At 69.3% G+C, this 57,258-nt stretch carries 50 protein-coding genes and 1 pseudogene; 12 read left to right on the plus strand and 39 right to left on the minus strand.

All coding sequences use genetic code 11. The annotated features are described in order from the left end of the window. Positions 1-230 precede the first annotated feature (230 nt). The gene (locus ACFU6I_RS20265; RefSeq protein WP_384368432.1) at positions 231-668 is read left to right on the plus strand and encodes a PucR family transcriptional regulator; all 438 of its coding nucleotides are present in this window, start codon (positions 231-233) and stop codon (positions 666-668) included. Between the two features lie 179 nt (positions 669-847). Here the strand turns inward: ACFU6I_RS20265 and ACFU6I_RS20270 are convergent, their stop codons facing one another. From ACFU6I_RS20270 to ACFU6I_RS20315, 10 genes are all read right to left on the minus strand, one after another. After that, positions 848-1,057: a hypothetical protein gene (locus ACFU6I_RS20270; RefSeq protein ID WP_384368435.1), complete on the minus strand. Its 210-nt coding sequence runs from the start codon at positions 1,055-1,057 to the stop codon at positions 848-850. 252 nt (positions 1,058-1,309) lie between these two features. Continuing rightward, positions 1,310-5,065, minus strand: coding sequence for a S8 family serine peptidase (locus ACFU6I_RS20275; protein WP_384368438.1), 3,756 nt, complete (start codon positions 5,063-5,065; stop codon positions 1,310-1,312). Between the two features lie 122 nt (positions 5,066-5,187). Beyond that, complete coding sequence (locus tag ACFU6I_RS20280; protein WP_384368441.1) at positions 5,188-5,496, minus strand: hypothetical protein; 309 nt, start codon at positions 5,494-5,496, stop codon at positions 5,188-5,190. A 5-nt stretch (positions 5,497-5,501) separates the two neighbouring features. Next, positions 5,502-6,500, minus strand: a complete 999-nt coding sequence (locus tag ACFU6I_RS20285; RefSeq protein WP_384368444.1) for an RNA polymerase subunit sigma-70 — start codon at positions 6,498-6,500, stop codon at positions 5,502-5,504. Positions 6,501-6,665: 165 nt separating this feature from the next. Further along, entirely contained in the window at positions 6,666-7,400 is a 735-nt protein-coding gene (locus ACFU6I_RS20290; RefSeq protein WP_384368447.1) for an alpha/beta hydrolase, read from the minus strand. 609 nt (positions 7,401-8,009) lie between these two features. Then, positions 8,010-8,420, minus strand: a complete 411-nt coding sequence (locus tag ACFU6I_RS20295; RefSeq protein ID WP_384368450.1) for a cupin domain-containing protein — start codon at positions 8,418-8,420, stop codon at positions 8,010-8,012. 42 nt (positions 8,421-8,462) lie between these two features. Continuing rightward, a complete protein-coding gene (locus ACFU6I_RS20300) occupies positions 8,463-8,783 on the minus strand; it encodes a carboxymuconolactone decarboxylase family protein (RefSeq protein ID WP_384368453.1) in 321 nt (106 codons plus the stop codon). Positions 8,784-8,842: 59 nt separating this feature from the next. Next, entirely contained in the window at positions 8,843-9,610 is a 768-nt protein-coding gene (locus tag ACFU6I_RS20305) for an SDR family NAD(P)-dependent oxidoreductase (RefSeq protein ID WP_384368456.1), read from the minus strand. A 463-nt stretch (positions 9,611-10,073) separates the two neighbouring features. After that, positions 10,074-10,739: an SDR family oxidoreductase gene (locus ACFU6I_RS20310; protein WP_384368458.1), complete on the minus strand. Its 666-nt coding sequence runs from the start codon at positions 10,737-10,739 to the stop codon at positions 10,074-10,076. An 83-nt stretch (positions 10,740-10,822) separates the two neighbouring features. Continuing rightward, on the minus strand, positions 10,823-11,839 hold the full coding sequence (locus tag ACFU6I_RS20315) for a zinc-dependent alcohol dehydrogenase family protein (protein WP_384368461.1): 1,017 nt from the start codon (positions 11,837-11,839) through the stop codon (positions 10,823-10,825). A 222-nt stretch (positions 11,840-12,061) separates the two neighbouring features. Here ACFU6I_RS20315 and ACFU6I_RS20320 point away from each other — a divergent pair, with 222 nt between their 5' ends. After that, positions 12,062-12,952 carry a helix-turn-helix transcriptional regulator gene (locus ACFU6I_RS20320; protein WP_384368464.1) on the plus strand — a complete coding sequence of 297 codons (891 nt, stop codon included), beginning with the start codon at positions 12,062-12,064 and terminating at the stop codon, positions 12,950-12,952. 173 nt (positions 12,953-13,125) lie between these two features. Here the strand turns inward: ACFU6I_RS20320 and dctA are convergent, their stop codons facing one another. The 6 genes from dctA to ACFU6I_RS20350 all read right to left on the minus strand — a co-directional run bounded on the left by dctA (position 13,126) and on the right by ACFU6I_RS20350 (position 18,724). Further along, entirely contained in the window at positions 13,126-14,493 is a 1,368-nt protein-coding gene (gene dctA / locus ACFU6I_RS20325; RefSeq protein WP_384368467.1) for a C4-dicarboxylate transporter DctA, read from the minus strand. Between the two features lie 168 nt (positions 14,494-14,661). Beyond that, complete coding sequence (locus ACFU6I_RS20330; RefSeq protein ID WP_384368470.1) at positions 14,662-16,047, minus strand: aldehyde dehydrogenase family protein; 1,386 nt, start codon at positions 16,045-16,047, stop codon at positions 14,662-14,664. After that, entirely contained in the window at positions 16,044-16,481 is a 438-nt protein-coding gene (locus ACFU6I_RS20335) for a cupin domain-containing protein (RefSeq protein ID WP_384368473.1), read from the minus strand. The genes ACFU6I_RS20330 and ACFU6I_RS20335 overlap by 4 nt, the downstream gene beginning before the upstream one ends. Before the next feature lie 15 nt (positions 16,482-16,496). Further along, the gene (locus ACFU6I_RS20340; protein ID WP_384368476.1) at positions 16,497-16,799 is read right to left on the minus strand and encodes a putative quinol monooxygenase; all 303 of its coding nucleotides are present in this window, start codon (positions 16,797-16,799) and stop codon (positions 16,497-16,499) included. Then, a complete protein-coding gene (locus ACFU6I_RS20345) occupies positions 16,796-17,875 on the minus strand; it encodes an Ldh family oxidoreductase (RefSeq protein ID WP_384368479.1) in 1,080 nt (359 codons plus the stop codon). Before ACFU6I_RS20345 ends, ACFU6I_RS20340 begins: the two co-directional genes overlap by 4 nt. A 123-nt stretch (positions 17,876-17,998) precedes the next feature. Then, entirely contained in the window at positions 17,999-18,724 is a 726-nt protein-coding gene (locus ACFU6I_RS20350; protein ID WP_384368482.1) for a GntR family transcriptional regulator, read from the minus strand. A gap of 519 nt (positions 18,725-19,243) precedes the next feature. Between ACFU6I_RS20350 and ACFU6I_RS20355 the strand changes: the two genes are divergently transcribed. Next, positions 19,244-21,775: an ATP-binding protein gene (locus tag ACFU6I_RS20355; RefSeq protein WP_384368485.1), complete on the plus strand. Its 2,532-nt coding sequence runs from the start codon at positions 19,244-19,246 to the stop codon at positions 21,773-21,775. A gap of 9 nt (positions 21,776-21,784) precedes the next feature. Here the strand turns inward: ACFU6I_RS20355 and ACFU6I_RS20360 are convergent, their stop codons facing one another. Continuing rightward, positions 21,785-22,537, minus strand: a complete 753-nt coding sequence (locus ACFU6I_RS20360) for a DUF4118 domain-containing protein (protein WP_384368487.1) — start codon at positions 22,535-22,537, stop codon at positions 21,785-21,787. A 135-nt stretch (positions 22,538-22,672) separates the two neighbouring features. Here ACFU6I_RS20360 and ACFU6I_RS20365 point away from each other — a divergent pair, with 135 nt between their 5' ends. The 5 genes from ACFU6I_RS20365 to kdpC are packed head-to-tail and all read left to right on the plus strand — an operon-like array spanning position 22,673 to position 27,307. Next, the gene (locus ACFU6I_RS20365; RefSeq protein ID WP_384046006.1) at positions 22,673-22,801 is read left to right on the plus strand and encodes a hypothetical protein; all 129 of its coding nucleotides are present in this window, start codon (positions 22,673-22,675) and stop codon (positions 22,799-22,801) included. After that, a complete protein-coding gene (locus ACFU6I_RS20370) occupies positions 22,798-22,887 on the plus strand; it encodes a potassium-transporting ATPase subunit F (RefSeq protein ID WP_384368488.1) in 90 nt (29 codons plus the stop codon). The genes ACFU6I_RS20365 and ACFU6I_RS20370 overlap by 4 nt, the downstream gene beginning before the upstream one ends. Position 22,888: 1 nt before the next feature. Beyond that, complete coding sequence (kdpA, locus tag ACFU6I_RS20375) at positions 22,889-24,553, plus strand: potassium-transporting ATPase subunit KdpA (protein ID WP_384368491.1); 1,665 nt, start codon at positions 22,889-22,891, stop codon at positions 24,551-24,553. Positions 24,554-24,606: 53 nt separating this feature from the next. After that, a complete protein-coding gene (kdpB, locus tag ACFU6I_RS20380) occupies positions 24,607-26,658 on the plus strand; it encodes a potassium-transporting ATPase subunit KdpB (RefSeq protein WP_384368590.1) in 2,052 nt (683 codons plus the stop codon). A 13-nt stretch (positions 26,659-26,671) separates the two neighbouring features. Then, positions 26,672-27,307 (plus strand): K(+)-transporting ATPase subunit C, encoded by a 636-nt coding sequence (gene kdpC / locus ACFU6I_RS20385; RefSeq protein ID WP_384368494.1) that lies wholly within the window; start codon positions 26,672-26,674, stop codon positions 27,305-27,307. Between the two features lie 213 nt (positions 27,308-27,520). Here the strand turns inward: kdpC and ACFU6I_RS20390 are convergent, their stop codons facing one another. The 5 genes from ACFU6I_RS20390 to ACFU6I_RS20410 form a co-directional block, all read right to left on the minus strand. After that, a complete protein-coding gene (locus ACFU6I_RS20390; protein ID WP_384368497.1) occupies positions 27,521-28,312 on the minus strand; it encodes an ABC transporter permease in 792 nt (263 codons plus the stop codon). Next, positions 28,309-29,304 carry an ATP-binding cassette domain-containing protein gene (locus tag ACFU6I_RS20395; protein ID WP_384368593.1) on the minus strand — a complete coding sequence of 332 codons (996 nt, stop codon included), beginning with the start codon at positions 29,302-29,304 and terminating at the stop codon, positions 28,309-28,311. Before ACFU6I_RS20395 ends, ACFU6I_RS20390 begins: the two co-directional genes overlap by 4 nt. A gap of 323 nt (positions 29,305-29,627) precedes the next feature. Next, positions 29,628-29,954 (minus strand): DUF1048 domain-containing protein, encoded by a 327-nt coding sequence (locus ACFU6I_RS20400; protein ID WP_384368500.1) that lies wholly within the window; start codon positions 29,952-29,954, stop codon positions 29,628-29,630. Between the two features lies 1 nt (position 29,955). Continuing rightward, entirely contained in the window at positions 29,956-30,312 is a 357-nt protein-coding gene (locus ACFU6I_RS20405; protein ID WP_327249101.1) for a DUF1048 domain-containing protein, read from the minus strand. Continuing rightward, positions 30,309-30,635, minus strand: a complete 327-nt coding sequence (locus ACFU6I_RS20410) for a PadR family transcriptional regulator (RefSeq protein WP_384368503.1) — start codon at positions 30,633-30,635, stop codon at positions 30,309-30,311. The genes ACFU6I_RS20405 and ACFU6I_RS20410 overlap by 4 nt, the downstream gene beginning before the upstream one ends. A 316-nt stretch (positions 30,636-30,951) precedes the next feature. Between ACFU6I_RS20410 and ACFU6I_RS20415 the strand changes: the two genes are divergently transcribed. Both ACFU6I_RS20415 and ACFU6I_RS20420 read left to right on the plus strand, forming a co-directional pair. After that, entirely contained in the window at positions 30,952-31,704 is a 753-nt protein-coding gene (locus ACFU6I_RS20415; RefSeq protein ID WP_384368506.1) for a glycerophosphodiester phosphodiesterase family protein, read from the plus strand. A gap of 10 nt (positions 31,705-31,714) precedes the next feature. Beyond that, the gene (locus tag ACFU6I_RS20420) at positions 31,715-32,266 is read left to right on the plus strand and encodes a DUF4231 domain-containing protein (protein WP_384368509.1); all 552 of its coding nucleotides are present in this window, start codon (positions 31,715-31,717) and stop codon (positions 32,264-32,266) included. Between the two features lie 112 nt (positions 32,267-32,378). Here ACFU6I_RS20420 and ACFU6I_RS20425 read toward each other — a convergent pair whose 3' ends face one another. From ACFU6I_RS20425 to ACFU6I_RS20440, 4 genes are all read right to left on the minus strand, one after another. Next, the gene (locus tag ACFU6I_RS20425) at positions 32,379-33,479 is read right to left on the minus strand and encodes a helix-turn-helix domain-containing protein (protein ID WP_384368512.1); all 1,101 of its coding nucleotides are present in this window, start codon (positions 33,477-33,479) and stop codon (positions 32,379-32,381) included. A 126-nt stretch (positions 33,480-33,605) separates the two neighbouring features. Beyond that, on the minus strand, positions 33,606-33,878 hold the full coding sequence (locus ACFU6I_RS20430) for a hypothetical protein (RefSeq protein ID WP_384368515.1): 273 nt from the start codon (positions 33,876-33,878) through the stop codon (positions 33,606-33,608). A 166-nt stretch (positions 33,879-34,044) separates the two neighbouring features. Further along, a complete protein-coding gene (locus ACFU6I_RS20435) occupies positions 34,045-34,266 on the minus strand; it encodes a hypothetical protein (RefSeq protein ID WP_384368518.1) in 222 nt (73 codons plus the stop codon). A gap of 89 nt (positions 34,267-34,355) precedes the next feature. Then, positions 34,356-35,864, minus strand: a complete 1,509-nt coding sequence (locus tag ACFU6I_RS20440; protein ID WP_384368521.1) for an APC family permease — start codon at positions 35,862-35,864, stop codon at positions 34,356-34,358. A gap of 226 nt (positions 35,865-36,090) precedes the next feature. Between ACFU6I_RS20440 and ACFU6I_RS20445 the strand changes: the two genes are divergently transcribed. After that, positions 36,091-36,831: a GntR family transcriptional regulator gene (locus ACFU6I_RS20445; RefSeq protein ID WP_384368524.1), complete on the plus strand. Its 741-nt coding sequence runs from the start codon at positions 36,091-36,093 to the stop codon at positions 36,829-36,831. 54 nt (positions 36,832-36,885) lie between these two features. Beyond that, entirely contained in the window at positions 36,886-38,088 is a 1,203-nt protein-coding gene (locus ACFU6I_RS20450; protein ID WP_384368527.1) for an amidohydrolase, read from the plus strand. Between the two features lie 346 nt (positions 38,089-38,434). On the opposite strand, the gene ACFU6I_RS20455 is transcribed toward ACFU6I_RS20450, so the two are convergent. From ACFU6I_RS20455 to ACFU6I_RS20515, 13 genes and pseudogenes are all read right to left on the minus strand, one after another. Then, on the minus strand, positions 38,435-39,472 hold the full coding sequence (locus tag ACFU6I_RS20455; RefSeq protein ID WP_384368530.1) for a formylglycine-generating enzyme family protein: 1,038 nt from the start codon (positions 39,470-39,472) through the stop codon (positions 38,435-38,437). A gap of 228 nt (positions 39,473-39,700) precedes the next feature. Next, positions 39,701-40,843, minus strand: a complete 1,143-nt coding sequence (locus ACFU6I_RS20460) for an ROK family transcriptional regulator (protein WP_384368533.1) — start codon at positions 40,841-40,843, stop codon at positions 39,701-39,703. Between the two features lie 297 nt (positions 40,844-41,140). Further along, positions 41,141-43,351 (minus strand): DUF4838 domain-containing protein, encoded by a 2,211-nt coding sequence (locus ACFU6I_RS20465; protein ID WP_384368536.1) that lies wholly within the window; start codon positions 43,349-43,351, stop codon positions 41,141-41,143. 209 nt (positions 43,352-43,560) lie between these two features. After that, entirely contained in the window at positions 43,561-44,577 is a 1,017-nt protein-coding gene (locus tag ACFU6I_RS20470) for an aliphatic sulfonate ABC transporter substrate-binding protein (RefSeq protein WP_384368539.1), read from the minus strand. Continuing rightward, positions 44,574-45,356, minus strand: a complete 783-nt coding sequence (locus ACFU6I_RS20475) for an ABC transporter ATP-binding protein (RefSeq protein ID WP_384368542.1) — start codon at positions 45,354-45,356, stop codon at positions 44,574-44,576. The genes ACFU6I_RS20470 and ACFU6I_RS20475 overlap by 4 nt, the downstream gene beginning before the upstream one ends. Positions 45,357-45,360: 4 nt before the next feature. Further along, the gene (locus tag ACFU6I_RS20480; protein WP_384368596.1) at positions 45,361-46,182 is read right to left on the minus strand and encodes an ABC transporter permease; all 822 of its coding nucleotides are present in this window, start codon (positions 46,180-46,182) and stop codon (positions 45,361-45,363) included. A 59-nt stretch (positions 46,183-46,241) separates the two neighbouring features. Next, a complete protein-coding gene (locus ACFU6I_RS20485) occupies positions 46,242-47,729 on the minus strand; it encodes a sulfatase-like hydrolase/transferase (RefSeq protein WP_384368545.1) in 1,488 nt (495 codons plus the stop codon). 370 nt (positions 47,730-48,099) lie between these two features. Continuing rightward, positions 48,100-51,450, minus strand: coding sequence for a beta-galactosidase (locus ACFU6I_RS20490; RefSeq protein ID WP_384368548.1), 3,351 nt, complete (start codon positions 51,448-51,450; stop codon positions 48,100-48,102). 742 nt (positions 51,451-52,192) lie between these two features. Next, complete coding sequence (locus ACFU6I_RS20495; protein ID WP_384368551.1) at positions 52,193-53,836, minus strand: family 20 glycosylhydrolase; 1,644 nt, start codon at positions 53,834-53,836, stop codon at positions 52,193-52,195. A gap of 101 nt (positions 53,837-53,937) precedes the next feature. Then, entirely contained in the window at positions 53,938-54,786 is an 849-nt protein-coding gene (locus ACFU6I_RS20500; protein ID WP_384368554.1) for a hypothetical protein, read from the minus strand. 320 nt (positions 54,787-55,106) lie between these two features. After that, complete coding sequence (locus ACFU6I_RS20505; RefSeq protein WP_384368599.1) at positions 55,107-55,310, minus strand: HIT family protein; 204 nt, start codon at positions 55,308-55,310, stop codon at positions 55,107-55,109. A 40-nt stretch (positions 55,311-55,350) separates the two neighbouring features. After that, a pseudogene (locus ACFU6I_RS20510) lies at positions 55,351-55,684 on the minus strand (Scr1 family TA system antitoxin-like transcriptional regulator); the annotation flags it as partial. Between the two features lie 109 nt (positions 55,685-55,793). After that, a complete protein-coding gene (locus ACFU6I_RS20515; RefSeq protein WP_384368602.1) occupies positions 55,794-56,651 on the minus strand; it encodes a serine protease in 858 nt (285 codons plus the stop codon). Positions 56,652-57,258: the final 607 nt, after the last annotated feature.

The following is a 57,258-nucleotide window of genomic DNA, read 5'->3' on the forward strand; positions in this document are numbered from 1 at the left end:
TCGTGGGCACATCATTGATCACGTCTATCGACTGCTCGGTCCGTTGTCATTACATGCGGCGCGGCCACACGTTCGCGGGACGGTCCGCCAAGACCGCCCCGCACCCAAACCCACCCCGCTACAATCCCCACACCCAAGCCGTTGACCAGCAGTAATGGAAAAGTACGGCTGGAGTACTAGCAGAACATTCACTCGCTGCGCTCGCACCCTCGTGCCATACCGACCTGCGCGTGGCGCTCAGCCGTCCGGCACACGAACCCGATCAACTGCCCGACCTGCGTGCGGAAGTCGACGGCATCCTGCGCGTCACAACGCTCGATCCAAAGGCGCACCGGATAGCAGGTACGGCACAGGCACACGCCCGCATCCTCCTTGCGCGATTCACGGACGAGATCGCCCGCTCGCCCAGGCTTCGCCATCCTGGCATCGTCGCGATGACCGCGTACGACCACGAGCACCAGACCGAGTACGCGGCCTCAGTGAGCGCCTGGCTCGACGCAGGCGGCAACGCGGCGAAAGCCGCCGAACAGCTCACCATTCACCACAACACGCTCAAATACCGACTGCGGCGAGCACGCGAGCTGTTCACCCTCGACCTCGACCACCCAGACGACCGCCTTTCGTTGTGGCTGCAACTCCGCGCATCCCGTGACATACCCCCGCAATGACCTCTTCTTTTCGATAGACAACGGGCGAAAACGATGCCAGCACGCAGACGGCGCGTGCACTGCCCCGGGATCCGCCCGATTCCGACACAGCCCCAGCACGACCAGCGCGGGCTACTTGCCCGAACTGGGGGCGGTCCAACGGTCCCGGCAGACCGCCCCTTCGTCTGCTGCTCGTCTCGTCAGATCCACTGCACGAGAATGGCGTTGGCGCGCGCGCCGAACTCGCGAGCGGGCGTCGTCGCAGCGGCTGACGGGGTCGCAGACGACTTGTCGTCGCCGCGTCCGGCAAGCACCGCAACGAGCGTCGGCGCACCGCTCAGCGCCGCCGCGCCCCGCTTCTGTCGAGCCGTAGGCATGCCATGTCCGGCATTCTCGCCCTGCGCGTCCACACACCGCACCTCCTGGGCCGCCCTACGCACCCCACCCGGTCGTGGCAACTTGCCACGCACCGCAAAAAGCTCCTTTCCAGGGTTGCGACCCACTAAATACTGGCAAACTCGTCATATTTTGCTGATCAGGAAAGCACAGAAGATGGCTCCACACCCCTGTCGGAGGGTGTGGAGCCACCTCGTTCGCAACCTTCCGAGCGCCTCCCGAGCAACCTCAAGAGGAACTGTCAGCAGGTCACTTCAGCCGGACCCTCACTTCAGGCCGAACGCCCGGATGATTTCCTGATCGACGCCGAGCCCGTCCCCGGCCTCGGCGTGCGCCTTGATCGAGACGAAACCGCCGGCCTCCTTCGGCGTCTGGAACCGTGCGGTCCAGGAACCGGCCGAATTCTCGCGCAGCTCCACGTCGCTCCAGTTCTTGCCGTCGTCGTAGCTGACCGACAGCGAGGCCTTCTTCGCCTTCACCGCACCGTCCAGCCACTCCTGCGTGCCCGCCGTGAGACCGATCTCGGTCCACCGGCCCGCCGAGACGTCACCGGCGAGGTCGGTGTCGACCTTGTAGTCCAGCTGGAGCAGCGGGATGTCGGCCTGGTTCGGACCGTTCTGGTCCATCTGGCCCGAGACGAAGTTCCACTCGGTGTGGGTGCGGGTGGAGGTCTTCCACACGTCTGCGTCCCGGGTGGCGTCGAGCACGAAGCGGTACGGCAGCTTCTCGGCGGACACGTCCCAGGCGAAGCCGGCCCGGCCCTTGACCTTCTTGATCAGCGTGTCGCCCTGGTAGAAGGCGGTGCTGGTGGTCTCGTACTCGTTCTCCATGGCGCCCGAGTGGCCCGCGCCCGAGTCGGTCCACGGAGTGAAGTTGAACTGGATGTCGTTGTAGACGGAGCGGAACGGACCCCAGTAGGCGGTGCCCAGACGCGGGCGGGAGATCGGCGCGAACCACTGTGCGGAGTAGGTGCGGCCCGCTGTGTAGTCCAGGGCGCCGCCGCGCATCTCCTGCGCGGAGTCCGTCTGGGTGGCGTTGAGGACCGAGTGGTTCTCGTACCAGAAGGAGTCGCCCGGAAGCGGGTTGACCCACTCCTGGCGGGTGCCGGGGAACTTCTCGTACTCCTCGAAGCCGACACCCGGGCCGTAGTCCGGGATGTCGTAGCGGAAGCCCGCGCCGAGCGTGTCCTTGTGGCCGTAGAAGGTGTTCTCCACCTTCGCCAGCTGGCGGGTCGACGGAGCGAACTCCAGCGAACGGTCCGGCACGAAGCCGTCGTGGCGGTCCACCAGGTCGTACACGTAGCTCGCGTAACGGTGCTGAGCAACCGTCAGCTTCGCTCCACGCTGCGCGGTCTTGATCAGGTCCTCGCCCGCCAGGCGCTGGACCGAGGCGACCGGAATGGTTCCCTTGGTCCCGTAGGGCGTGTAGCTCTCCATCAGGACGCCGTCGCCGTCGTTGACAACGAACAGTGCCCCGGCGCCCGCGGCCACCGCGTTGGCGAGCCGGTCGGCGGGAGCCACCGCGTCACTGCTGCGGATGACGACGGCCTTGCCCTTGACGTTCAGACCCTCGTAGTCGGCTATGGCGCCGTTTCCTGCGAAGACGCTGGCCAGCTTCTCCTCACCGCCCTCGGCGATCGCCGCACCACCCTGCGGGAAGACCTGCACGTCACGGCCCTCGGCCGACACATCCAGCTGCTTCTCGCCCTGCCGCCAGCGGGTCAGGAAGGAGAAGCTGCCCTGCGTGACCTTCTTGGTGGGACTGGCCCACAGCTGGTCGTAGATCAACGGGATCTGGTACAGGTCGCGCTGGATCGTGCCATCCGGTGCGGTGCGCGCCATGTCGAATCGCAGCTGTCGGGTCTCGGTCTCCTTCGGGGTCCGCACACTGACCTTGCGGGCCTTGGAGGCGTCGAGGGTGACCGTGGTCGCCTTGTCGAGGATCGTCTCGGGGGCCGCGAGGAATGCCACGGCCTTCGAGTCGGCGCGGTCGCCGGCGACGCTCGCGGCGGTCCAAGCGGTGTAGTTGCCCGGCGGCAGCCGCAGTGTGTACTCGCCCGACACCGGGACGACATTCAGGTTCGGATCGCCTAGCGCGCCGAGGACGACCAGGCCGTCCATCGGCTTGCCGTCGCGGTCACGGAGCCTGAGCGTCAGGTCGTACAGCTCCTGCTCCTTGTTGAGGGCGAAGCCGGTGTGGGCGACGACGGTGCCCGCCGCGTCCTTGGCGATGACCTGCCCGGAGAACTGGGTGTCGTTCGCGACCTTCGACGGATCCAGCAAGAGCACAGCCTGGGCGGTGGAACCGGCCGGGACGGTCAGCTGCTTCGTCGACAGGGAGTAGGCCTCGGCATCGGTGTCCGTGGCCAGGTCGAGGGTGACGTCCTTCGTACCGGTGTTGCGGTACGTGATGGTCCGCTCGGCGACCGGGTCGGACGTGGAGTGCGGCCAGTCGTAGGAGGCGACCGCGACGGAGCCGGTGGCCTCGATGGTGGTGTCGACGGCCGCCTTCACGTCGAGCCGACCGGTGCCCTGCTCGTACGGGGTGTACGCGTCGAGCTTCTTCGACGAGCTCATCAGCGCGTCCTTGATCCGCTGACCGGACCAGTCGGGGTGACGCTGCTTCAGAATCGCTGCGGCGCCCGCGACATGCGGGGTCGCCATCGACGTACCCTGCATCGACCGGTACATCCCGCTGACGCCCGGAACCGCCTGCGAGGCGGCAGCGTTGATGGCCACACCCGGTGCGGACAGGTCGGGCTTCAGGCCGTAGGACCTGACGAGCGGGCCCATCGAGGAGAAGCTGGCGCGTTTGTCCTGCTTGTCGACGGCGGCGACGGTGAGTGCCTTCTCCGCAGAGCCGGGCGAACCGATGGTGCCCGCGCCGTACGCGTTGCCGGCGGCGATCACGAACAGCGGACCGCCGTCCGCCGAGAGGGTGTCGACCGCCTGCGACATCGGATCGGTGCCGTCGTCCGGGATGCTGGAGCCGAGGCTCATGGAGACGACGTCGGCGCCTTCGGCCTTCGCCCACTCCATGGCGGCGATGATCCCGGAGTCCTCACCGGAGCCCCCGTTGCCGAGGACCTTGCCGATGATCAGGTCCGCACCCGGGGCCACCCCCTTGTTGACGCCGTCCGACGCGGCGCCGGAGCCCGCGATCGTGGAGGCGACGTGCGTGCCGTGGCCGTGCTTGTCGAGGACCTCCTCGCCCGGCACGAAACTCTTGGACTCGAGGATGCGGTCCTTGACGTCCGGGTGGGTCGGGTCGATGCCGGTGTCGAGGACGGCGACCTTGGTGCCCTTGCCGTCGTACCCCTCGGCCCAGGCCTGTGGGGCGTTCACCTGCGGAACCGAGTCCTTCAGCGAGGCCTCCACCCGGCCGTCGAGCCACAACTTGGCGATGCCCTTGTCCAACGAACGGGACTTGGGGGTACGGGCGATGTCGTTCCAGAAGGCCCGGGCGGTGCCCTTCTCGGCCTTCAGCGCGGCGCCGTGGATGCTCTCCAGAGTGCGGGTCTTCTTCACACCGCGAGGGGCGGCCGGCAGTGAGCGGCCCTGACTCGCCGTGTAGGTGGCGATCAGCGGAATGCCGCCGGACTTCCGGTCGTCGTACCCCATCTTGACCAGAGCCGAGACATTGAACAGTCGGCGGTCCAACCTGCCCGCAGCAAGGAGGGAGTTGGCCTCGTCGGGCAGGACGTACAGATCGTCACCGGCCTGCTGGACATGCACGCCGCCGACCGCTCCGTCGGGGCGGTCCACGGTGACGGTGTCCTGCTTGCCGACACCATCCGAGTAATGCACGACATCCCCCGTGAGCAGGGTGATGTCGTACTCCTTGACAGGGGCGGCGGCCTGCCGGTCGACGGGCCCGGACTGACCCGCGGCGGCGGAAGCGAAGCCCGTTGCGGGCAACAGTGCCCCGCTCACCAGGGCGACCGAAGTCGCTATGAGCAGAGCCCTGCGTCCGGCACGAGCGGATCTCACCCGGCCGGAAGCGGAGGAGGATGTGAATGTCATGCAGCAGATCTAAAGGCAAAACCGAGGCTACGGTTGAGTTCACACCTGGCGTGAAGCCGCCGTGGCGGCAACCCGCCCACGAACGACCGTGGTTCGGGGGGCAGTTCAAGCCACGGAAATGATCACTGCCGCTGAAGCGTTGTTCGTCGCCCTGGTCGCCATCCAAGCCCTGCCCGGCACCGCCGTCCGGCGGCGGTCGAGGGCCGCGCGGGCGAGGGAGACGGCGTGCTCGTACCGCCCTTCGCCTCGCGGATCCGCCGTGCGGCAGTCGCTCGGGCCTCGACCTCGATGAGCGGGACGAGGACGGGCCCGGGCTCGCCGTCGCGTAGCTCCAGCTGCACCCGCCCGCAGGTGACGACGCCGAACGCGTCGCACCACTGCGCCGCGATCACCGCGACACGCGCGCCACCGCACAGCGTGAGCGTCCGCATCGGGACTACTCCGTACCGTCCGACGGCAGGCTCTCCGGCAGCCCGAGCCGTGGGAACCGGTCGTCGTGGAAGATGACGATCTCGGTGATGGCCCCGCCGGTGACGCGCAGGACGTCGATCGTCAGCGGCAGGTACGCGTCCTCCCGCTTCCGCCAGAGGTAGAAGGCGACGGCGGGCTGCCGGTTCACGGAGGTGAGGACGCCGCGCAGGCCCTTCATGCCCTCGAAGCCGCTCTCGACCCAGTCGTTCACCACCGCGTCGCGGCCGACGTACAGGCCCGGCGTGGGCGGCATCGAGCACCGGACATCGTCCCGCAGCATCGAGGCGAGCGCCGGGACGTCCGTGGCCACGCTGGCGTCGGTAAAGCGGCGTACCAGCTCGCGCGTCCCGGCGTCCTGTTCGCCGCCGGTCCAGTCCTGCCGCTCGGCGGGAAGGTGCTCCCGCATGCCGGCGCGGGCCCGTTGCAGCGCGCTGTTCACGGAGTTGACGGAGTCCCCGAGGAACTCCGCGACGCCCTTCGCCGGCCAGCCGAGCACGTCCCGCAGGATCAGCACGGCCCGCGGGCGCGGCGCGAGGTGCTGGACTGCGACCAGGTACGCCAGCTCGATGGTCTCCCGCGCGACGGCGACGGTCTCCGGCTCGTCCGCGTCGCTCGCGGGGAGCTCGTCGAGGAGCCGGTCCGGGTACGGCTGCAGCCACAGCACCTCGCCGCCGGTCGCAGGCTCCGGCCGGCACTTGGCGAGCAGGTCCAGGCAGGCGTTGGTGGCGATCCCGTACAGCCAGGCCCGGAACGTCGACCGCCCCTCGAAGGTCTCCCGCCGCCGCCAGGCACGGAGGAACGTTTCCTGCACGGTGTCCTCGGCGTCCTCGAACGACCCGAGCATCCGGTAGCAGTGCACGTGCAGCTCCCGCCGGTGCCGCTCCGCCAGCCCCGAGAACGCCGGCTCGTCGACCTCGCCCAGCCCGCTCACGCCCAGCTCCTCCAGCCACGTGTCCGCATTCATCACGTCATCCTTCCGCCTCGTCGTGTCCCGTCGTAGGTCTGACGGGTGCGGGCGCGAAAACTCATCACTGAGGGCTGTCCCGCCAGGGATTACGGGACAGCCCTCAGACGAGGAGCATTCTGGCCAACTCGGCTTACCGTCTGGTGGTGGCCTGACGGCCCGGCCTCACTTCAGGTGCCGGGTGAAGAACTGGGCCGCGGCGTCCCCCGCGAACTGCGGGACGCCGGTGTGCCCGCCCATATTGGCGTGGAGGGACTTCTCCTTGGAGCCGAAGGCGTCGAACAGATCCAGGGCCGCCTGCCGGTCGTTCCCTTCGTCGTCCCACTGCAGCAGGACATGCAGCGGAATGGTGATCTGGCGGGCCTCCTCGAACATGGCGCGAGGCACGAGACTCCCGGCGAAGAATCCGGCGGCCACGATGCGCGGCTCGACCACCGCAAGGCGAACGCCGATGGAGATCACTCCCCCCGAGTACCCGACCGGGCCGCCGATCTCGGGCAGCGACAGGAGGGCGTCCAGGGCGGCCTGCCATTCCGGGACCGCCTTGTCGACGAGCGGGAGGACGAGGGCGTCGATGATCTCGTCGCTGACCGGCTCGCCGGCTTCCATGGCCCGGCGCAGGTCGGCGCGGGCCTGCTCGGCGGCGGCCCAACGGGGCCGGTCGCCGCTTCCGGGGAGCTCGATGGTGGCCGCGGCGAAGCCATCCGCCGCGGCGTGCCGGGCCCGGGCCACCAGTCGGGGGTACATCTTGTGCAGTCCGAGCGGGGGGTGGCCGAGCAGGATCAGCGGCGTCGGTGCGGATGCAGATGCGGGCGTCCACAGGATGCCGGGAATCTCGCCGAGGGTGAATTCGCGCTCGAGAACGCCGTCGTCGAGGCGCTGTTCAGAAGTGAAGTGCATGGTCGTGCCTTTCGGGAGTGCTCTGGAACGGCGCTCCCGGACGACCTATCGCCCGACCGTGGCCCCGGAGGGGAGCACCCATGTCGATACTGCGTTCACGGGTACCACCTCCTCGTTCTCTAGCACGGCCTCCGGAAACGTAGCAGTGGTCGCGGTGTTCCGCCAAACGGTTTCTTGCGCGGGCTCCGTGGCCGGATGCCAAGGAGGCGGAACACTACGCAGAGCTGCATGGGGCCTCATCGCGGCTTCCCGAGGTAAGGCCCTGCGACGGCGGGGTGCGCCGGGGACGCTGTCGCGTCTCATGAGCATCGAACACGGCGCGCAGCCGACGCCTCCCCATCTCATGGACTGGTGCTGTCGGTTCTCGTGGACAAAGCCACGGTGCGGCATTCTGGGCGGCACCGTGGCAACACCCCGACGGGAGCAGCGGGCCTTCGATGATCTGCAGGGTGCTGTGGCCCGGCTCCGCGCAGGTGCCGCCTGATGGTCTGCTGTGCAGGTTTCGGGCTCGGCGCAGGCCCATCCATGCTGTCAGGCCGGTGAGTTCCACTGGAGTCATAGCCGGTCAGGCTTCGTGGGGACCTGCCCTGAGCCGGGCGGTGTGGTGCGTCAGTTACTCGTGTTCAGCGCGTGGGCGTACTGCTCGTCGGTGACAGGCTCCAGCCAGGTGGTGCCGTCTCCATCGGTGTCGCCGACGACCATGGCGATGTGCGCCATGAGGGTCGTGTCGGTGGCGCCGTGCCAGTGCTCCTCGCCTGCCGGGCACTTGACGGTCTGGCCGGCGTGGATGCGTACGACGTTGCCGTCGCGGGTGCCGACGAGGCCGACGCCGTCGGTGATGTAGAGGGTCTGGCCGTTGGCGTGGGAGTGCCAGTTGGTGCGGGCGCTGGGGGTGAAGCGTACGAGAGCGGCGGCGAGGTGGGCGGGGGCGGTGGGGGCTTCGATCATGTTGAGGTAGACGTCGCCGGTGAAGCGTTCGGCCGGGGCCTTCAGCGTGGCGGTTTCGGTGATGTGTTCCATGGTGGTTCTCCTCGGTGGGGTCGCGGTGCGGTGCTGGGTCGGTCAGGCTCTGCGCTCGTCGGCGATCTTCTTGAGCCGGTTGATGGCGGTCATGGCGTTGGGCCAGCCTGCGTAGAAGGCGAGATGGGTGATGGCCTCGGACAGTTCCTCCACGGTCAGGCCGTTGTCGAGGGCGACGCCCAGGTGGTGGTCGAGCTGCTCGCCTCGGTAGAGGGCGGTAAGGGCACTGACGGTGACCAGGCTTCGGTCGCGCGGTGAGAGGCTGGGGCGTTTCCAGACGTCGCCGAAGAGGACGTCGTTGGTGACCTCGACGAGTTTGGGAGCGATCGCCCTGAGTTCTTCGGGGGCGGACTGCTCGGGCATGGTGGTTCTCCCGTGTTCTACGAGTTCTGTGAGGGCAGGGGTGTGCGGGGGCTTCGTGGCTACTGGGCGGTGTAGCCGCCGTCGACTGGCAGGGCGACGCCGACGACGAAGCTCGCTCCGGGGCTGCACAGCCACAGGACGGCCTGGGCCATTTCGTCGGCGGTGCCGAGCCGGCCCATGGGCTGGTTGGCTTCGGCCTCGGCGCGGTCGAGCTCTCCCTTGGCGATCATGTCGCTGACCATGGGGGTGTCGATGGTGCCGGGGCAGATGGCGTTGATACGGATACCGCGCGGCGCGTACTCGAGGGCGGCGCTGGTGGTCAGGCCGATCACGCCATGCTTGGTCGAGTGGTAGGAGGCGCGTCCGGGCAGGCCGACGAGTCCGCCGAGTGAGGAGCAGTTGACGATCGCTCCGCTGCCCTGGGCGCGCATGTATCGCAGTTCGTGCTTCATCGACGCCCAAATGCCGCGCAGGTTGATGGCGTGGACCTTTTCGAACTGGTCGAGAGGTTCCTCGGCGGCGTCGGTGGGCGGGATCTGGATGCCGGCGTTGTTGTAGGCCATGTCGAGTCGTCCGAAGGTTTCCACGGTGCGGTCGACGGCGGCGGCGACCTGGTCCTCGTCGGCGACGTCGCAGACCAGGGCCAGGACTTGGTGGCCGTCGTCGGCGAGCTGCTTGGCGACGGCGTTCACGGCTCTCTCGTCGATGTCGGCGAGCGCGACGGCGGTCCCCGACCGGGCGAAGGCGCGGGCGGTGGCCAGACCCATACCGGAGCTTGCACCGGTGACAAAGGCGACCTGTCCGGTGAAGTCGTAGGTGGGGTTCATGACGGTTGCTCCCAACGAAGGTGTGCGGAAGTGGAGTTCAGCGCGGATCGCTGCCGGTGCGTCTGCCTCCTGCGGATCGCCGGCGTCGGTGGTGTGCTGGGCGACGGCCCGCGAGGGGTTGGCGGTGCCGCTGAGGGCGAGGGCGATGACCTTGGCTGCGGTCGGCTCGGGGGCGCCCTGGGTGGTCAGCTTCCGGGGCGGGGCTGTCGTTCAAGGTCGCGCCGACGGGCTGCCCGTGGAGGGTGACGCGAATGTCCGTCGGAGTGCTCCGGTCTGATCCGGAGGGGCTGGTGGACGCTGAAGTCCGGGGCCGCTCCGGTGCCGACGCCGGGTCGGTGGGTGTGGACGCGGGAGCCTGCTTGGCTTCCTCGGAGCAGGCGGTCATGGTCAGCAGCACGCCGGCGGAGGCTGTGGCGGTCAGGGCCCGGCGAAGGGGGAAGGTCATGAAAGTGCTGTCCTACGGTCAGTCGGGCATGGGTTCGGCGTAGTGCCGGAAGCCGTCGCGGTCGGTGTGCAGGGCGTACAGCCGCTCGGCCAGGACCTCGGGACTGGAGCTTTCGGAGTCGGGGCTGATCGCACCCGGGACGATCAGCTGCGTGGCGTGGATGTTCTCCGGGGCGAGCGCGGTGTGGAGCATCGCCGCGTAGGCACTCTCACCGGCGAACGCGATCGAGGTGCCGGCCACGCCGGTCTTCGGGCGCACCGCGCTGCCGCCGTTGACGAACAGCAGCGTGCCCCGGCCGAGCTCCCGCATACCGGGCAGAACCGCGTTCACACAGGTGAGAGGGCCCTTCACGGAAAACGCCAGCGGAGCATCCAGGTCGGCCGCGCTGGTTTCCAGGACCGGCTTCATGAAGTCGGCTCGCGGCACCGGGCTGTACTGCAGGATCTCGACGGACCCCAGCTCCTCGGCCGCCGTGCGCAGGGCCGTGGTCAGCGAGTCGGGGTCGAGAACGTCAGCGGAGTAGCCGCGTGCCTGGACCCCGTCGCCGTCCAGCGCCGCCACCAGCTCGTCGAGACGATCGGTGTTGCGTGCCAGGAGTGCGACGGTGTGGCCTGCCTTGCCGAAGCGGCGGGCGGCGGCCAGGCCCAGGCCGGGGCCTGCGCCGACCAGTGCGAACGTGGTCATGGTGAGTCCTTGGGCGAAGAGAGGGGCTGGACGAGGAGAGGCCTGACCGGTCCCGCTTGGCGGGGCCGACCGGAACGGTCGGGTCAGGGGGTGAGGAGGGTTTTGATGGCGCGGCGTTCGTCCATCGCCCTGTAGCCCTCGGCGACCTGCTCCAGCGGCAGGGTGAGGTCGAAGACCTTGCCCGGGTCGATGCTCCCGGTCAGGACGCGCTCGATGAGGTCGGGCAGGTAGCGGCGTACGGGCGCGGGGCCGCCGCGCAGTCCGACGTGGGAGAAGAACAGCTCCTGGCCGTCGACGGCGACCTCGTGGGGGACGCCGACGAAGCCGACGTTGCCGCCGGGGCGGGTGGAGTTGAGGGCCTGCTGCATGGACTGGGCGGTGCCGACACACTCCAGGACACTGTCGGCACCGATCCCGCCGGTCATCTCCTTGATCCGGGCGACGCCTTCCTCGCCGCGCTCGGCGACGATGTCGGTCGCGCCGAATTCACGGGCGAGGTTCTGGCGGCTCTCGTGGCGGGACATGGCGATGATCCGCTCCGCGCCCATCTCCTTCGCGGCGATCACCGCGCACAGGCCGACCGCACCGTCACCGACGACCACGGCGGTCGATCCGGGCTTGACCTCGGCGGCCTCAGCGGCCCACCAGCCGGTGCCCATCACGTCCGACACAGCCAGCAGACCCGGCCAGAACTCCTCGCTGGGCACGCTGTCAATGGCGACGAGCGTGCCCTGCGCGTGCGGGATGCGCACGTAGTCGGCCTGGCAGGTGGACATGAACTCGCGGTTCAGACAGCTCGACTGGAACCCGTTACGACAGTTCGCACAGACATTGTCCGAGGTCGCGAACGAGCCCACGACGAACTGGCCCGGCTTGACGGCGGTGACCTCGGACCCGACCTCTTCGACGAAGCCGACGTACTCGTGGCCCATAGGATGCGCCGCGTCGGTCGGCTCGGCCCCGCGATACGGCCACAAATCCGAACCACACACGCACGTCACCGCCGTACGGATGATCGCGTCGGTCGGCTTGAGGATCTTCGGGTCCTCCAGAGTCTCGAAACGGATGTCGCCAGGGGCGTGAATCACTGCGCCGCGCATGAGAGGTTCCTTTGCGTACTTGGTACAGGGTGCGGACCCGAAGCACGGGCGGCGGACCACCCGGGCCGGGGACGGGGGCTTCGCAAGCACCGCCTTCATGGCTGGTAGCGGAAGCACCACGCCTTCCAGGAAACGCCCACTTCCCGCACGTAGCGAGTCACTGACAAAGGGTGTACTGGCAGTACATCCCTATGGCCGCGTGCGGGACGTACCGTCGAAGACATGGACAACCGCGAGGAGGTCCGCGAGTTCCTCACCTCGCGGCGCGCAAAGATCACCCCCGACCAGGCCGGACTGCCGTCCGGCACCCGACGCCGCGTGCCGGGCCTACGCCGCAGCGAGGTCGCAGCCCTCGCCGACATGAGTGTCGAGTACTACGCGAAACTCGAACGCGGCAACCTCACAGGCGTCTCGCCGGCCGTTCTGGAAGCCCTCGCCCGCGCCCTCCAGCTAGACGACGCCGAACGCGCCCACCTACTCAACCTCGCACACGCGGCGGACGGCTCCGACGCCCTCACCCGGCCCCGCCGGCGGCGCACCAGGGACCAGTGGAAGCCACACGGCAGCCTGCAGTGGACCCTGGACGCCATCACCGCCGGACCCGCCTTCGTCCGCAACGGCCGCATGGACATCCTGGCCGCCAACCAGCTCGCTCGAGCCTTCTACGCGGACGTCTACGCCACGCCCCACAACCAGGCGAACCTGGCTCGCTTCAACTTCCTCGACCCCGCCTCGCGCCGCTTCTACCCCGACTGGGACCAGGCCGCCGACGTGGCCGTCGCCATCCTGCGCACCGAAGCCGGCCGCAACCCGCACGACAAGGACCTCCACGACCTGGTCGGCGAACTCTCCACCCGCAGCGACGACTTCCGCACCCGCTGGGGCGCCCACAACGTCCGCCACCACGGCACCGGCACCAAACGCTTCCACCACCACGCCGTCGGAGACCTCACCCTTGCCTACGAAGGGTTGGAGATGGCCGCTGAACCAGGGCTCACTCTGACGATCTACACCGCCGAGCCCGGCTCGCCCTCCGAGGAGGGGTTGCGCCTCCTCGCGACCTGGGCCGCCACCCAGGACATCGAGTCCACGGAATCGTCCACAACGAGCTGACCACGGCTTACGGAACCAAGCGGCGGCACGGCCCGTTGCGGGGTGGTGGGGCACGAGCGCCGTGCGGTGGACGGTGGGTGCCGCGCTTCCTTCCGGTGGAACGGGCACAGTGCGGGTGACGGGGCGGCCGGCGCCGTCCGGATCGTGCGGCCGGCCGCCCCGCGCGGTGGGGATCAGCCCGCTGCGGCCGGTGCCGGGGTGGCGTCGGGCAGAACAGGAACGGGCCGGTGTTCATCAGCGCCTAGGGGCGGGACGTCCTTGCCGTCGAGGACGGCCTTGGCGCGTTCGAGGTCGAATTCCTTCTCCCACTTGGCGATGAAGATGGTGGCGACCGCGTTGCCGAGGACGGTGGTGAGGATGCGGCCCTCGTTGAGGAATCGGTCGATGCCGACGATGAGGGCCAGGGCCGCCATGGGGACGTGGCCGATGATGCTGACGCTGCTGGCCAGGACGACGAACGCGCCGCCGGGCACGCCGGCTGCTCCCTTGCTGGTGAGCATCATGATGCCGAGCATGACCAGCTGCTCGCCGATGGAGAGGTGGATGTCCAGGGCCTGGGCCAGGAAGAGCGAGCTCATCGTCAGGTAGATGGCAGTGCCGTCGAGGTTGAAGGAGTAGCCGGCCGGGAGGGTGAGGCCCACGACCGGGCGGGAGGCGCCGAGGTGTTCCATCTTGCCGACCATGCGGGGCAGGACGGCCTCGCTGGAACAGGTGGCCAGGATGATCAGGATTTCTTCCTTGAGGTAGCGGCAGAGCTTGAACAGGCTCAGGCCGGTGTAGCGCAGCAGGCCGCCGAAGACGACGAGGATGAACACCACGCAGGTCGCGGAGAAGATCGCGATGAGGATCAGCAGTTGGTGCAGGGTGCCGATGCCGTACTTGCCCACCGTCAGTGCCAGGCCGCCGAAAGCGCCGAGCGGGGCGGTGCGCATGACCCAGCCGACGACCTTGAAGACGATCTTGGAGATGTTCTCCACGCCGCGCAGCAGCCCCTGTGCCGGCTCGCCGACGGCCTTGATACCGATGCCGAACAGCACCGAGACCAGCATGACGGGCAGGATCTCACCTTCGGTGAAGGCGGAGAACATGGTGCCGGGGATGATCGACAGGATGAAGTCCGGCAGGTCGATGTGGGTGCTGGTCGTGCCTTCGGGCAGGTCGTCGGTGCTCAGGGAGGACGCGGCGATGTGCATCCCCGCGCCCGGATGGAAGACGTTGCCGACGATCAGGCCGACGGCCATGCACAGGCCGGTCAGCACGACGAAGTAGACCAGCGACTTGGCGCCGACCCGGCCGACACGGCCGAGGCTGTCGACCTTGCCCACGCCCAGGACGACGGTGCAGAAGAGCACCGGCGCGACGATCATTTTCATCAGGGCGACGAATCCGTCGCTGAACGGCTGCATCTGCACGGCGACACTCGGCCACACCGCGCCGACCACGATGCCTGCCGCCACGCCGATGAGGACCTGGACCCACAACTGGCGCAGCCAGTACCCGACACCGCGCTTCGTTGCGGTTGCATGCGGAGAGCTGGACATCTTTTTCCCCTCTGGAGGATGAATGCCCTCCTGTATACATAGCTGCATTCAGAGCTGTATAGGTCTCCGTGGACATCTTTTGGAAACGATCCGTACACGCGGCGGTCCCGCCTGCCCAACAGGGCGGACGGGACCGGATTGGCGGGTGCTGCTGAGGGTCGCAGGGCGTCAGATGCCGACCCAGTAGGTGCGGGTGTTGGTGAACTCCCGGATGCCGGCACTGGCCAGTTCACGGCCGTGTCCGCTGGCCTTGGTGCCACCGAAGGGCAGGCGCGGATCGGAGGCGACAACGGCGTTGACGAACGCCGCGCCGGTGGTGATGCGGCGGGCCAGGGACAGGCCCACCTCCGGACGGCTGGTCCACACACTCAGGCCCAGGCCGAAGGGGGTGGCGTTGGCCAGCCGTACAGCGTCGTCGTTGTCGCGGGCGACGGCGATGGCGGCCAGCGGGCCGAAGGTCTCCTCGTCGAAGGCCGGCATGCCGGGTCCGGCGTCGGCCAGGACCGTGGGCTGGAAGAAGAAGCCGTCACCGGGCAGGGGTTTCCCGCCGGTCAGCAGCCGCGCGCCCGCGGCCACGGACTCCTCCACCTGCCGTGCGATCGCTGCCCGCAGATCGTCTCTCGCCATCGGGCCGATCCGGGTGGCGCGGTCGCTCGGATCACCGATGCGCAGACGCTCCACCCCGTCGACGAAGGCCGCGGTGAAGGCGTCGGCCACCGCCTCGGTGACGATGAACCGCTTCGCGCACACGCAACTCTGCCCGGAGTTGGTGAAGCGGGCCCTGACCGCGGCCGCCGCGGCCGCCTCGACGTCGGCGTCGTCGAGGACCACGAAGGCGTCCGAGCCTCCGAGTTCCAGAACGCACTTCTTCGCCGCGCGCCCGGCTGCGGCTCCGACAGCGGCTCCGGCCCGGTTGCTTCCCGTCAGCGTGACGGCAGCGATCCGCTCGTCACCGATGAGCCGCGCGGTCACCTCCGGTACCTCGTCGTCCGCGACGAGCAGCGCAGTGACCAGATGCTCGGGGAATCCGGCCTCGACGAACAGGTCCTGCAGGGCCAGGGCGCTGCCGGTGACGTTGGAGGCGTGCTTGAGCAGGACACCGTTGCCGGCCACCAGGGACGGGATGGCGAAGCGCATCACCTGCCAGACAGGGAAGTTCCACGGCATGACCGCGAGGACCAGGCCGGCGGGCTCGTAGGCGACCCAGGCCTCGGCTCCGTCGATGTCGGCCCGTTCGTCGGCGAGGATGGCCGGTCCGTGGGCGGCGTAGTAGTCGGCGGTCAGCGCGGACTTCTCCGTCTCCCCCTCCGCCTCGCCCACGGGCTTGCCCATCTCCGCGACGGCCAGCTCGGCCAACCGCTGACGGTGCTCGCGCAGCGTGTGCGCGAGGCGGGCGGCGCGCGCGGCGCGCTCCGAGGCCGGGACGAGGGCCCAGGCGCGGGCCGCGGCGTGCGCGCGTTCCACGGCGGTCTCGATCCGGGCGGCGTCCCAGGCCTCGTAGGCGGCCAGCGGCCGGCCAGTGGCGGGGTCGATGGTCTGGATGGTGCGGGTCATGAGGTGCGGGCCCCTCCCTTGTCGTGCTCCGAGAGGTGCTCGAAGGTCTCGCCGGTCGCGGTGATGGTGCGGGTGACGTCCCGGCCGCCGTAGACCCAGTAGATCCGCATGACCGACTCGCCACGGTTGAAGAAGCGGTGCGGAATCCCGGCCGGCACCCAGGTCGCCTGGCCGACCTCCAGGTCGAAGAACTCGCCGTCGATCTCGGCGGTGGCCTCCCCTTCGAGGATCAGCACCGACTCCTCGACGTTGTGGCTGTGCAGGGGCAGACCGGTGCCGGGCTGGAAGACGGTCTGGCCGGTGGTGATCACGGCCTTCTCGGAATTCCACTTGCCGACGTAGGGGACGGTGGCCACCCCGCCGCCGCGGTCGAAGCGTTCGACCTCGTCGGGGTGGATGAGCAAGTTCGGCTCGGCGGGCTTGGTGGTGCACATGGGTTGCGGCTCCGTTCAGGAGTGGTGGAACAGGCGGCGGGAGAGGGTGTTGACCTGGCTGCCGGGCACGACGCATTTCGCGGCGGCCGCGCGCCAGTCATGGAAGTGGGGTGCTGCGCGGTGGGCCTCGACGGCGGCCTCGTCGTCGTAGATCTCGTGGAAGACGAAGTGGTGGTCGTCGGACAGGTCGCAGACGACGTCGAAGTAACGGCAGCCGGGTTCGTCGACGAAGGAGCGCTCGGCGTTCTCCTTGACAGCCGCCAGGAATTCGTCCCGGCAGCCGGGGTTGACCTGCAGGGACACGGTCAGGGCGATCATGCGGGAAGCTCCTCGGGGGTGGAGACGGTGGTGGGGGCGGGCAGGGGCACACCGGTGGTGGCGGCGATGCGGGCGAGCGAGTCCCACGTGTCGTCGACGACCGTGATGCCCTCCACCCGCAGGCGCTGCGCGGTGCGGATCTCCGGCTCGCCGGGCACGAAGATCTCCGCGGTGCCGGGCGCGGTCGGGGCGGACTTCGTTTCCTCGATCAGCAACTGCATCCGCTGCTCGAACTCGGCCGGGTCGGCCATCGAGCGGATGTCGACACAGATCAGCAGGTGTCCGACCCCGCTGCGCCCGGTGGGCTGGTAGGGGCCGACCACCGCGGAGCCGAAGGCGCTGCCGGTCAGCACGCCGGCCAGCACGTCGAACATGAAGGAGATGGCGTAGCCCTTGTGGCCGGCCATCGGCAGGATCAGGCCTTCGATCGCCCGCCGCGGATCGGTGGTCGGCACGCCGTCCGCGTCCGCCGCCCACCCCTCAGGGATCGACTCGCCCCGCTCCTTGGCGTGGTAGATCTTGCCGCGCGCGACCGCGGTGTTGGCGATGTCCATCACGGCCGTGCCGTAGCAGCCGGCCGGTGCGGCCATCGACCAGGGGTTGGTCCCCACCCGCTTCTCACGGCCACCCCACGGCGCCATCGCCGGACTGGCGTTGGTGGCCAGCAGCGCTACGCAGCCCTGCTCGGCAGCCTTGCGGGTGAAATACGCGGCCGTGCCGAAGTGGCCGGAATTGCGGACGGCGACCGCGCTGATCCCGTGCCGGCCGGCGCGCTCCACGCCCCACGTCACCGCACGGTCGGTAAGCACCTGCCCCAGGCCGTCACGACCGTCGACGACGAGCACCGCACCGTTGTCGCTGACGACCTCGGGCGAGGCGACAGCCGCCGTGGCGCCGCTCTCGATACGGCTGAGGTACCACGGCAGGCGCAGCATCCCGTGCGAGGGATGCCCCCACAGCTCCGCGGTCACCAGCGTGTCCGCGAGCAGCCGGGCGTCCGCTGGGGGAACGCCGTGGGCTTCAGCGGTGGCGGCGGCGAAACCCAGCAGGTCCCCGACGCCCACGGTATGCGGCATAAGGCAGCCCCTCACATCCAGAGGTAATGTATCCATCCCTGTATACATTACTGGGGCGACCGAAACACAGCCCCCGGAGCAGAGAGACAATTGCCGGCCCCTGTCAGCCGGCAGCGCGAGGTGTCAGCCCACGAAGTCCAGCTGCACGTCCGGCCCGAAACCTGCATCCGGGCTGGTCAGGCTGTCGATCAGAGCCGAAAGGGTCTGCGCGAGGTGATGCCGGCACGCGGCCTCCGCCGCCTGTGCGTCTCCCCCCGTCACCGCCTTGAGCATCGCCCGGTGCTCCTCCAGCGATGTCAGCATCCGCCGCGGACCGCTGTGGGAGAGATGACGCAGACGCACCGTCTGGCTGCGCAGGTCACTAATAGTGCGCGCCAGGTACGGGTTGCGGCAGGCGGCGATCACCGCCTGGTCGAACCCCTCCGTGATCCCGTAGAACTCCTGATACGACTGGGCCTGCGCACCGGCATCCTGCGCGCGGAAGGACTCGTCGAACTCCTCCAGCCGCCCGAGGAGTTCACGGAAGGGAACCAGCACCCGCTCGTCGGCGGCCCCCGCCGCCGCTACTCCCGCCGCCGCCTCGGGCTCCAGCAGCATCCGGAAGTCGAACAGCGCCCGCACGCCACCCAGGGAGATAGGAGCGACCCGGGCCACCTCACCGGGTACGAAGTCGACGAGTCCGTCCCGGGCCAGCCGCCTGATCGCCTCCCTCACCGGCGTCCGCGAAGCACCCAGCTCCTCACCCAGCTGGATCTCGCTCAGCTTGGCCCCCGGCCGCAGGCGCAAGGACTCGATGTCCCCCTTCAGCCGCTCGTAGACCACTTCGCTCTTACCGGTCGCCCGCGCCATGAAACTCCCTGCCCCTACCAGCGCACATCCTTCTGTATACAGAGTAGCCGGGGTGCTGACACCCACGGAGCAACCTGACTCGCATCGGCACCGCCGACTCCCGGCCTGCGGCAACCGCCTACTGCCCTGCCACTTCGACGAAGGCTGTTCCCCCGGGAGGCACTTCGCTGCCACGCCTCCGAAAACGCTCGTAGTGATCGCGCCCCCGGCGACGCAGTTCCGGACGACGCCGCCCCACGGAACGGTCTGATCCGGGGCTGCGGGCCGACTCAACGCCCACGCGTGCACAACGCGCACCAGGGCCTTTCGGAGGTGATGTCCCGCACCCCCAGGGGTGGGTGTGCGGTAACCGAACAGGCCCTTGGCGCGCAAGCGGCACATCACACGGATGTCGGTCGTGCTGCCACCAGGTCACGGCGAGGCCGGCCGGAAGGGTCCCGATGTGGCGGACGGCTCCGGTGAGGAGCGCCGATGCAACCATGGAGCTGCAGGGCGGGTGAGGAAGGACACCGATCGGCCATGACAGGCAAGCTGCGGGTGTTCCTGGGAGCCGCGCCAGGTGTCGGCAAGACGTACGCGATGCTCGCCGAGGGGCGCCGGCTACGCGCGGACGGCGTTGACGTGGTGGTGGGGTTCGTCGAGACGTACGGCCGTCGGGGCACCGAGCAGCAGCTGGGCGATCTGCCGGTGGTGCCGCGCCGGGTGTTGCGGTACCGGGGGATCGAGCTGACCGAGATGGACCTGGACGCGCTGCTGGCCCGACGGCCCGCGCTGGCCCTGGTGGACGAGCTGGCCCACACCAACGTGCCCGGCAGCAGACACGCCAAGCGCTGGCAGGACGTGGGGGAAGTGCTGCGGGCTGGGATCGACGTCGCGACGACGCTGAACATCCAGCATCTGGAGAGCCTCAACGATGTGGTCGAGCAGATCACCGGCGTCGCCCAGCGCGAGCAGATCCCGGACGCGGTCGCCCGGGCCGCCGACAGGATCGAGCTGGTGGACCTGAGCCCCGAGGCGCTGCGCACCCGGATGGCGCAGGGTGAGATCTACGGGCCCGACAGGATCGACGTGGCGCTGGACAACTACTTCCGGGCCGGCAACCTCGGTGCGCTGCGCGAACTGGCGTTGCTCTGGCTGGCTGACCGGGTCGAGGAAGAGCTCGCCGACTACCGGGCCCGGCACGGTATCCGTGCCCCCTGGGAGACCAAGGAACGGATCGCGGTCGCCCTGAACGGTGCCCCGCAGGGTGAGCATCTGATCCGCCGGGGCGCCCGAACGGCCGCCCGGGTGCATGGCGATCTGATCGGCATCCACGTCCGGCCGGACGACGGCACGCTGCAGTCGGAGCCACCGGGCCTGGAAGAGCAGCGCCGACTGCTGCGCGAGCTGCACGGCAGCTATGTGGAGATCAGCGGCAGCGACGTCGCGCAGGCCCTGGTGGATTTCGCCCGCGCGGAGAGCGCCACCCAGATCCTCCTCGGGCCGACGAACCGCTCGAGGTTGAAGGAGCTGATCGGCGGCTCGGTGATCAACCGGGTGATCCGCATGGCCGGGCCGATCGATGTCCGGGTGCTGCCACCGCCCGACCCGGACCTGCTCGCCGTCCCGCCGGCGCCGCACCGACGCAGGCCCGCACCGGTGTCGGCGCGACGGCGCTGGGCGGCCTGGCTGCTCGGGCCGGTCGGAGCGGCCGCGCTTGCGGCGGTGTTGTCGCCGCTACGCGGCTCACTCGGCCTTTCCGGGGCGCTGTTGTGCCTGCTGCTGGTCGTCGCCGGGGTGGCCCGGCTGGGTGGGCTGCTCCCGGCGGCGGCCACCACCGCGGCGGCGGCGGTGGCCGCGGACTACTTCTTCACCACTCCCTGGCACAGCCTGGTCATCGGCCGGGCGGCGGACGTGGCGGCCCTGCTGTTGTTCCTGGCCGTCGCGGGGATCATCGCGCACCTGATCGACGGTCTGGCCCGGCGTTCGCAGCAGGCCGCCCGGGCCCGCGCGGAGGCGCAGGTACTGGCCCGGCTGGCGGGGGAAACGGTGGATTCCACCGCCCCGGCGCTGCCTGAGCTGCTGAGGGAGCTGTGCCAGGTCTTCGCCCTGGCCGGCGCGGCCGTCTTGGTCCGAATGGGCGAGGAGTGGCATCCGGTGGCGTCCTGGGGTCCGGAACCGCCCGTCCGGCCGGATGAGGCAGCCTTCGCCGCAGGCCTCGGCCAGGACACGGCGCTCGTCCTGGCGGGCCCGTCGCTGAGCCAGGAGGATGCCCGGTTGCTCGGCCCGTTCGTCACCCAGCTGCGGCTGATCCGGGAGCGGGAGCGGCTGACCGCCCAGGCCCGGGCGGCGGAGGCGCTGGCCCGCACCGACGCACTGCACATCAACTTGCTGGAGGCGGTGGAGCACGACCTGCGCACCCCGTTGGCGTCGATCAGCTCGGCCGTCGCCGGCCTCCGGTCACCCGAGAGCGAACGGGACGCGGGGCACGCTCGCAGGCTGGTCGCCCGGATCGGCGCCGAGGCGGAGCGGATGAACCATCTTGTGGCCAACCTCCTGGATCTGAGCCGTTTGCAGGTCGGCGCGGTGCCTGTGACGATGTGTCCGGCCGATGTCGGCGAGGTGGTCCGGGCGGCGGTGGACAGCCTTCCGGACTCGCAGGCAGCCGCCGGCGTCAGGATCGCGATCGCCGACGGCCTACCGAAGGTCGAGGCCGACCCCGGGCTTCTGGAGCGGGCGTTGGCCAACGTGGTGGCCAATGCCCGCAAGTGGTCCCCGCCGGATGTCGAGGTGGTGGTCGACGCGGGCGCCGTGGCCGGCCGGGTCGACGTGCGCGTGATCGATCGTGGCCCCGGCATCTCGGAGGTCGACTCGGACGACCTCTTCCAGCCCTTCCGGCGCAGCCAGTCCCATGACGGGGGCGCCAACGGCGGGGTGGGACTCGGCCTTACGGTTGCCAAAGGCTTCGTCGAGGCGATGAGCGGCGAACTCACGGTCGAGAGCACCTCGGGAGGCGGGACCACCTTCGTCTTCGGCCTGCGCGTCTGGTCGGGAGCGCCGACCACGGACTGAAAGCCCCCGTCAGACCGACTTCACCGGCCGCCGCAGGGTGTCCATGGCGGCCCCGGCCTGGTCTGCCAGAGTGACCGCGACCAGCCTCGCCTGCCGCGAGGGCACCGCTCCCGGCGTGGGGTCGAGCATGTACCGGCCGATGTACCTGCCGTTGCCGAACATGCGCAGTTCCACGTCCTGGTCGGGCAGACCGAGACGGTCCGCGTCCCACTGCCTGCGCCCGATGGTGATCGAGCCGTCGTGCTCCAGACGCGGCGGGTGGCCGATCAGGGAACCGTACTGGAAGTGGCAGCCGCGTAGCTGCAACAGGTCGATCAGCTCGTCCCCCACGTGGTCGACCACGGTGAGGGCAGAGTTGGCCGAGCGGGAGAGCACAGCGGTGTCGTGGATTCGCGCCAGGTATCCGGCGTCCGTGATCGCTATCACCCGGAAACGCCGTGCTCGGGCTGCCAGTTGGGAGACCGCCAGGCCGACGCAGAGCAGCAGGACCGCGGTGGTGATGTCGGCGGACTTGCTGATCGCGAACCGCCCGTAGGGCGGGGTGAAGAAGAAGTCGAACCACAGGGCGGCGCCCACTGCGGCAAGAGCACCGGCTCCCCGGTGTCCCAGAGCGGCTACTGCTACCACCACGACGACCAGCATCAGGGCGACGTTGGTGTTCGCAAGGCTGCCGCGCCACGGCAGCAGCACCGCAGACAGAGCAACCGGGGCCAGCACAGCTGCGAGCAGGGAGAACGGCCCACGGGTGATGAACCGGAGCATGGCGCACCTCCTGACCTCCGGTGTAGCAGGCCCGGCACACCGCGCGACGAACCAGCACCAACCGTTGACGCAATCCTTGCGCCCGACCCTGATGGCCCAGGAAAAGTCGGTACGCCCTTCCCTCTGCGGCCGACAATGTCCTCACCGGACCCGATCGATCAGTTACGGAGTGGAGTCACCGTGGTGGACCTGGTCTTCATCGGTGTGACCATCCTCGCGTTCGGCGTCCTTGCCGTTCTGGCCAAGGGGGTGGGGCGCCTGTGACGGCTGACAACGTCCTGGGGCTGGCGGTCGCCGCGGTCATCGTCGTCTATCTGGTTCTGGCCCTCATCCACCCGGAGAGGTTCTGAGGTGGACCCGGCGCTTGCGGGCAGTCTGCAGGCGCTGTCCCTGGTGGCCGCGCTCGCGCTTTCGCACCGGCCGCTCGGTGACTATCTGGCGCACCTGCTGACCAGCCGCAGGCATCTGCGGACAGAACGCGGCCTCTACCGCTTGATCGGTGTCAACGCGGACTTCGACCAGCCCTGGATGGCCTATCTGCGCAGCGTGCTCGCCTTCTCCGCGGTCTCGGTGCTCTTCCTCTACGGTTTCCAGCGTCTGCAGAACCACCTGTGGCTCTCGCTCGGCTTCCCGGCGGTGCCTGCCGCGACCGCCTGGAACACCGCTGTCTCCTTCGTGACCAATACCAACTGGCAGTCGTACTCGGGCGAGTCGAGCATGGGCCATCTGGTGCAGATGGCGGGGCTGACGGTGCAGAACTTCCTCTCGGCCGCTGTGGGTATCGCCGTCGTGGCGGCGCTGATCCGGGGGTTCGCCCGCAGCCGCACCGACCGGGTGGGCAACTTCTGGGTGGACGTCACTCGGCTGACGTTGCGCCTGCTGCTGCCGGTCTCAGTCGTCTTCGCCGTCGTTTTCGTGGCCTGCGGCATGGTGGAGAATCTGCACCCGGCTGTCCAGGTCACCACGATGAGCGGCGACACCCAGAGCCTTCCCGGCGGTCCGGTGGCCACCCAGGAGGCCATCAAGGAGCTGGGCACCAACGGAGGCGGCTTCTACAACGCCAACTCCGCGCATCCGTTCGAGAACCCCACGCCGTTGACCAACTGGCTGGAGATCTACCTGCTCCTGGTGATCTCCTTCTCGTTGCCGCGCACCTTCGGAACGATGGTCGGCGACCGGCGCCAGGGCCACGCCGTCGTCGCCGTGATGGCGCTGCTCTGGATCGCCTCTGCCTGCCTGCTGACCTTCTTCGAATGGCAGCACGAGGGCACGGCGCTCAAGGCGGCGGGTGCGGCGATGGAGGGCAAGGAGGTCCGCTTCGGCATCCCGGCCTCGACGCTGTTCGCCGCCTCCACCACTCTGACCTCGACGGGTGCGGTCAACTCATCCCACGACTCGTACTCTCCGCTCGGCGGAGGCGTGCTGCTGTTCAACATGATGCTCGGTGAGATCGCGCCGGGCGGTACGGGTTCAGGGCTGTACGGCATGCTGATCCTGGCGATCGTGACCGTCTTCGTGGCGGGTCTGATGGTCGGCCGCACTCCCGAGTACCTGGGCAAGAAACTCGGCAGCCGGGAGATCAAGTTCGCTTCCCTCTACATTCTCGCCACCCCGGCGCTCGTGCTGATCGGCACCGGCACGGCGATGACGTTCACGTCGGAGCGGGCCGCCATGCTCAACAGCGGCGCGCACGGCTTCTCCGAGGTGCTGTACGCCTTCACCTCGGCAGCCAACAACAACGGCTCCGCGTTCGCCGGTCTCACCGCCACCAGCACCTGGTGGAACACCGCGCTCGGCCTGGTCATGCTGTTCGGACGGCTGCTGCCGATGGTGTTCGTGCTGGCCCTGGCCGGATCGCTGGCCCAGCAGAGCCCGGTCCCGGTGACCGCCGGCACGCTGCCCACCCACCGGCCTCTGTTCGTGGGGATGCTGACCGGCGTCGTCCTGATCGTCGTCGGGCTCACCTACTTCCCCTCTCTCGCCCTGGGGCCGCTGGCGGAAGGAATCCGCCGGTGACGGCGCCGGCGGGCGCACCGCCCGCGCACCAGGCGCACCGGGTCTCGGGCGGGATGCTGGATGCGAAACAGCTGGCCCGTTCCCTCCCGGACGCGCTGCGAAAGCTCGACCCCCGGGTGATGGCCCGTCGCCCGGTCATGTTCGTGGTGGAGGTCGGTTTCGCGCTGACCACCTACTCGGCGATCCGGCACACCAGCGTCTTCGCCTGGCTGATCACCGTCTGGCTGGGGCTCACGGTGGTCTTCGCCAACCTGGCCGAGGCCGTGGCCGAGGGCCGGGGCAAGGCCCAGGCGGACACGTTGCGCCGCACCCGTACCGAGGCCGTCGCCCGGCGGATCACCTCACCGTGGCGCCCCGGCCAGGTGGTAGTGCCGGAGGAGACGATCCCCGCAGCCGACCTGAGGCCCGGTGATCATGTGATCGTCGAGGCAGGCCAGCTCATTCCGGGCGACGGCGACGTGGTCGAGGGCGCAGCCTCGGTCGACGAGTCCGCGATCACCGGGGAGTCGGCTCCCGTGATCCGCGAGTCCGGTGGCGACCGCAGCGCGGTCACCGGCGGCACCACCGTGCTGTCCGACAGGATCATCGTGAAGATCGTCTCCAAGCCCGGGGAGACCTTCATCGACCGCATGATCGCCCTGGTCGAGGGCGCCGCCCGGCAGAAGACCCCCAATGAGATCGCGCTCGACATCCTGCTGGCGTCGCTGACGCTCGTCTTCCTGCTCGCGGTGGTCACCCTGCAGCCGATGGCCGCCTACGCGGGCGCCGAGCAGACCATCGTCGTCCTGGTCGCCCTGCTGGTGGCGCTGATCCCCACCACCATCGGCGCACTGCTCTCGGCGATCGGCATCGCGGGCATGGACCGGCTGGTGCAGCGCAACGTGCTTGCCATGTCGGGCCGGGCGGTCGAGGCGGCCGGTGACGTCTCCACCCTTCTCCTCGACAAGACCGGCACCATCACCTTCGGCAACCGCCAGGCCGCCGAGTTCACCCCGGTCGGCGGCACAGACGTGCGGCAACTGGCCGACGCGGCGCAGCTATCCAGCCTCGCCGACGAGACACCTGAGGGCCGGTCCATCGTCGTCCTCGCCAAGGAGAAGTACGGCCTGCGCGCCCGGACCCAGCAGGAGATCGGGCACGCCGAGTGGATCCAGTTCTCCGCCCAGACCCGGATGAGCGGCGCCGACCTGCCCGAGGACGGCAGCATCCGGTGTATCCGCAAGGGCGCGGCCGGTGCGGTGATCCGCTGGGTGCAGGACAACGGGGGTACGCCAGGCACGGAGATCGGCCCGCTCGTCGACGGTATCTCCGCCGCCGGCGGCACGCCGCTCGTCGTCGCAGACCGGCACGGTGACGAGCCCGCCCGTGTCCTGGGCGTCCTCCACCTCAAGGACGTGGTCAAGCACGGCATCCGGGAGCGGTTCGAGGACCTCCGCCGGATGGGTATCCGGACCGTCATGATCACCGGCGACAACCCGCTCACCGCCCGGGCCATCGCCGACGAGGCCGGTGTGGACGACTTCCTCGCCGAGGCCACCCCGGAGGACAAGATGGCGCTGATCCGGCAGGAGCAGGGCGGCGGAAAACTGGTCGCGATGACCGGTGACGGCACCAACGACGCCCCGGCCCTCGCCCAGGCCGACGTGGGCGTGGCGATGAACACCGGTACCTCGGCCGCCAAGGAGGCCGGCAACATGGTCGACCTCGACTCCAACCCCACCAAGCTGATCGAGATCGTCGAGATCGGCAAACAACTGCTCATCACCCGCGGCGCGCTGACCACCTTCTCGATCGCCAACGACGTTGCGAAGTACTTCGCGATCATCCCTGCGATGTTCGCCGGCGTCTACCCGGGCCTGAATCACCTCAACATCATGGGCCTGCACAGCCCCACCTCGGCGATCACCTCAGCGATCATCTTCAACGCGCTGATCATCGTCGCCCTGATCCCGCTCGCCCTGCGCGGCGTTCGCTACCGGCCCTCCTCGGCCTCGGCACTGCTGCGCCGCAACCTCGGCGTCTACGGGGTGGGCGGGCTGATCCTGCCCTTCCTGGGGATCAAGGTCATCGACCTCCTGGTTCAGTTCCTTCCCGGGCTGCACTGAAGGGAGAGCTGCCGTGCCGACCTCACTCGTGCCCTGGATCCGGCTGCACCTGACCGCGCTGCGCCTGCTCCTGGTCTTCACCGTGATCTGCGGGCTGGCGTACCCGCTGCTGCTCACCGGAATCGCCCAAAGCGCCTTCCCCCGGCGGGCCAACGGCTCGCAGCTTGAACAGAACGGGCAGGTGGTCGGCTCCGGCCTGCTGGGCCAGAACTACAACCTGCCCAAGAAGAACCCGAACGACCCGAAGGAGCAGCCGCAGCCGGACCCGAAGTGGTTCCAGCCCCGGCCCTCGGCGGCGGGCACCGGTTACGACCCGACCGCCTCGGGCGGGTCCAACCTCGGCCCCAACGACGCAGCCCTGACGAAGACCGTCCAGAACCGCAGGGCGGCCGTGGCCGCCTTCGACGGTGTCGACCCGTCACAGGTCCCGCCGGACGCGCTCACGTCCAGCGGCTCCGGTCTCGACCCGCACATCTCCCCGGCCTACGCCGATGAGCAGGTCAACCGCGTCTCCAAAGCCCGTGGCCTGGACCCGGCGGCCGTACGCCGACTGGTCGAGCAGCACCTGCAGGGCCGCGATCTCGGCTTCCTCGGTCAGCGCCGGGTGAACGTCGTCACCCTCAACCTCGCCCTCATGCGGCTCGGCTGACCGGTGGCCCCGAAGGAAGGTGTCCGGTGGCGCAGCGGCAGACCGAGCGGCACGCCCCGATCGGTCACCACCCCGGACGAGGCCGGTACCCGCAAGTCTCCAGCCCTTTCAGCCGACGATGACCGCAGCCCCGGACTGGCAGGTCGAGGACGCCGACACGGTGTCGAGTAAGCCGCCCTGGAGCGGGAGGGCCACAGGAAACAGCCGAGGCACTCATTTCGGGTCGCGGTTGAACTGCGCCGTCGACCAGCGGTAGCCGAGCACGGTCAGGCCGACACACCAGACGATCGCGATCCACCCGTTGTCGCCGATCTCGGTACCGAGCAGCAGGCCGCGCAAGGTCTCGATGGCCGGGGTGAACGGCTGGTACTCGGCGATCGGCTGGAACCAGCCCGGCATCGTGTCGGCCGGGAGGAAGGCGCTCGAGATGAGCGGGAGGAGGATCAGAGGCTGTGCGCTGTTGGCGGCCGCCTCGGCGTTCGGGCTGGCCATACCCATACCGACCGCGATCCAGGTAAGCGCAAGGGCGAAGAGCGTGATCAGTCCGAACGCCGCCAGCCATTCCAGGACAGTGGCGTCCGTGGACCGGAAGCCGATGGCCACGGCGACGGCACTGACGAGGACCACGCCGGCGATGCACTGCAGCACGCTGCCGACGACGTGCCCGATGATCACGGAGCTGCGGTGGATGGCCATGGTGCGGAAGCGGGCGACGAGGCCCTCGCTCATGTCCATGGAGATGTAGACCGCGGCCCCGATCACGGTGGAGCCGATGCTCATCAGAAGGATGCCCGGGACGATATAGGCGATGTACTGGGAGCGGTCCGCCCCGCCGCCACCGATGCCCGCGCTCATCACGTCGCCGAAGATGTAGACGAAGAGCAGCAGCAGCATGATCGGCGCGAGCAGCAGGTTCAGGGTTCCGGACGGGTAGCGCCGCGCGTGCAGCAGATTGCGACGCAGCATCGTGCTCGAGTCGCGGACGGCGAGGGCGAGGTTGCTCATCGGGCGCTCTCCGTGGACTGGGCGGACTGACGGGGCACGTCGGTCCTGTCGGTGAGGGCGAAGAAGACGTCGTCGAGGTCGGGGGTGTGGACGGTGAGTTCGTCGGCTTCGATGCCGGCGGCGTCCAAGTGGTCGAGGATGACGCGCAGTTCGCGCTGGGTGCCGTCGCTGGGGATCTGCAGGTCAAGGGCCTCGTCGTTGCGGGTGGCCTCGTTCAGGGCGGAGACGGCGGCGCGGTAGGCGGCCGGGTCGGTGAAGCGGAGGTGGACGTGTCCGCCGGGGACGATGCGCTTGAGCTCCTCGGGGGTTCCCTCGGCGACGATCTTGCCGTCGTTCAACACAGCTATGCGGTCGGCGAGTTCGTCGGCCTCGTCCAGGTACTGGGTGGTGAGGAAGACGGTGACGCCGTCGGAGACGAGGCCGCGGATGATGCCCCACATGTTGTGTCGGCTGCGCGGGTCGAGTCCGGTGGTGGGCTCGTCGAGGAAGATGATCCGTGGGCTGCCGACCAGCGTCATTGCGAGGTCGAGGCGGCGCTTCATGCCGCCGGAGCAGGTCGAGGCGGGCTTCTTCGCGGCCTCTGCCAGGTCGAAGCGCTCCAGGAGCTCGGCGGCGACCTGCCGTCCCTCGCTCTTCGACAAGTGGTGCAGGTCCGCCATGAGGAGCATGTTCTCCTCGCCGGTGATCAGCCCGTCGACGGCGGAGAACTGCCCGGTGACACCGATCACGGCACGGACCGCCTGTGGGTCGGCGGCCAGGTTGTGCCCGCCGACGTGCAGGTCACCGGCGTCGGCGGTGATGAGCGTGGACAGGATCTTGACGGCGGTGGTCTTGCCGGCGCCGTTCGGGCCGAGCAGCGCGAACACGGACCCGGCCGGGATGTGCAGATCGATACTGTCGAGGACGAGTCTCTCGCCGTATGACTTGCGTAGCCCGACGGCGGAGACTGCGGTCGGCGACGACTGACCGTCGCCTTGCCTGGATGTGGGCATGACAGATAAGGGCATGATGGCTTCCTTTCGGAGGCTGAAGACGCAGGGGGAGCGGAAGTTTTCGGAACCCGGACCGAGTGACCGTCCGTACTGCACGTCAGTCGTGTCGTCTTGGGGAATGGCGTCGAGCGGCCCGCCGCCCGAGACCTGCTCCCCGGGGGCATGGGCAGGGCTGAGCCACGTATCGCGGGCCTGCTCGACCGCCTCGGTGGACAGGATCTGCGGCGGCTTCCGGTGGCCGGTCGGCTCGCGCCTGTTCGCGCTGCGCCGAGACGAACGAACCGCGCGTGCGGGCCACTACGCCGACTGGCATGAGGTGAGGGCTACTTCTCGGCCGTACCGGGTTCCCTGCTGATGGACTCCTGGTAGACGTCCGCATAGGTGCGTGAGTCCTTGACCAGGTCGTCGCAGAACGCGGCGACGTCGTTGCCGATGAGTTCCAATACCCCCTTGCCCGCAGCGACACCGCCCTCGAAGAAGTCAACGATCTCAGGGAGCAGAGGCCCGTCAGAGAGGTCGATCGGTCCGACCTTGAACAGGTACTTCTGCATCTCCTTGTAGACGATCCGGTAGTCCGGCGGGAGCGCCTTGACCCGAGCCATGTGCGCCCGCCACTGCTTCTTGCCCTCGATGATGTCCTGGATGCCCACGTCAGCCTCCCAGCCGGCTCAATTTCCTTGCGACGTTCCTGTTCAACTGCTCGCGCCAGCGGTCGCGATAGGTTCGGGCCCCCTCTCCACCGGCCAGCGCCGCGCAAAAGCCCCGGATGTCGTCGCCGAGGACCTCGTGGACGCTCTGCCCGTCCGCCGCCGTTTCTTCGAGCAGCCCCAGGGCGGCGTCGAGGATCGGCATCAGGTTGCGGCCAGTGAAGTCCCCATGGGGAAAGAGGTGGCCCTTGATCTGTTCCCACGCCGCCCGGTAGTCGTCCGGCAGGGCCTCGGCCCGGGCTTCGAACGCCTTCCAATCCCTGGTGAGATCGCTGCCTGTGATGGTCTCCCAGAAGTTCATCTCCCGCCCTCCTTGAGCCTGTCGACGCGTGATGAGACGTACTGCCATTTCGTCCAGAACTTCGCGAGTTCCTCGCGTCCGGCGTCGTTGAGCGCGTAGAACTTGCGCGGCGGACCGACCCCGGATGGCCGTTTCGTCACCTGGACGAGTTTGTTCCTCTCCAGTCGCAGCAAGATGGTGTACACCGTCCCCTCGACGACGTCGGCGAAGCCGAGCTCGTTCAGCTGACGAGTGATGGCGTAGCCGTAGGTTTCCTCGCTGCTGATGATTTCGAGCACGCACCCTTCGAGCGTGCCCTTCAGCATCTCCGTCAGGTCGTCCATCGCGAGTCCTCCTCGACCCAGCGGTACTCCGTAGTACCGAGTACTGCTATACGGTACCACCGAGTAGTGGACGATGTCAGCCCGGCAGGCCTGCCTTCTGCAGGCTTGGGGCTTCCCCTACCGCAACACGCTCAACTTGACGGAGAAGTCGCCGCTCACCGCGCCGCGCAGAGCGTCGAGGGAGAGCATCCGGATCGACAAACGCTGCCGTCAGACGTGAACGAAGCCGCGGGCCGCACGCACGAAGCGGGAATCAGGTTCCCCGGACTCCCTGAGGGGATACCCAGGAAGGGGGTGCCTACCGTGGGAGGGTCCTGTGCGGGACTTCAACTGGCTTGTTTCCGCGCCGATCGCGCACCGTGGCCTTTTCGACACCTCGCTCGGCATCCCCGAGAACTCCCTGGCGGCATTCCGTCGCGCAGTCGAGCGGGACATCCCGATCGAACTCGATGTCCAGTTGGCCCATGACAGCACACTCGTCGTTTTGCACGATGCCACGCTGGAGCGGATGACAGGGTCCCCACTGCACGTCTCCCAGATAGGCCGTGTGGACCTGGAGCGGTTGCGACTTGGTGAGTCCGGTGAACCGGTGCCCACTCTCGAACAGGCCCTGGAGGTCATCGACGGCCGGATCCCTGTCGTCATCGATGTTCGGCGCTGGAGTTCAGAGTTGAGCCCACGACTGGAAAGAGCAGTAGCTGCGAGAATTCAGGACTACCGCGGCCCTGTCGCTCTGCAATCCTTCGACCCTCTAGCCGTATACCGGCTACGGCGCCTGATCAATGACAGACCTGTTGGGCAGGTCTCCGGGGCATTGCGCTCCGCAAGCTGGGCGGCCGCCTTGATCGGTCGAACAATGGTCACCAACCTTGTGACATCTCCGGACTTCATCGCATACGAGTTCGAGATGCTGCCGTCCCCCTACGCCACGCTCTGGCAGCGGCGAGGCATCCCACTCCTTGCCTGGACCATCACCTCAGCAGAGACTGAAGCCCGCGCCACACGCGTGGCGGACAACTTCTACTTCGACGGGTATCTACCGGTGGCCCACCGGGGGTCAACGATATGAGGGAGGCCCCGTGCGGAAACCTGTGCAAAGGTTACGCGCTCCGTCCCTGCACGATTTCTTGAATGTTGCCGATGATGAGTTGGATGCGGCTGTGGAGCGGTATGTCCAACAGTTGCGGCACTTTTACGATGCCCGCGCACGCTGGCACAGACGAGGTCATCGGTTCAGCGGCATCGTCGTGATCATCACCGGTGCTCTGCTTCCGCTGCTCGCCACCTCTCAATTCGCCCATAAGGAACTGGTCCTGTCACTTGTGGGTGTGGCCATCTCTGCAGTCACAGCTCTGCGCTCCTTCTACCGCTTCGACCAGTCGTGGATTCTGCTGCGTAATACGGAGATAGCGATCAGCCATGCGTACCTCAAGTGGAAGATCGCCCGCCTCGGGACAGCGGGTGAGCCGTCTTCCGCCGAGCACAGAGAGACCGATACACGCGCACTGATCGACATGATCATGGGTATCCGTCGCGATGAAGCCGAGTCGTTCTTCAACGAGCTGCCGACGCCTCAACCTGTCACGGGCGGACAGAATCCCGGGCTGCCGGATGCCCGGCACCGGGCGTGAGAACGGACACGGCATCGCGGGCGCGTGGAGCAGCTGGTGCGCGCGTGCCGTCCAGACGGCGCCCCCCAATGTGCACGGTGCTCAAGTCCGGGCGCCGGACCGTGCACGGTGCTCAAGCGGCCAGGTCAGCGGTGATACGGAGGGCATGAACGATGTCGTGGATGCCGGTGCCGTGGGTCAGTAGGTCGCGGCCCAGCAGAGCTTCGGCGGTGCGCAGGTGGGTTCGAACGGTGTTGCGGCTGATACCGATCCGGCGGGCGGCGTCCTGGGCGTCGGCGTTCGCGTCGATCCACGTCTGCAGGGTGCGGCGGTGGTGGGCTGGCAGTGGGCGGAGGAAGGCCTGGGCCCAGGCGCCGGCGGGATCGGTTTGCAGCAGGTCGTCCAGGGTGGGGGTTGGGTTATGCGTCTCGGGTTCGGGGCCGGCGCATGTGCTGGTGAGGGCGAGGGCCAGGTTCACGGCGGCGCGGGCGCGGACGTCGTCGAGGTCCAGGTCGAGGGCCCGCCCTGCGCGTCGGAGGTGGGCGGTGATGGTGTTGCGGCTGATGTTGATGAGACGGGCCACGGCGGATCGGGGCATGGCCATCGTGAGACGGGTGATGTCGGTGGTGGTCTTCGGGAGGGCATCCAGTGGACGCAGAAGTGTACGGGCCCAGATGAGGGCCTGCTGGCGTGGCAGGAGGCCTGCCAGCGGACTCTGGCCGTCGTGCGGGGCGATGCGGGTGGGGGTGCTGCGGGCGACGGCCAGGGCATGGGTGGCCTGGCTGCAGGCCTCGGCCGTCGCACCCAAGGGGTGCGGGTCGCTGATGCCCAGTGCATAGTGCGGGTTGTCGCGCACCAGGCGGCGTAAGGCCTCACCCCGGCCCAGTGCCTGGCGACTTGAACCGTCGACCTCCTCCTCGTCGTCGGCTATGAGACCGATCAGATGTTCCTTGAAAGCGGGGCACTGAACGATGAGGTCCCGGCCGTGGTAGCCAGAAGGGTCCTGATAGGCCCGCGTGATCGGGTCGCGGTCGGTCGGAGGGCAGCGCAGCAGATAGACCCGGAGCCGGTCGGCGTCCAGCAGCGGCGGAACGGCACCGGTTGTCATACGGCGGGCCAGAGTCGGCTCACCCGCCAGCAGCGCCGAAAGCACAGCGAACCGCAGCTGGCGCGCCTTGTACTGGTAGCCGCGCAACGTCCGGTCGGCGTCCCAGGCACGACGCAGGACAGTCATGAGACTGCCGGCGTGCGAGATCAAGGCCACCACCCCCGAGCCCGGCACACAACTGCCGACCGCGACCAGCACCCGGCGCGGACCATTCGCGCCAAGGGCCTCACAATGCACATACAGGTCGTCCACTCAGGTCGCCGCCGCGGCCGTTCCACCACCGCACAACTGCCCCAGCAGCGGAGCCAGCGGGCCCAGAATCCTTTCCCCCGGACAACCCTCAGTGGACATCTCCACCGTGCCCGCCGCGTCCGCCGCCAGCGCCACGTCCACGCCGGTCTGCCGGTACAGCCACTCGAGAACCTTCCGCACGTCCGGCTCGGCCCCACTCGACGCCTGCCGCCTCATCTCACGCAGCAGCCCGTCCAACCGAGCGGCCTGCCACTGCGCCCCCGTGTCCCCCACGACCCCGTACCCCCTGTGCCGAAAATCCGCCGTCTGCTCTCACCATGACACGCGGCGGATGCGGTGGTGACCGTGCAGTCGCCGACACAACCGCGCACAGGGCCGGCTGCCCGTACGCCCGCCGAGCACTACCCGGCGCATGGCTGCGCCGACGACTGTTCTGGCGCTACGCGCCGGTCTGGCACCAGCGCTGAACGGTCAGCGCGGCACGGGGGTGATCAGGGCGACGCCGTGGGTTGTAGCCGTGGGTGGCGCAGCGCACGGCGAGTTCGTGCTGCTTGGTCCTGGAGGCGGGCAGACGCCCGTTGTCGATCCGGTCCGCGTAGCGGTGGCTCCAGTCCTCCACGAGCAGCACCTGGTCGACCCATTCGGGGCATGCGGCGGCCACCAGGATCGGGCAGGTTCCGGATTCGGCGACGGTCCGCCGGCGCCGTCCGGCAGAGCGCGGAAACCAAGAGTCCCAACAGCGTCAAGTACTCAGTCCCGTTCGACATCCACCTCGGTGAGTTGCGCGTACCGCCCGGGGTCGGTACGGCGGATGCGCAGGGCCACCACGATCCCGGCCACGAGCACCACCGGCAGCGGCACCAGCAGCGCCGCGTTGACCGCCCCCGTGCGTCCGGTGAGCAGGTCGAAGTGGAGCGTGGCGAGCACGGACAGGACGGCGAGACCCACGAAGGCGATCAGCGGTGCGACCGCGACCCGCCAGACCGACATGCCGCACCGGTCACGGCGGAAGAAGAAGCAGACGGCGAGCGCGGCCAGCGCCTGCATGATCATGATGCCGAGGACGCCGGTGCTGTTGGTCCACAGGAAGATCTCGGAGTACGGATCCGCGCCGATCAGCGCACCGCCCACCACGATCACCAGGCCGAAGACGGTCTGCACCACGACTGCCGTCACCGGTGAACCCTGCCGGGCCGACACCCGGCCCAGCCGGCGCGGCAGCAGGCCCTCGCGGCCCAGGGCGTAGAGATAGCGGGCCGCGGCATTGTGGAAGGCGAGGGTGGCGGCGAACGCGCTGACCACGATCAGCACATGCATGGAGTCGGCGAGCCAGGGGCCGACGAACTGGTCGGCCGCGTGGAATGTCAACTGTGGGCCGTCCGACGACCGGGCCATCGCGACCGACTCGTCCGTGCCGAAGCTGCCCATCAGGATCCACACCCCGACGGCGTAGAACAGCGCCAGGAACCCGATCGCGACAAAGGTGGCGCGGGGCACCGTGCGCTCCGCGTCGCGTGCCTCCTCGGCGTAGATCGCGGTCGCCTCGAAGCCCGTGAACGCGCCGATGACCAGGACGAACATCCCGGCCATGCCGCCGGAGGAGGCCAGCACGGACGGATCGAAGGACGTGAGGTCCAGGGCGTCGGTTCCCCGGCCCGCCAGCACCCCGATATCCATCACCAGCAGCACCAGGACCTCCAGGACCAGTGCCACCCCCAACACCTTCGCGCTCAGCGTGACCCGCAGCCAGCCCAGCACCCCGGTGCCCAGCACGCAGAGGGTCGACAGCGGCCACCAGGGCAGCTCCGCACCGGTGAGATCGCTCAGCGTCGTCGAGGCGAAGTAGCCGAACCCGGCGGCGACACCCGGGGCGACCAGGTTGTACGAGAGCGTCGCCAGGTAGGCGGTGGCGACGCCGAGCGTCCGGCCGAGCCCTCGGGCGACATACGCGTAGAAGGCTCCGGCATTGCGTACGTAGCGGCTCATCGCAGTGAACCCGGCGGCGAACAGCACCAGCAGCGCACCGGATACCAGATAGCCGAGCGGGGTGCCCGGACCGCCGATGCCGATGGCGAACGGCGCGACACCGGCCAGCACGGTCAGCGGCGCGGCCGCCGCCACGACGAAGAAGACCAGATCGAAGGTGCCGATCTGCCCCTTGGCGAGGCGCCCCGCCGGGCTGCCGGACGACGGGGCGGTGTTCGGGATACCGGAGGAGGGGGATGTGGGCGGCGGGACGGTCGTCGAGGGTTGCGTCATCGGTGGTTCCTCAGGTGCGAAAGGGCGGCAGGACGCCGAAGTTGATGCCGACACCAGGCATGGGTCAGCGGAAAAGACCAGTTCAGAGCGGCCGGATTAGGCGCGGCGCTCAAGCTATCTGGTATACCGAATACCAAGCAAGGGTCTGCAGAACCTTTCCGAAATCTGCGATGATCACGGCACGGGAGCCGGAAGAGACCGGCTCAGACGGGCAGGAAGCGAGTCCATGAGCAGCAGCCGAACCGCCGGCCTCACCGCCACCGGCACCATCGGTGCGGCACATCAGTCCCTGCGCGACCAGGTCTATGTGGAACTGCGCGAAAGGATCATCGACGGCCGCTACCCCTCCGGGCACCGGATCGTCGAGCGGGAACTCGCGGACGAGCTGGGGGTGTCCCGCATCCCCGTACGGGAAGCCATTCAGCGACTGGAGACCGAGGGATTCATCGCCGCCCAGGCACGAAAGGGCGCGTTCGTCGCCCCGCTCGGCCCGGCCGAGGCCGCGCACTTCTTCGACATCCGGGAACGCCTGGAGGCGCTGGCGGCCTCGCTGGCCGCCCGGCACGCCGACCGGGACGGCCTGCGCACCCTGGAAAGGCTCCTGGACCGAGCCCGCCGCGTCGCGGACTCCTCCCGCCGGACCCGCGAACTGGGCTCGGTCCATGCCGACTTCCATCAGCAGATCGTCGTCATGTCCGGCAATCCACTGCTCCAGGACCTGATGGCACCGCTCGACGGCCGGTTGCGCCGGCTCTTCAGCCTCACCTCCGAGCCGGGCGACGGGCCCGTGATGTGCGGCGAGCACGAACTGCTCTTCGAGGCGATTCGGAGCGGCGACGCGGAGGTGGCGGAACGGATCGCCCGCAGCCATGTGGCCGGGACGCGCGATACCGCGATGCAGATGCTCGCCGCCACCACCGCGGCCACCGATGAACCGACGGATCCCGGCCCCCGTCGGCGGCCCTGACCAAGACGACCGTCCCACGCACGACGTCCCGCACCACGAAGGAGAGCCCGCCCCATGGCGACGCCCGCCCCCGCCTGCCCCCATGTCCTGTTCACCACCGTCCGTTCCCTCGACGGGCGCACCCGTGACCTGCTGGTCTCCGACGGCCGGATCGCCGCGTACGACCCGGCGGAGTTGCCCGACGGCTGCGTGACCGTGGACGCCGCGGGAGCCCTTGCCCTGCCCTCGCCCGTCGACGCGCACATCCACCCCGACAAGTCGACCTGGGGCGGGCCCTGGCTGAGCCGCGAACCCGCCGGCACGCTCCGGGACCTGATCGACGGCGATGTGCGGGCCAGGACGGCTTTCACGACTCCGGTGGAGGAGCGGGTCGGGGCACTCATGGACCGGGCCATCGCCCGTGGCACCCGCGCCATGCGGGCCCATGTGGATGTCGCCCCCGTCCACGGCCTCTCCGGGGTGCACGGGGTGCGGGCGGCGGCCGATGCCCGCAAGGACCTCCTCGACGTCCAGATCGTCGCCTTCCCCCAGCTCGGCCTGTTGAGCGAGCCCGGAACCGCCGAACTCATGGAGCAGGCCCTGTCCGAGGGGGCCGACGTGGTCGGCGGCCTCGACCCGATCGGCATCGACGGCGACATGGACGGCCAGTTGGACTTCGTGTTCGGGCTGGCCGCCCGCAAGGGCGTACCGGTCGACATCCATCTGCACGACGGCGGGCCCGCCGGCCTGCGCCAGGTCACCGAGATCGCCCGGCGTACCGTCGCCACCGGAATGCAGGGATGCGTCACCCTCGGCCACGCCTTCGCCGTGGCCGAGCTCGGGGGTGACGAACGCGACGCCGTAGCGGCGCGGTTGGCCGATGCCGGCGTCTCCCTGGTCACCTGTGCCCTGGGCGGTGACCCGGTCCTGAACCCCGCACGGCTCACCCCGCACGGCGTGCGGGTGGCCGTCGGCTCGGACGGCGTGCGCGATGCCTGGACGCCGTTCGGTGACGGCGACATGCTCGCCCGGGCCCATCTGCTCGCCTACCGCACGGATGCCCGCACCGATGCCGAACTCGCCTCCTGCTACGAGGCGGTGGCCCAGGGCGGCGCCTCCCTGCTCGGTCTGCCCGCCTCCAGGCTGGAGACCGGGGACCCGGCCGACTTCGTCCTGGTGGCCGCCGGTTCGCTGCCCGAGGTAGTCGTGGACCGCCCGATTCCGTCCATGGTCGTGCGGGCCGGCCGGGTCATCGCCCGCGAGGGCCGGCTGACTTAGAGGAGCTACCGGACCGGTCGGCCGCGGTCGAGCGCGCGGTCGGTGAGGGAGCCCGCGCATCCGGTGTACCGGGCGGGGGCGGTCAGTTCGCCCCGTTTCGAGGCCGGCGAGTTCGGGCTCCTCGTCCAGCACGTCGGCATCGACGGAGCCCAGTTCATGCCGACCTTCGGCCGGATTGCCTTACACACAGAGGAGGCGAACGGACCTTCTGCGGACGGCTGATCAGGCCGCGATCGGTAGTTCAGAGAACGTCGCCCTCACCTGGCGACGTTTCTGGTGCACGATCGCCTGTTCGTCCTCGGACAGGCGGCGGTCGCGCAGGCCCGGCACCGTGCGATGGTGACGGTCACTCGGAGTAGGCGCAGCGGAAGCCGGTGTGCCCGGCGGAGCTGTCCGGAGCGTTGGCCGTGCGGGCGGCGACCCGGTAGCGGTTGCAGTAGGAGTGGTGACACATGTGGGAGCCGCCACGCATGACGCGGGCCTGGCCGGTGACTGGCCCGAGCGGGTCGCTCCGGGTCAGGGGGGTGTCGGGGGCGTGCCAGTCGGGGCTGAACCAGTCGGCGCACCATTCCCAGACGTTGCCGGAGGTGTTGAACAGCCCGTAGCCGTTGGGGGCGAACGCGTTCACGGGGGCGGTGCCGGTGTAACCGTCCTCGGCGGTGTTGCGGTGCGGGAAGTCGCCCCGCCAGATGTTGCAGCGGTGGCGGCCGTTCGGGGTGAGTTCGTCACCCCACGGGTAGCGCCGCCGATCGAGCCCGCCGCGGGCGGCCATCTCCCACTCCGCCTCGGTGGGCAGGCGTTTGCCGGCCCAGGCCGCGTAGGCATGGGCGTCGTTCCAGGAGACGTGCACCACCGGGTGGTTGGATCGGGCACCGATCGAGGAGCCGGGACCTTCGGGGCAGCGCCAGGACGCTCCGCGCACGGCAAGCCACCAGGGCGCGCCCGGCACGGTTCCGTCGATGAGGTGGCGGCGGGCCTCGGGGGCGAGGAAACCGGCGAAGACGTAGGACCAGCCGAACTGCTCGGCCTCCGTGGTGTATCCGGTGGCTTTGACGAAAGCGGCGAACCTGGCGTTGGAGACCGCGGCGGTGTCGATGTGGAAGGGCTTGAGTGTCACCTGCCGGACCGGGCCCTCGCCATCGGCGGGGAACGCGTCGGCGTCGGCGCCGCCCATCCAGAAGGTGCCGCCGGGGATGGCGGCCATACCGCGCAGGAGGTCCTGGCGATCCCGCCGTGCCGGACCCGGCGCCCGTCCGGTGCGCTGCGTCCCGGTTCCCGATGGGCCGAAGGGGCGGCGCGGGCCGCAGCACGCGCCGCCACCCCCTGCCGCCGCGCCGTCCGACGAGGGCGAACCGTGACTCAAGGAGATGTCGATGCCGTCCATGACGTTCCTTCCCGTCACACACGCGGCGGGGCAGCCCACTCGCCGACGCGGACGTCGCCCGCCAGGCCGTCGCACCAGCCGCCGGCCTCGCCGGAATGCGGAGCCGAATTTTTCCTTGTTCAGATCATATTAATGAGACCCTGACCCACGCAACGCGCATCAGCGTGTTCCCAAGTCGAGCCCCGAGACCATTTCGACGACCGGGAGACCGGCCCCGGACCGGGGCGTTCAGTCGGAGACCGTCCTCTGCCGCAGCAGGAGGGCCACGGCGCCCAGAGCGGCCGCGTTGACGCCGAGGTCGGCCTGGACCACTTCGACCCGGCGCCTGGCGAGCGGGAGCGCCAGCTGTGCCACGGCCTGCCTGACCGGGTCGAGGATCAGGGAGCCGAGCTGCGCCAGCTCTCCTCCGACGACGATCCGGGAGGGGTCGAGTTGCGCCACCGTCCCCGCCAGCACCCCACCGAGCCGCCGTGCCGCGGCGCCCACCACCTCCATGACGACCGGCGACAGGTTCTGAGCGGCGGAAACCAGCCCGTCGAGTCCGTCCACCTCAAGGCCCCGCCGGGCGCACTGCTCCAGCAGGACGGCCCCGCCCGCGAAGCCCTCCAGGCACCCGCGGCCACCGCAGTGGCAGCGTTTGCCAGCGGGGTCCACGCTCACATGGCCGATCTCTCCGGCACCCCCGTGCGCACCGGCCACGGCCCGGCCTCCGACCACGAATCCGCCGCCGATTCCGGTGGACCAGCGCACGTACACCAGGTCCTCCACCGCGCGGCCGGCACCCCAGGTGGCCTCGGCCAGCGCCGCCGCCCGCGAGTTGTTGCCGAGAGCCACGGGCGCGTCGAACACATCGTTCAGCTCGCGGCGGACCTGCTCGATCTCCTCCGCGTCGATCTCGACTCCCGGTACACCGGCGAAACCGGCGCCCAGACCGGCCAGCGCGGCGAGGCTGATGCCCGCCTCCGCGCCGGCGCTGCGGATGAGGTCCACCGCCGCGGGAACGACCACGTCCGCGCGAACACAGGAAGGCACGTCGCACGCGCCACTGGCCACGACCTCGTGCGACGCGTTGACGATGACGGCACGCATCCGGGCCCGCCCTATGTCCAGGCCGGCGTACAGGCCGGCCGCAGGGTTGAGCACCACCTGCGAGGCCGGGCGGCCCCGGCTGCGGCTGCCGTTGTCGACGGCCTCGCGTTCGACGAGAACTCCGCTGTCCAGCAGTGCCGCAACGGTGCTGAACAGCGTCGTCTTGGGCAACCCGGTGCGGCGTCCCAGCTCCGCACGGCTCAGTGCGCCGGATCGTCGGAGTTCGGCGAGAACGAGTTCGTCGTTGGCGGCCCGGGCACGGCGGGCAGGGGTAGCCGTCACAGCATCATGATGGGCCCTGGACAGGCTTTCCGGCAAACTTCGGAAGAATTCCCCACCGTATCGAATGTGCGGGGGAAGACCTTTCCGAGCAGGCCTGTTCATCACTCCGGCTGCGTGTCCGCCGTTCTGCGGCACCACTTCTTCATCACACATAGTCCTGGATTCGGACTAAAGATGTCGAGGTCCCAGGCCCGGGAAGGCGAGGCATTTCAGCGATGTCCTGATGGACGGGCAGGACGACGCCGGGTACTCGCCTCCCCGGACATCCGCGTTCCTCCTCCTGGCGCGGTGCGGTCTCTACGACCCGAGAGCCTTGAGGACGACCTTGGGCAGCCTGGTGCCCTCCTCCGTCCTGAGGGTGAAGACGACCTCCTGGCCGCCGGCAGGCAGTTGACCGGACGCGGACAGCGTCACGGTGACCGAGCGGGTGCGTTGCCCGGCCACCCGGAGTGTCCCGGAGGACGGCGCGACATGCAGGCCGGAGGGTGCGTCGGCCTGCCAGGTGACGGTGTGTCCGGTGAAGTCGACGTCGTAAGCAGTGAGCGTCACTTCGGCGGAGCCACCGGGCGCGACCGTGACACGGTCGGGTACGACACTGCCGGCGGCGGGGCTTCGGTACTCGTCGGCGATCGCCTGGCGTATTGCCGCGTCCTGATACGACGGACTCTGGGCACCCCACCGCTGCCGCACCTGCTGATTGGGCAGCACCACTCCGGCGAACCGGTTGGCCTCCACCGCCCGGCGGTACTTCTCACGGACCGCGGGGGTGCCCGAGCGGCCCACCTCCATGTCGGCCAGCGCGATGTCGGTGTTGAGCACCAACCGGTCGACGACGAGCCGTCCGGAGTCGTCGGCCACGCCGTCCCGGGCGTCCAACAGCGCCGTCCGGGCAGCGGAGTAGTGCTCCACCCCGTCGGCCGCACCAGCAGTGCCGTTGAAGACGTCGGGATCCTTCCCGGTCGCGGTGAAGTAGCGGCGCATCGCCGATACGGCGGCCGGGCCGAACCGCGCGGTGAGGTAGCCGTCGAGGTACGCCGGGCCGTCCAGGCCGGGGTCCCATGCCTTGGCCGCCACCAGTGACTGCAGGTGCTCATGTGGGATCCAGTCAGCGGGCTCGCAGTACATGCCCATGCCGTCGACGCCCAGGGCCGCCTCGAACGCGACGTCCGCGGAGACCGTGTCCAGCACCTGCACCGGCAGGCTGCGCCAGCGGTAGCGCCGGTAGTACTCGTACATGCACAGCGTCCCGTCGAAGGACTCCCGCCACCGCCTGAGCGGCCCGGCCAGCTTCGCGTTGGCGGCGACCGCCGAGTCGCCCAGTCCCCCGGTGTAGTTGCGGCTGTACGGGGCGAAGTCGACGATCACGTCGGGGTCGCAGGCGTAGGCCGGATCCGGCGGCTCCACCGTGGACGCGTACGCGATGCGCTCAACCCGTACGCCGGGCAGTTGCTCGCGCACGGCCGCGGCCAGCTTGTTGACCACGACGGACTCGGCGTTGGACGGCGTACCGTAGCGGCGCAGGATCTCGTTCTGGAACTGCCAGACGTCCGGCGGCCAGCAGTCGAAGACGGTGATCTCCGGACGTGCCCGGAGGTATTCCACGACCCGGGAGACATAGGCGTCCAGCGCCTCTGGGTTGTAGATGTCGAACAGCGGCCCGCCCGAGGTGTAGTACTGCGGGTACTGGGCGGGCGGCAGGAAGCTGTCGTAGCCGTGCCCGCCCACCTCGACGTTCAGGCCGCGGCGGGCCGCCTCGCGGGCGATGACGTCGCGCATCGAGTCGTAGGTGGTCACGCCCTGGCCGAGGTAGTCCTTGGGTATGACCAGGGTGTTCAGGCGGTTCTTGGCCATCCAGTCGATCAGCGGCGGCAGCGAGGAGCGGGTGTGGCTGTAGCCCTCCTCGACGTACTGCCGCCGCAGCGCCCAGCCTGGCCTGCTCACGTACCGCTGCGGCGTCACCCGCAGCGAGCGGGAACGTGGGACGTGTTCGGAGTGCCCCTCGTAGAAGGCGAACGACGGGGCGAAGAAGCGGACGCCGAATTGCTCGACCAGGGCGTAGGCGGCGTAGAGCGGGCCCCGGTCGCCGGTGCCGAGAAGCACTGCGCGGTCCTCGCCCGTGACGACGGCGAACGAGTCGGCCGGTGCGTCGCCCAGGGCGTCCCGGGCATCGGCGATCCAGGCGTCCGGCACGATGCGGGACCGGCCGGAGCGCAGCACCACCCCGCTGCCGGCCGGTGTCCTGGGGCGCACCTCCGCCTCGGCCAGCGGCAGGCTGACGCCGGTGATCGCCAGGACGTAGTCACGCACCTCTTCGGCGGCGAACCGCGCCACCTCGGAGCCGTACCAGGTGATCGTCGCCGCGGCGTGTTCCCCATCGACGAGGGGCAACGGTCCACCGGAGTCGGCGGGCAGGGCAGACGCAGGGGTGGCACCGAGGGGCAGCAGGGCCGCCGCGGCTGCGCCGGTGGCACCGATGAGGAAGCTGCGGCGGTGAAGACGGGTCTGCAAGTGAGGCTCCTTCGGGTCTGGCTGCGGATACCGTGACGTGAAGCCGATTCATTCCGGGTTCGGATCGATCGCGCGGACAGTTCGTCGTTCGACGCGAGGCGCCGTCGAAGGTCGCCGCCGCTGGAGTTCCTCGACGGAGCCCGGCCCGGAGCGGGCTCCTGCGGCGGCCCCCTGGCCGGCGGTACAGATGCCGCCGGCGGAGCCGGCCGCTACTGGCGGCCGGCGGCCGTGTCGGCCGCCTTGTACTGGTCACCGAGGTAGTAGTTCTTGGCATCCCCCGGAGAGGACAGCTTGCCCATCTTGACGAAGACCCCCGCCAGGCCGTCGAACCAGCCGTTGACCGTGCCGTCGCCCGTCAGGTCGGTGAGCTCCCGGGAGGAAAGGATCTTGACGTACTTGGTGGAGCCCGCGAGCTGGTCCTGGGGGAGCTTGAGGAAGTCCGCCGCGACCTTCTCGGATTCCTGCGGGTGGGCGGCGATCCAGTCGTCGGCCTGCCGGAGCACCGAGGTGACCTTCTTGGTCAGGGCGGGGTCCTTGGCAGGGAGGTCCGGCCTGGCGACGAAGACGTTGGGGAAGGTCAGCTTCGGGTAGTAGTCGCTGGTCCGGCTGATCTCGACAAGGTCGGGGACGCGCTTTTTGACCGTGTCGATGAGCGGATACCACAGAGCTGCCGCGTCGACCTGGCCGGAGGAGACGGCGGTGACGATGGTGCTCGGGTCCATCGTGACGCGGGTGACGTCGCCCGGCTTCAGACCGGCCCGGTCCAGCGCCAGGTTGAGGATCATGTCTCCGGAGGTGCCCTCGGCGACCGCGACCTTCTTGCCCTTGAGGTCGGCGGGCTTGCTGATGCCGGTGCCGGGGCGGGCAATGACGCGGTCGGCCTGGCCGAGCATGTTGACCGCGATGATCTTCGCCTTCCCCGAGGCGGGAAGCCACAGGGCGCCCGGGCCGAGATAGCCGAAGTCGAGGTCGCCGGCGCCGAGCGCCTGGACCTGCAGGGGGCCGTTGGTGAAGACCTTGAGATCGGGATCGAGCCCGGTCTTCTCCCAGAGGCCCTGCTTGGCGGCCACGGCGAGTGCGGCCGAGCCGCTGTAGTCCGCGATGTAGCCGAAGGTGACCTTGGTGCCCTTGCCGGATGACGAGGGAGCGCCGTCGCTGCCGCAGGCGGTGGCGGTCAGGGCGAGGACGGCGGTCGCGGCCCACAGGCCGATGGTTCTGCGCTTCATGATGCTGCCCCTTCGAGCATGGACGGCTGGTGGTACACGGCGTTCCAGACCTGCCGCCGCAGTGCGGCGAACTCGGCGGACAGTCGCATCTCTTCGGTACGGGGATAGGGCAGGTCGACCGGGATGATCTGGTGGATGCGCCCGGGGCGTGCGGCCATGACGACGACCCGGCTCGCGAGGTACACGGCCTCGTCCACGTCGTGGGTGATGAACATGACAGTGCGGCGGTCGCGGCTCCAGGTCTCCAGCAGCGAGTCCTGCAGACGAACGCGGGTCAGAGCGTCCAACGCACCGAAGGGTTCGTCCATGAGCAGGACCTTGGGGTCCACGGCGTAGGCCCGCGCGATGGCGCACCGCTGCTTCATACCTCCGGAGAGCGTCTTCGGCAGAGCGTCGGCGAAGTCGGTGAGACCTACGATGTCGATCATCCGCCGTGCGGCGGCCCGGCGTTCCTTCTTGCCGACCCCTGCGACCTTCAGCCCGAACTCGACGTTCTCGCTGACGGTCATCCACGGGAACAGTGCGTACTGCTGGAAGATGACGCCACGTTCGGGGCTGGGGCCGTACACGGTCTCGTCCCCCACGGTGACGGTGCCGCCCGTCGCCTTCAGCAGGCCGGCAGCGACGTTGAGCATGGTGCTCTTGCCGCATCCCGACGGCCCGACGACCGTGACGAACTCGCCGTCCTCGATGGTGAGGTTCACATGGTCGAGGGCGACGAAGTCACCGCCCTTGGCGTCGAAGTTCTGGTAGACGTCGTGGAATGTGATGGCGGGCATGGGGTTACCTCCTCTCCTGCCACCCGGTCAGCCTGCGCTCGGCGAACAGCAGGCACCGGTCCATGGCCAGGCCGACGACGCCGATGACGACGAGTTGGACGAACATCGTGGGCAGGTCGTAATAGAGCTGTGCCTGCTGCATCCGGAAGCCCAGGCCGCTCTGGGCCGCGATGAGTTCGGCGGCGACGACGGTGGCCCAGGCCGCGCCCAGGCCGATCCGCATGCCGACCAGGATGAAGGGGGTCGAGGCGGGCACCACCACGCCCAGGAACACTCTCCCGTCCCCGGCACCGAGTACCCGGGCGGCGTTGACCAGCGTGGAGTCCACCGACACCACGCCCTGGAAGGTCGACACCACCGAGGAGAGGAACGCGGCCAGGAAGATGACGAAGACCTTCGGGGTCTCGCCGATACCCATGAGCACGATGGCCAACGGGATGATCGCCAGTGGCGGCACCATCCGGAAGAACTGCAGCCAGGGCTCGACGAGACGGCGGACGATCGGATACCAGCCCATCGCGAAGCCGATCGGCACCGCCAGGGCCACACCGATTGCGTAGCCGGTGAGCACGCGTCTGAGGCTGGCGCCGAGGTCGCTGAAGAGGGTGCCGTCGCCGATCAGGTCCCAGCCGCGCTTCAGCACCGGCAACGGGCCGGGGAAGCCCTGGATACCGCTGTGGGCCAGTGCGATCCAGGCCAGCAGGCCGAGGGCCGCGGAGCACACGGAGAGCAGGATCTCGCCCGGGCTCGGCCTGCCGGACCGGCGCCGGGTGCGGGTCGGCGCCTCAGCGGCGGTGGACCGGGGCGCGGTCGCGCCGGTCGTCATGGGGGCGTCCTTCGGGGAGTCCGGCCGCCGGCCCACTCCGGCGGCTGCCGTGTCCTGTCTCATGCGACCTCGTCCGCGACTCCGTCGACGTCGGGCGCGCGGCCGCCGCCGATGTCGGACATGTAGCTCATCCATGTGTAGGCGGGATCCCCGCGCCGGAGCAGCTCCTGGTAGAGACGCGCCGTCAGGTCGCTTCGTACGTCGGCGTACGCGGGAGCCTCGTGGACGTTGTGCAGCTCGTGCGGGTCGGCCTCGAGGTCGTAGAGCTCGTTGACGCTTTCGGGGTTGTAGACGAGCTTGTGCCGGCGGTCGCGGATCATGCGCTGCGAGTACGGAAAGTGGTGGCCGTGGAATTCGGTGACCACCTGCTCGCGCGTGCCGTCGGCCGGCTCGCCGCGCAGGACGGGCAGCAGGCTGCGTCCGTCGCACTCCGCGGGAGCGGGAAGTCCCGCGAGGTCGAGGACCGTGGGATGCAGGTCGATGAGGGTGGCGAAGTCGTCGCGGACCTGCGCCGGGCAGCCCGGTATCCGGACCAGGCCCGGGATGCGGTAGATGTCCTCGTACATGGCCGGTCCCTTGTCGTTGAGCCGGTGGGAACCGGTGAACTCGCCGTGGTCGGCGGTGAAGACCACCGCGGTGTCGTCCCACAGGCCGTGAGCCTTCAGGGCGTCCAGGAGACGGCCGACCTGGTGATCGATCATCGTCACGTAGCCCCAGTAGACCGCGATGAGCTTGCGCCAGGCGGCGGCGTCGAAGTGGTCCGCCGACCAGTAGTCGGCGTAGCGGCGCTGGATGTCGGGCTTGCCGGCGAAGGTCTCGGCCATGGAGGCCGGCAGCGGCACCGACTCGGGGTCGTACATGTCGTAATACTCGTCGGGGATGAGGTACGGCAGGTGCGGGCCGAACCAGTTGCAGGAGAGCATGAACGGCCTGCCCTCGCTGTGCCAGTCGGCGGCGTAGCCGTCGAGCAGCTCCAGCGTCCGGTCGGCGAGGTATGCCTCGATGGTGGCCTCGACGGGCTGCTGGAGGCGGCCGGCGATCAGGTGGCCGCGGCCGGTGCCGTTCGCCGCCGCTCCGAAGACCGGGTCCTTCACGGCGAACCGGCCGTATCCCCGGCTGTCCAGCCAGGCCTCGTAGGAGGGGTGGTGGACGGGGTTGAGGGCGCCGGGCAGGTGTTCTCCGTCCATGGCGTAGAACTCCGGGCCGCGGGTGCGGCCGATGTGCCACTTGCCCACGTGGCCGACGTGGTAGCCGGCGTCCAGCAGGGGCTGGGACAGCACCGGCGTGCCGTCCTCGACCTCGTCCCGGGCTCCGCCATTGCGCTCGGGGTTGACCAGCAGGCCGTGCCGGAAAGGGTGCTGGCCGGTGAAGAGCGAGGCGCGGGCGGGGGTGCAGATGGCGGTCGGGGTGTAGAAGCTGTCGAACCGGGTGCCCTCAGCCGCCACCGAGTCGAGTGCGGGGGTGTCGACCACCGGGTTGCCGTAGCAGCCCAGGGTGTCGACCCGGTGCTGGTCGGTCATCAGGAACAGGATGTTGCGAACTGGCACGAGCGGGAGACCTTCCGGTCGATTCAGGTGAGGAGGCGCGGAGCCGACGGGCACCACTGGCAAGGGGCCGCGGGAGGGCGGCGGCATTCTTTTTTTCCTGAGTCGGATCATATTTAGGCCACCACTGCTCCACAAGGGGTTCGACGGCGGCATCACCCGCCTCTTCGGGCCGTCCTGCATGCAGAACTGCCGCGCGAAGCGCTCATCCGGGCTCGATCAGCCGCCACCCACCCGCCTTTAGGGCGAACTCAGGAAGAAATAGCCGAGCGCTCCGCTGTTCTCCGGCGCGCGGGCCGGGCTCGGCCGTCGGGACGCGCTGGTGGCCGGACCGCTTGTGGCAGTCCGGCCACCAGCGTGGCAAGGGGCGGGGTCAGCCCTTTCCGGCGGGCGCGTCACCACCGAGGACGGCGTGGTAGCCGGGTGAGGCGTTCTGTCCGCCGCCGACACCGCCGAGCACCGTGCCGCGGTCGACGAGTCGGACCGCGTCCGGTCCGACGCCGGGCTGCTCGGCGGTGATCGCCAGTGCGATCGTGTTGGCCCCTCGGGCCTTGAGGAATCCGGAGGGAGTGACGAACTCGTCCTGAGGTCCGACGTTGTTGACGTACTGTCCGGTGTTCCAGCCGTTGACGAAGATCTGTACCCGGTACTTCGCCGCGCGTCCGGAGGCGTCCTCGATCCGCAGGCCGACCGCGGTGTCGGTGTCACGCGCCAGGTTCAGGTCGACGTCGGTGGAGTACCAGCGCACACCCGGGCGGTCGCTCTTCAGCGCGGTGGTCGTGGCCCAGGAAGCGGTCGGGGCTCCCGGCAGGTGCCAGCCCTTCCGCTCGCCGTACAGGCCGCCGTTGTTGTACAGGCCGCGCACGGGATCGACCGGGTCGGGACCGCCGACCGCGCCCTGGATCCGCCACTGGACCGTGCCGGCGCCGGGCACCGCCACGTCGGCCAGGCCCCGGCCGCCCTTGGAGCGTCCGTCGGCGGACCAGTCCTCGTACTGGCCCATGTTGCGGACCAGGATCGCGAGCACGGCGGGCTTGCCCGGTTCCGTCAGGTCGGCAGGGACCTTGTAGGTGGCGGCACCGTCGCCCTGGGCGCCGAGGTAGGTGCCGTTGAGCCACACCAGCGCGTCGCCAGCGGTGCCGGTACGGGCGGTGACAGTCACCGAGCTGCTCGCCGTCGTTGGGGTGTAGTGGCCGCGGTACCAGGTGTCGCCCTCGTGGAAGCCGTACTCGTCGGTGTCGAGCACCACGCCCGAGGCCGCGCCCGGACCGTGCCGGGGGTTGTCGGCCGTGGTGCGGCCGGCCCTCGCCCAGCCCGAGTCGTCGAAGTCGGGGGTGCGTTCGGGGTCGGAACCGGCGGTACGCCACTGTGCGAGCGCGGGCATGGCCGGGGCCTGCGGACCGGGAAGCGTGGCCACCAGGGCGCCCGCCGCGTCGCGGTGGGCGGGAACCCTGCGACCGTTCCAGCTGAGCACGGTGACGTCCCTCGGTGCGAAGACACGCAACCGCCCGGCCGAGCGGGTGTCGCCGGTCAGGTCGAGGCGGGTTCCGGCAAGGCGCGCGGTGCGGGCGAGTTCGGGGCCCTGGACGAGGACCTCGCCCTTGCCCGTGTCCAGTTGCCAGGTGTTGGCGATCGTGTCCCGGTCGGTGAGCAGGACGGTCAGGTCGTGGCCGTCGCCGCTGACGCGTACGGAGGTGGTGCCGCCGTGGGTGTAGTTGAGCCGCAGATCGCCGCGGGCCGCGTCCCAAGTGGTGGCGACGGGAGCGCCGTCCAGCTGTGTCACCTTCGGCCGGGAGGCGTACCGCAGAACGGTCTCACCGTCCTCGCCCTTCGTGCCGTCCAGCACCAGCAGGTCGTTGCCCACCGACAGCCGGGTGAGCACCTGGGAGGTGGAGTACACCAGCCGGTGCGGGCCGAACGCCCAGTCGGCGACGATGGCCATGGCGTCGCGCCCGTCCAGCGTGATCGCGGTGCCGGGCTGCTGCGGGACACGCGGGTAGCCGGTGGGCGAGGGCTGCGGCGCGGGCGGGGTCGTGGGGGTGGTGTCGATGGCGTCCACGGAGACGAAGGTGCCCTGCGACGCCGGGTCGCCCTTCTTGCCCGTGACGACGATCCTCAGTGTGTGCCGGCCCGGTCCGAGGTCGTCGGCCTCGTACTTGACCTGCTGGAACACCGCGGAGGCCGCGTAGCTGTCGACCGTGGCCTTCTTGACGCCGTCGATGTAGACGTCGGCTGTGCCGTGATTGACCGAGTCCGGTCCGATCCAGCGCACCACCGGTCCGTCGAAGGTGACCTCCAGGCTGTCGCCGGCCTTGTCGGAGAAGGTCTCGTCGTCCTTGTAGTCGCCGCTGGTCCAGCTCTGGCCGGAGGCGTGCTGCCAGGAGCCGGTGTATGTGAGGGCGTCCGGGTCGGAGTCGTTCCAGCGGTAGGAGGCCGGTCCCGGCGGACCGGGGACGGTGCCCAGGTCCAGCGGGAAGGTCACCTTGCTGGTCGAGGTGTCGTTGCTGTCGGCGTGCCGCAGGGTGATCAGCCGGGCGCCGTGGCCGGAGACGGAGGTGGAGGCGGCGTCCTCCGCGGACAGCCGCTGCCCGACCGCGACCTTCCCGCCGGTGGCGGTGACCGGGGGCGCGGTCACCGCGCGTGCGGAGGAGAGCGGCGCGACGGCCTGCTGCAGGTATCCGAACTCCTTCTGCACCGCGAGCTTCGGGGCGATCCGCCGGTCCTCGGAGAGCGCCGCGCCGTAGTCGTAGGAGGTGAAGCCCGACCCGGGGTCACCGGTCCAGCCCCAGTTGGTACCGCCGTACTCCATGTAGTAGTTGAACATGGTGACGCCGTTGGCCAGGTTGTTCACCGCGAACTGCCGGGTGAAGGCCGGGTCGACGAACTTGGCGCACTCACTGGTCTGGAAGTCGCGGCCCCACGCGGTGAACGCGCCGCCCTGACCCTCCGCGATGAACACGGGTGTGTCCGGCGAGTACGAACGGACGCGGGCCTCGAAGTCGCCGAGCCGCCCGCGGCTGCCCTTGCAGTCGAATCCGAGGGGGTAGGTGTCGAAGGCATACAGGTCGAGCTTGGAACCGCCGGGTCTGCCGGGCGCGTTCCAGCCGTGCCCGTTTCCCCAGTCGTTGTGGAACAGCGGCACCGCGATGCCGTCGTCCCGGACGGCGCTCTGCAGCTTCTCGATGTAGTCGATCCGCTGGGCGGAGTGGTCGATCTGCTCGTTCTCGACCTGGTAGGCGATCACGCTGCCGCCGCCGTCGGTGATTTGGTGGCGGGCGATGATGCGGTTGACGGCTTTCAGCCATTCCAGGTCGGCGGCCAGGTTCTGCGGGTCGGACCTGCGCGAGGCGCCGCCGTAGGTGGTGGTGTACGGGGGCAGGCCTCCCATCGAGGCCTCGGCGTTGATGTACGGCCCCGGACGGGCGATGACGTACAGGCCCTCCTGCTCGGCCATGGTGAGCAGGCGGTCGATGTCGCGGATGCCGGTGAAGTCGTAGGAGCCCGGCTTGCTGGAGTGGTAGCCCCAGAAGAAGTACAGCGAGACGGCGTTGAACCCGGAGGCCTTCATCTTCTGCAGGACGTCCCGCCACTGGTCGGGGCTGGGCAGCCGCCAGTAGTGGAACTCCCCGGACCAGATGTTGAGGCGCTTGCCGTCGATCTTCAGGGAGTCGGCGTCCCAGGTCACCGTGTGCCGTCGGCCGTCGTTGCCGGCGAATACCGGCACCTGCCGCGCGGCCACCGGCGCTCGGGGCGGTGGCGCGGTCTCGGCTCCGGCCGCCGTCGTGGCCGACGCCGTTACGGCCGATGCCGCGAGCGCCAGCGCGATTCCCAGCGCCAGACGGCGTACAGCGCCGCGTCGGCGCCTTCTGGAAGAGGGAGGGCCACCCGTACGGCGAGTGCCCGTGGTGTGAGTCATTTCTGTCCCTTCTGCGGGGTTCACGCAGTAGCAATTGCGTTGCTTGCTTGCGGTGTTCGCCTCGGCGCGGCCGTCCCTCCGCGGTCGGCGGCGGGCAGTGGTGGGCGCGCCAGGTATGTGCGGCCATCGGGCGGGCGACTGCGGGACTTCTTCCGGGAGGCCCGTACGAGAGCAGGCCGGGCGTCCGAGAGCTGCTCGGAGTGTCGGATGTCGATGAACGTACGGAGCAGGCTCCCCGGGCCAATGGTTACGACCAGGAATCAACACGTCCCGGCCACGTCAAACACGCATGCGTGCGTGCCGGCCGAGGAGTTGCGACGCGTGAGGAGTCCTGACGGAGCCGCGGGCGGACACCTCGGCCATCCGCATGCTCCCGCGAGGATCCGCAGCGGGGCCGTGCAGGCGGGCGTCATCGAGGCCACACCGCGGCTCGACGGCACCGCCGGACAACACCAGGGGCGACGCCCAGCCGGAAGTCGGACAGGCGCGCCCGGGCGTGGAGGTCAGCCGCCCTGAGACCGCGACGGCCCGGGGGCGAGCCGGGTGCGCGTCAGTCACGGATGCGGGCCGCAGGCGCTGTTCCCACCTGCTCCACGACCCTGGCCCGGAATTCCTCGAGCGTCTCGGCCGGCTTGGGGGAACCCCAGGTCTGTTGTGCGAACACCTGCAGCCACTCCTGCAGCAACCGCGCCACTTCGTCCTGCCCCATGGAGCTGGGTGAGTCGCACCAGACGGACAGATGGGCGCCGAAAACCGGTGCGTGCTCCGGCAGATGGTAATCACCCGCGCTGCCGGCGGCCCCCATGAACGTCCGTGAGGTCCAGCGCTCGTAGATCCCCCGCGGATTCTTGTAGGGGCCCGTTCCGAGACCCTCCGACGTGAGAATGAAGTACAGGTAGTCACCGTTGGAGTTGATGACCTGATGTCCGGCAGTGACGTACTGCCCGGCGTTCGGTTTTGCCGAGTTCCAGCGTATCCAGACGTCGACCTGGGTCCGCGGGTCGACGCGGTTCACACCCTCGCCCGGATAGACGTCGTCGTTGAACATGCGCGCCGTCTTGCCCTTCGACCGGACCACGTCCGCGAGTTCGTTCATGTAGAACTCGTATCCGTCGTGTGCGGTGGCCGAGCTGTTTCCAGTCACGTCCCGTGCGTACTGCACCAGTTGCGGCGCCGTCCGGTCCGAGACGACATCCGGCCCCGTCCCCTGCCACGGTGCCGGGAAGAACTCGTCGCCGCCGAGGTGGAAGACAGGTCCGTCGAACAGATCGCACATCTCGCTGACGATCTCGTGGACGAGCCGCCGCGCGTCCGGCTTGCTGAAGTCCAGAAAGCCGGAGTGTCGGGTGCCGTTGGCAAGCACAAGTTGGTACTCGGGGTGGAAGGACAGGATGTGGTCCATGTGACCCGGGGTGTCCACGTCGACATTGACCTGTACGTGATATTTCTGCGCGAAGGCCAGGATCTCCCGCACCTCCGCTTTCGTGAGGTGCTCCGCCGAGACGATCTCCGGATGCGTCTCGCACTCCACTCGAAAACCGAGCCCCTCGGAGATGTGGAGCTGGAGCGCGTTCATCTTCAGGAACGACATCTCGCGGATGAGAGCCTTGATCCAGTCCGGTGTGAAGTACTTCCGGCCCAGGTCGAGCAGCAGGGCCCGCTCGCTGAGGGCCGGCCAGTCGACGATCCTGCCGGCGGGCAGGCCGCTGCGCAGCACCTGCACCAGCGTCCTGGTACCCCAGAAGACACCGACGGCGGTCGGGGACGTGATCGTGACGGCCTTGTCGGTGACGATCGAGTACGCCTCCGAGTGCTCGGCCCGGTCCACCTCGCCCAGTCGCAGGACGATGTCGTGCGGCCCGGAGTTCCGGGACACGGCCACCCGCGGAGCCCGCGTCAGGTGTCCTTCTGCGACCAGCTCCTCCGCGAGCACCTCCGCTGCCGGCCGGAGATCGCGTGCCGAAGCCGGGTGCAGAACGATGCGCGTTGCCGGCACGAGTTCCTTCGCGACCGCCCCGGCCTCGAATCGCTGCACGGCAGGCAGGACCGTCGGCGGAGCCGCTTCCGGGATGGCCGGCCCTGTGCCTGCGCCGTCGGCGACGCCCGCGAAGGCAGGGGTCCTCGTTCCGGCCAGGATGGGAAGGGACAGGCCGGCGGCCACAAATCCCCGACGGCTCACTCTCGACTGCTCCATCGTGCGCGTGCTCCTCTCGGTGGAACCTCGTCCTTGCGCCGCCTGTGATGCCGGGCCTCTCGCCCGCCCGCATCGGGGCGCGTCGCGTGCGCGTGCCGGTCTCAGGCTGGGCGGCCTCCGACGTCGTCGATGCGGATGTCGACGTAGCCGGGCTCGAAACCGGTCAGCTTCTGCGGGAACCACGTTCCGGCCTTGACGTCCCGCGGTACCGACAGCGCCGGGGCGGCCGAAGCATGGTCGGCGCCGGAGGGCGTGTCGCTCGGCTGGACACGGACGGACACCGGGTCGCCCACCGACGGGGTGAGCAGGCAGTTCGTGTTCCGGGTGAAGGCCGCCTTGACACCTGCGGTGCAGAGGCCGGCGCCGTGGAGCGAGTCCCGGGCCCGGCTCCGGGTGAACGTCACCGGCGGGACCCGGTCACCGCGCTTCGCGGTCGCGGTGAGGTGCTCGGTCAGGGCGCTGGACGAAGCGCGGTCGCCGTCGGTCACCATGGTGTCCGGGATGATCCGGGTGCCGTCGTCGGAGGCCTTGGTGCCAGGGGCGGCGACGAGGCCCAGCCCGAGCCGGGCGGTGACTCCACGCGGAGCGAGGGCGTCGGTGCCCGCGACGGTGCTCTTCGCCGCCGGGTCCACCGGGATGCGGATGGCGTTGCCGCCGCCGTGCCCGCGCACCGGTAACCGGAATCCGGTCGCTTTCCGCAGCTCCACGGCGAGTTGCTCACCGACACGGTCCGCTTCACCCTGTGCGACGACGGCGAGAGAGGGACGCAGGACGAACGGCTCATCGCCAGCCGCATCGTCCACGGCGACCGGGCGCGGAACGAGCGCGGTGGCCGCCGCCGCGGGCGCGGCCTGCTCGGCACTGGCTGCCGCCGGCACACCCGCCGGGCCCACCAGGATCGTGAGGACCGCCGCGACCGGCGGACGCGGTGCGCAACAGCGGGATGGCACAGGACTTCTCTGCACTCGCAATGGCACGGGGACTCCTTGGAGGGCAATCATCGATGCACGTACATACTTGAAAAGCCCGAGTTCCACTCAGTTTCGAGCAACTTAGCGCCACGGACCGCAGTGGTCTAGTCCCTTCACACGGAGAAGGTCCCGACGTACTCCTCGGCCCCACCCAGTTCCGGCTCCTCGCGCAGCCCGGACCCTGTCGATCCGTCACCTCGTCCTCCAAGGCCCTCGGTTACCACGACAAGACCGCCGCCCGCCTGGTCACCGGGGCCGGAGGAACCTGGGCTCGATACGCCCCCGCCGACCACTCACGCTCACGATGAACCCGCTCCGCAGATGCCATGGCGGATGTGGGACAGTCCTCCACGCACGGCTGTTGCAATGACATCGAGCTCACTGCGCTCACGCACTCGCCACTCGGCATCCACCCGAAACCCACCATCCGCGAACCGCGGGAATACGTGAAGGTGCACATGGAAGACCTCCTGGAAGGCGGCCTCGCCGTCGGCCAGGAACAGGTTGACGCCCTCTCACAACGGGGCCCATCCGCAGCCACGATCAGCCCAATGCATCGATCGACTTCACGATCAGGGCGCGCGCATCCGCGCCAGACACAACCATGCTTCGTAGCTGCTCGAACGCCTTGAGGCAGAGCCCGATTTCGCTCGGCTGCGTGATGTTCACCTGCGCGGAAAGGAGTTCCACGGAGACGAGGGTGTCGTCGTAGACGTGGATGGTCTCTTGCGGCCAGAGCTCCCGCTCCCGCGTCGCCATCGGCGATGATTCCCAGCGACACCACAGGTAGCGCCCCGACGGACAGCAGGTGCCCGAGCTGGGCGGACGCCGACTCGGCGGTGCAGAGTTGGAAATGCAGCACCGGCTCCTCGACGAGAGGAAAACACACCGTCGACCCGGCCGGGATCGGGCGGATCATGCGGATTGAGGGCGCCGCCGCACGGACGTGCTCGCGGCCGGTCCGTACGGCGTACGCCCTCTGTCGACTAGGCCTGGGGCTGGGGGAGTTCACATCCCTTGCGGCCCAGGTCGAGCTTGCTGCCGTCGACGACGCACGGCACGATCCCGTAGGTCTCCTGCGCGTAGCGCGTGCCGTGACGGACGGTGATGAGCCCCTTGCGGTCGACCTCGCAGGGGTTGTTGAGCGTGCACTGCTCGCCGTCCTCGTTATGGGTGTTGTTGACGGCGATCACGCGTCCGGTGTGGTCGTCGATCACCGGGGAGCCGGAGGTGCCGCCGATGGTCTGGCACTCGGGCGTGTAACGCACCGAGTCCTTCCAGGTCCACCAGTACTCCTTGAGCTGGTCCACGAACCCGTCGACGGAGCACTTGTACTGCTTCTTCCAGTACCCCGACGCCACGGTGATCTCGGTGTTCTTGCGCGGGTGGCGCGGGTCGAGCAGCAGCGGCTGTACGTGGTACTTGCTCTCGATCTCGGCGTAGGTGGTGGTCGTCCGGTACAGCGAGACGTCGGTGTCGGTCATTGTCGCGTACGAGATCTGGTCGGCCTGGAGCGTGCCGAGCACCCCGGCGTCCTCGTCGAGGAGCTTGAACGTGCGGATGGACGGCCGGTCCACGATGACCTGGCCGGCCTTCGGGAAGCCGCCCTCGATGCAGTGCCCGTTGGAGAGCACGAGGGCGGGGTCGTCGGGCTGTGACTGCGGGGTACGCACGACGGAGCCGGAACAGTTGCTGAGCGCGACGGTTCCGGCGAACGTGACGGGCGCGTCGTTCGGTCTCGCGCGGGTGCCGGCGTCCCCGCCCGCGGTCCCGGCGACGGCGGGTGCCGCGCCCGCGCCGACCAGGGCGAGCGCGAACGCCGCGCCGGTGAGCGCCTTGCCGATCCTCGGTGAGCGACGTGTCGTGCGTGTCATCGGTGCTGCGGGTGACATTGGGTGGAGCCCCCTTGCCGACGCCGGGTGTGACGTCTGTAGCCGATGGTTGACGTGCGCATTCTTCGGTGCCGACGGACGGCGGGACAAGGGGTGGGATCAAGTCCGTTTCCCCCCGCGGTCCGTGGGCGCGGCGGATGCTGGCACGGGCCGGGCCCAGTGCACATACAGATCCGAACTCACGCTCGGGCTCCGCGACTTGGCGTTCCCCCAGGTCACGTCGGCTCCGGCGGGGTCGCCGGAGCGGCAGGTGGGGGGCCGGGTCTCGGTTCAGCACTCCCCCGTCCGGCCGGAACTGGAGGCTGATCCTGGGCCCGGACGCCCGCGCCGACTTGGCGATCGCGTGGTCCCAGGTGCGCCGGCAGGAGACGCCCATCACGATGAGGTCGTCATGCCCGAGGGCTCTGCGCACGGTCGGCCCGCCGCCCCGACGGGGTGCAGCAGGTCGCGAATCTGCTTGACGTCCCATGGAACGCCGAGGGGTGGTGAGTGAGGAAACCGTGCAAGGTGCGCGTTTCGCCGGAGTTCGCAACAATCGATTTTCCCGCACGAGCACACA

Origin of the sequence: Streptomyces sp. NPDC057486, assembly GCF_042802415.1 — a bacterium.
Lineage (GTDB): Bacteria > Actinomycetota > Actinomycetes > Streptomycetales > Streptomycetaceae > Streptomyces > Streptomyces yanii.

Coding starts and splice junctions, on each gene's coding strand:
- ACFU6I_RS20275 (WP_384368438.1), bottom strand. CDS start 5,065: ATGACATTCACATCCTCCTCCGCTTCCGGCCGGGTGAGATCCGCTCGT.
- ACFU6I_RS20280 (WP_384368441.1), bottom strand. CDS start 5,496: ATGCGGACGCTCACGCTGTGCGGTGGCGCGCGTGTCGCGGTGATCGCG.
- ACFU6I_RS20285 (WP_384368444.1), bottom strand. CDS start 6,500: ATGAATGCGGACACGTGGCTGGAGGAGCTGGGCGTGAGCGGGCTGGGC.
- ACFU6I_RS20290 (WP_384368447.1), bottom strand. CDS start 7,400: ATGCACTTCACTTCTGAACAGCGCCTCGACGACGGCGTTCTCGAGCGC.
- ACFU6I_RS20295 (WP_384368450.1), bottom strand. CDS start 8,420: ATGGAACACATCACCGAAACCGCCACGCTGAAGGCCCCGGCCGAACGC.
- ACFU6I_RS20300 (WP_384368453.1), bottom strand. CDS start 8,783: ATGCCCGAGCAGTCCGCCCCCGAAGAACTCAGGGCGATCGCTCCCAAA.
- ACFU6I_RS20305 (WP_384368456.1), bottom strand. CDS start 9,610: ATGAACCCCACCTACGACTTCACCGGACAGGTCGCCTTTGTCACCGGT.
- ACFU6I_RS20310 (WP_384368458.1), bottom strand. CDS start 10,739: ATGACCACGTTCGCACTGGTCGGCGCAGGCCCCGGCCTGGGCCTGGCC.
- ACFU6I_RS20315 (WP_384368461.1), bottom strand. CDS start 11,839: ATGCGCGGCGCAGTGATTCACGCCCCTGGCGACATCCGTTTCGAGACT.
- ACFU6I_RS20320 (WP_384368464.1), top strand. CDS start 12,062: ATGGACAACCGCGAGGAGGTCCGCGAGTTCCTCACCTCGCGGCGCGCA.
- dctA (WP_384368467.1), bottom strand. CDS start 14,493: ATGTCCAGCTCTCCGCATGCAACCGCAACGAAGCGCGGTGTCGGGTAC.
- ACFU6I_RS20330 (WP_384368470.1), bottom strand. CDS start 16,047: ATGACCCGCACCATCCAGACCATCGACCCCGCCACTGGCCGGCCGCTG.
- ACFU6I_RS20335 (WP_384368473.1), bottom strand. CDS start 16,481: ATGTGCACCACCAAGCCCGCCGAGCCGAACTTGCTCATCCACCCCGAC.
- ACFU6I_RS20340 (WP_384368476.1), bottom strand. CDS start 16,799: ATGATCGCCCTGACCGTGTCCCTGCAGGTCAACCCCGGCTGCCGGGAC.
- ACFU6I_RS20345 (WP_384368479.1), bottom strand. CDS start 17,875: ATGCCGCATACCGTGGGCGTCGGGGACCTGCTGGGTTTCGCCGCCGCC.
- ACFU6I_RS20350 (WP_384368482.1), bottom strand. CDS start 18,724: ATGGCGCGGGCGACCGGTAAGAGCGAAGTGGTCTACGAGCGGCTGAAG.
- ACFU6I_RS20355 (WP_384368485.1), top strand. CDS start 19,244: ATGACAGGCAAGCTGCGGGTGTTCCTGGGAGCCGCGCCAGGTGTCGGC.
- ACFU6I_RS20360 (WP_384368487.1), bottom strand. CDS start 22,537: ATGCTCCGGTTCATCACCCGTGGGCCGTTCTCCCTGCTCGCAGCTGTG.
- ACFU6I_RS20365 (WP_384046006.1), top strand. CDS start 22,673: ATGTCCTCACCGGACCCGATCGATCAGTTACGGAGTGGAGTCACCGTG.
- kdpB (WP_384368590.1), top strand. CDS start 24,607: ATGCTGGATGCGAAACAGCTGGCCCGTTCCCTCCCGGACGCGCTGCGA.
- ACFU6I_RS20390 (WP_384368497.1), bottom strand. CDS start 28,312: ATGAGCAACCTCGCCCTCGCCGTCCGCGACTCGAGCACGATGCTGCGT.
- ACFU6I_RS20395 (WP_384368593.1), bottom strand. CDS start 29,304: ATGCCCACATCCAGGCAAGGCGACGGTCAGTCGTCGCCGACCGCAGTC.
- ACFU6I_RS20405 (WP_327249101.1), bottom strand. CDS start 30,312: ATGAACTTCTGGGAGACCATCACAGGCAGCGATCTCACCAGGGATTGG.
- ACFU6I_RS20410 (WP_384368503.1), bottom strand. CDS start 30,635: ATGGACGACCTGACGGAGATGCTGAAGGGCACGCTCGAAGGGTGCGTG.
- ACFU6I_RS20425 (WP_384368512.1), bottom strand. CDS start 33,479: ATGACTGTCCTGCGTCGTGCCTGGGACGCCGACCGGACGTTGCGCGGC.
- ACFU6I_RS20440 (WP_384368521.1), bottom strand. CDS start 35,864: ATGACGCAACCCTCGACGACCGTCCCGCCGCCCACATCCCCCTCCTCC.
- ACFU6I_RS20445 (WP_384368524.1), top strand. CDS start 36,091: ATGAGCAGCAGCCGAACCGCCGGCCTCACCGCCACCGGCACCATCGGT.
- ACFU6I_RS20450 (WP_384368527.1), top strand. CDS start 36,886: ATGGCGACGCCCGCCCCCGCCTGCCCCCATGTCCTGTTCACCACCGTC.
- ACFU6I_RS20455 (WP_384368530.1), bottom strand. CDS start 39,472: ATGGACGGCATCGACATCTCCTTGAGTCACGGTTCGCCCTCGTCGGAC.
- ACFU6I_RS20470 (WP_384368539.1), bottom strand. CDS start 44,577: ATGAAGCGCAGAACCATCGGCCTGTGGGCCGCGACCGCCGTCCTCGCC.
- ACFU6I_RS20475 (WP_384368542.1), bottom strand. CDS start 45,356: ATGCCCGCCATCACATTCCACGACGTCTACCAGAACTTCGACGCCAAG.
- ACFU6I_RS20480 (WP_384368596.1), bottom strand. CDS start 46,182: ATGACGACCGGCGCGACCGCGCCCCGGTCCACCGCCGCTGAGGCGCCG.
- ACFU6I_RS20495 (WP_384368551.1), bottom strand. CDS start 53,836: ATGGAGCAGTCGAGAGTGAGCCGTCGGGGATTTGTGGCCGCCGGCCTG.